Origin of the sequence: Microbispora sp. CA-135349 (assembly GCF_050947365.1) — a bacterium.
GTDB lineage: Bacteria > Actinomycetota > Actinomycetes > Streptosporangiales > Streptosporangiaceae > Microbispora.
In genome coordinates this window covers 6615001-6671538 of sequence record NZ_CP192001.1, presented here as the reverse complement: position 1 = coordinate 6671538, position 56538 = coordinate 6615001, and the positions used below count along the sequence as shown (strand labels likewise).

Genomic DNA, 56538 nt, shown 5'->3' with positions numbered 1-56538 from the left:
GACGAGGTAGTCCCACAGCTGCTTCTCATGCTCGGCCGGCAGGTCCAGGGAACGCACGGCGTCGCCCATGTGCCTGAGCCAGGCGTCCCGGGCCGCCTCGTCGATCACGAACGGCACATGGCGCATCCGCAGCCGGGGATGGCCGCGCTGCTCGCTGTAGGTCTTCGGGCCGCCCCAGTACTGCATGAGGAACAGGCGCAGCCGCTCCTCCGCCCCGGTGAGGTCCTCCTCGGGGTACATCGGGCGCAGCAGGGGGTCCTCCGCGACGCCCTGGTAGAACCGGTGGACGAGCCGCTCGAAGGCCTCCTCGCCGCCGATCGCCTCGAAGAAGGAGAGGGTCTGCTCGCTGGTCACGTTTTCAGCCTAAGGCAGTTACCGATCGGTAAGGTCAGGCGGCGAAGGCGAGGCTCTTGTCGTCGAAGGCCCGCTTCACCCGCAGGCGCAGCTCACGGGCGACCTCCAGATGCCGCGCGGGCACGGTCTTGGCGCTGATCCGGAAGATGACGGACGAGCCCGACACCGATTCCAGGCCGAAGACCTGCGGCTCCTCGACGATGACGATGTCGCGGTACTCCGGGTCCTCCCACATGTCGCTAACGATGTCCGTCAGGAGCTCGCGGACCGTCGCCACGTCGCTGTCGTACGGCACCGGCACGTCCACCAGGGCCCTCGACCAGCCCTGCGACTCGTTGCCGATCCGGGTGATCGTGCCGTTGCGCACGTACCAGACCTTGCCGTCGGCGTCGCGCAGGCGGGTGATGCGGAGCGTGACGGCCTCCACCGTGCCGACCGCCACGCCGGTGTCGATCACGTCTCCCACGCCGTACTGGTCCTCGAGCAGCATGAACATGCCGGCGATGAAGTCCTTGACCAGCTCCTGGGCGCCGAAGCCGAGCGCCACGCCGATGATCCCGACGCTGGTGAGCAACGGCGTGATGGCGATTCCGAGCTTCGCGAAGACCATAAGCGCCGCGGTGCCAAGGATCAACACGGACGCGAGGCTCCGTAGCACCGAGCCCATCGTCTCGGCGCGTGCCCTGCGGCGCTCCGTCATGATCGCCGTCGCCGCCTCCGTGCTGGTCAGCACGGCCCTGCCGCGCAGCCGCTCCGGCAGCACGCCGACGCTGGCCCGTACGGTGAGCCGGGTGATCAGCCGGTGGACGACGTTCCTGATGATCAGCGCTCCGGCCAGGATCAGGATGATCAGGACCAGCACGTCCACGACGCCTGCCACGAGCTGCACCCAGGCGGGGAAGTCCCTGTCGGGGAAGACGCTGTTCAGCACCGTGCAGAAGACGCCCTCATTGTTCTCGCACGCCGCCGCCACCTTCGCGGCCACCACATCAGGGTCGGGCACGATGGTCGGGTCTGGGTCGGGCGTCGTGGGCGACAGCGGCAACACGAGGTGGATCCCCCCTGGATCGGTTCAACGGCAGGTCATGAACGTAGCCAATACTGCCGACTGATCCGGCTTCCGTCACATCGCCGGGGAAGACGGAAGCGCGTCCCGTCCGGGGCCGCGGAGGGCGGACCGGACACGCTTCAGTGACGGTGTGGCAGGGCGCGGGCGCGCACCCGGAAGCGCGCCCGGCGTCGTTCTCCACGTGGGGGATCCCCCTCGATCACCGTCCGGCCCCACCTGCTCGACGGGGCCGGACGGCGGTCCATGACGACCGGCGGGCCGAGGGCCGCCGGTCGCGCCACGGTGCGGACGAGGTCGGGGCGGACAGGGTCGGGGCGGGCGGGACGCCGCAGCGTCGCCGTCATGCCGGGGCGGCACGACGGCCACGCTCCGCACCGGGCGTCCAGCCCGCCCCCCGAGGCCGCGGTGGATGCGGCGGCCCGCGGCGAGAGCGCTTTCACCGTGCTTCGCCATGGGGCCCGCCGCCTTCCCCTACTCGCTCACCGCGGCAAGCACGCGGGCCACCTTCGTGGCCGCTCCGGCGGGGTCGTCCGCCCGGTGCATCCGCTCACCCCACGACCACCAGTAGTCGGACGCCTGGCAGACCACGTTCTCCGTGAGGCTCGTCGCGTCGGGGTTGATCACGCGCACGTAGGCGCGGCCCGACGGGGTGCGCACGACTCGCGCGAGCAATCCCCGCGCGTCGAGTTCGGCCACCAGATGTTCCAGGCGCCGGAAATCGTCCTCCCCCACCGTAGGTCCTCCTTCATTTCCATTGCGGGTGGAATGTGTACTTTGCGTTCCCGTCTGTTCACTGTGGTGCGCCCAAGATGGCTCACAGAAGTGCTCGGGTCAACGAGGGCGAGAAGCGGTCGCGGTGAAGGAAAACCCCTGTTGGTTGAAAGAAAACCCCTATCGGGAGACGATCCTTAGTCGGCACGTTCAAGTTGGGGACTTGGCCGCACCAACCTTGGTCCATCATTATGGTGAGGGCGGAGCGCGACGAGCAGATCACTCTCCGTCACCAGTTGAGGACCGGTCGAGACCACGGGCTGCGAGTGCGGCCGGCCACGAGAGAGGGGCCGGAATGTCCGGCAGGCAACACAGGGAGACGGAAATCGCGCGCCGCATCAGGGCGCGGGGCCTGGCCGCCGGGCGCGGCCTGGCCCAGATCGCCGAGGAGATTCACAACGACTGCGGGCCACAGTTCGGCACGACCCGGATCAAGGCACATCGCCTCTCGCACGGTGTGGCGCTCGCCGACGTGATCGAGCAGGTGCGCGCTCTCTTCGAGAGGGACGGAAAAGCCGTTCCCGGCATCGGCGAGACGCTACTGTCCGCGTACGAGTCGGGCATGAAAAGGCCCGGCCCGGAGTATCTCCACTACCTGTGTTCGGTCTACCGGGTAGAACCGCTGGCCCTCGGCTTCGAAAGCCCATGCATCTGCGGCCACGGACACCTAGCCGAATTAGGTGACGGGGCCTCAGAGAAGGACAGACCTGACACTTCACCCGTTCCGTGGGGTGCACCGGCACCCTGGGGCGGCGGCACCCCTTCGGTGGACGGGGGCGAGGAGGACGAAAACGTGCTAAGGAGGACGCTGTTGAGGCTCCTCGCCGGCGGCACCGTCGGGGCGGCTGGGCTCGAAGGGCTCAACGAAGAGGTGCTCGGCGCGGTGGAGAACCTTCGGCGGCGGATGGACGAAACCATGGTGACGGCCACCGTCTCGCCGGCGATGCTCGACCAGTGGGAGCAGGCCACGGCCGGCTTCGGGCGGCAGTACATGAACACCCCGCCCGTACGGCTGCTCTGCGACGTGATGCTGGAGTTCGGCGCCGTACGCAAGGCACTGGACCGCCGCCAGCCCATCGACGTGCAGGAGCGGCTGTGCCGGATGGCCGCCCAGCTCGCCGGGCTCTCCGGCATGATCATGATCGACCTGGGAGACCAGCGCATGGCGCGCTCGTTCTTCCGCACGGGCCGGCTGGCGGCGGACGAGACCGGCGACCGGGCTCTGCGTGCCTGGGTCACCGCCCGCGAGGCGCTGGTCCCGCTCTACTACGGCGACCCGCGCGAGGCGCTCACGCTGGCGAAGAAGAGTCGCGACCTGGCCGGCCATACCCCCTGCGCCGCGCGGACCATGGCGCCGGTCGTCGAGGCGAGGGCGCTGGCGAAGATCGCGGGCGTCAACGGTTCGCGGCACGAAGTGGTCGAACAGGCCAAACGGGCCCTGCATCGCGCCAGGGCGGCCTTCCAGCAGATGAGCGACAGCGACCGGGAGGACCCGGCCTTCGGCTACACGGAGCGGCAGCTGTACTTCTACCAGGGTGACGTGCTGGTGAAGCTGGGGCAGACGGTGGAGGCCGACGTGATCCTGGAGCAGGCGCTCGCCAAGTACTCCGACGAGGACCTGCTCGACCAGACGCTGATCCGGTTCGACCGGGCGCTGTGCCGGCTTATCGAGGGCGACGTGGATGCCGCGCTCAAGCTGGGACAGCAGGCCATCGAGATGGTCGACAAGGAATACCGGACCGACCTCATGCTCAAGCCCGCGTACGACCTGGAGAAGGCCGTCAGATCGAAATTCGGCGATTCACCCCAGCTCAAGGCCTTCCGCGAGGTGATCAAGCAGAGCCGGGTCGAGATTCCGCCCGGCCTGTTCCAGGACATCGGGTGACGTGGGGACCGAGGAGGACGTGTGGCAGGAGACGCGCCGGCGGGAGATCCCGAGCCGGGAGATCCCGTGAGAGGCGGGGAGAGCGGGGTCGCGCCGCTCCGGATCCGGCGCTACCGCTGGTCCGACCTCGACGCGGTGTGGTCCCTTCATCAGATCGGCCTGGCCCAGGTGGGCGTCGTTCCGGGTGACGGCGTTTACTACGACGACGACTTCCCCCGGATCACCGAGGTCTATCTGGCGGCCGGGGGGGACTTCCTGGTCGGGGAGGTGCCCGGGGCGGGGCTCGTCGCGATGGGCGGCCTGCGGCGCATCGACGCCGACACCGCCGAGATGTGCCGGCTCCGGGTCCACCCGGAGCACCAGCGGCGCGGCTACGGCGCGCGGATCACCCGTGAGCTCGAGGATCGTGCGCGCCGGCTCGGATACACGACGTTGCGCGGTGACACCACCCTGCGCCAGGTCGCCGCGCTGGAGCTCTACCGCAAATCCGGGTGGCGGGAGTTACGGCGCGAGGTTCGCGGCGACAATGTGGTGATTTATATCGAGAAGCAGCTAAATGCCGTGGTCTCCCCACTTTTCCCCCGATAGATAATGCTTCCATCCCTTGGCGGATAGCTGATCGCTGCCAATACTTGTGCCTTGTCCGCAAGAGTGGGGAAAGAGGCATGATGAAGAAGATCATTATCCGTAAGCCGGGAACTACCAAGCTCAGCGGCACCTCGAGCGTCATCCACAAGGGGTGAGGGACCACCCGAGCCACATCTGGGTCCGGGGAGGCCTCTCCCGGGACCGCGTGGCGGCCCTCCAAGCGCTTGCTCTGGAGGTGCCGCCTCCCGTGGCGCCCGTCGTCAACGGGCACCGCAGGCTACGCGGTCCGTACACGGTCGGTGGCGTGATCCTGCGCGCCCTCGTCCCGGTCGCCTTGGAGCGTTCCCCGGGCCTGGTGGCGGAACACGACATCGAGATCCGCGCCGTCGCTCCCAGCCTGCGTCCTCTGGTGCCGCCGCGGCGGCAGGCCATCGAGGCCCGCCTGCCGGAGGACGAGCGGATCCTGGTGCCCGCGCCGCGCCGGACGCTGCGGATCGCCAACGGGATCGCCGAGTTCGTCCGTGACTGCCTGGACGGGCCGCGGACGCTGCTGGCCGACAACGTGCACGAGGCGGATCCGGCCGATCGCGAACTGCTGCGCGTCCTCGCGCGCCGGGTGCCGGATCTGACCCTGGCCCTGGGATCCCCGCGATCCCCTTGGGAGGGGATGCGGCCGGTGGAGGCGCCGGCCCTGGGCGGCCCGCCCGACGACTACGTCGCCTCGGACTGCACCTCCGACGACTCGCGGGCCTACCGGGCGTACCTGTCGCTGCCGCCGGAGGAACGGGCGCGCCGGCACGACCGGCGCGCCGCCGAGTTGCGGGCCGACGCCGAGTCGGCGGAGCACGCTTTGGGCGCGGTGCCGTACCACCTGGAGCACGGCGCCGACCCGGACGCCGCGGCGCGGGCGCTGTGGGCGGCGGTGGACCACTGCGTCACCGAGGGGTTCCTGCACGCGGTCGTGGAGTTGGGCTCGCGCGGGCTGCGGCTGGTGAAGCCGGGTTCCGACCTGTGGTGGCGCTTCACGCAGCGCACCGCGACGGCCCTGGCCGGCCTGGGCCGCCGCGCGGACGCGCAGGAGCTGTACGACCAGGCCCGGAGGGTCAGCGTCGATCCGGCCGTCCACGCCGCCGCCGCGTACGGCACGGCGATGCTCGACGCGCGCGACCGCGATCCCGCCCGGCGTGACCTGGTCAGGGCCAGAGCCTGGATCAACGAGGCGATAGCCATCTCCACGCTGCTGCCCGACCGGCGGACGCGAGCCTTCAAGCTCGGGTTCGACCAGAACGGCCGTGCGTTGATCGAGCTGCGGGAGGGACGGGCCGACGAGGCGCTCGGCCTGGTGCAGTCGGCCATCGACCTGGCCGAACGCGACCTCGAGCCGGATGCCCACCCCGTGCACCGGATGGTGCTGTTCGCCAACCGCGCGCAGCTTCTCGCGCGCCTGGGCCGCGCGGAGGAGGCGCTGGCCGACTTCGACCGGGCCATCGCGATCGACCCGGGCTTTCCCGACCACTACCTCGACCGCGGCAACCTGCTGTTCGAGATGGGACGCGCGGACGAGGCGCTGGCCGACTACGAGACCGCGATGCGGGTGAGCCCGCCCCTGCCGGAGGCGTACTACAACCGGGCGGAGCTTCGCCTGGCCGCGGGGGACCTGGACGGCGCCCGGGCCGACCTCGACCACGTGCTCGACCTCGACCCCGGCTATCTCGACGCGTACGTCAACCGGGCCGGCGTGCTGGAGATGCTCGGCGAGCACGAGGCCGCCAGGCGTGATGTCGAGGCGGGGCTCGCCCTGGACCCCGGCAACGCGCACCTGCACGGCGTGCTGGGACAGCTGGAGACGGAGGCCGGCCGCTACACGGAGGCCGCCCTGGCCTTCGACGCCGCGCTGGCCGCCGACCCCCGCCTGGCCTCCGCCTGGGCGAATCGCGCGACCCTGCGGTTCGAGACCCGCGACGCGAGCGGCGCGGTCGACGACCTGACGAGGGCGCTCGAACTGGGCGAGGACGCGGCCCTGTACTTCAACCGGGCCACCGCCCTCGACGCGCTCGGCCGTGGCAGGGAGGCATTGGCCGACCTGCGTCGCGCGCTGGCCATGGCCCCCGGCGACCCCGACGTACGCGCGGCGTTGGAGCGGCACGAGAAGGAGGGGTGAGGGGAGCGCGGTGGACGCCGCCGCCTGCCCTCACCTTTCCACTCTCTGGCCCTACCCTTGAACCCGACACCGTCACCCGACGAGGATTCGAGCATGAGCGCTGAATTTGTGCTGACCCTGTCCTGCCCGGACCGGCCCGGAGTGGTCGCGGCCGTCTCCGGCCTGCTGGCCGGGAAGGGCTGCAACATCATTGAGAGCCAGCAGTTCGGCGACCCGGTCGAGGAACGGTTCTTCCTGCGCGTGCAGTTCTCCAGCGGGAGCGCCGCCGACGAGCTGCGGGCGGAGTTCGCCTCGCTCGCGGCGGAGTACGCCATGGACTTCCAGCTCTTCGACCTCGCGGTGCGGACCCGGGTGCTGGTGCTCGTCAGCCGGTTCGACCACTGTCTCAACGATCTGCTCTACCGGGTGCGCTCGGGGCTGCTGCCGATAGAGATCGTGGCCGTCGCGTCCAACCACCCCGACTTGCGCCCGCTCACCCAGTCGTATGGCGTGGACTACCATCACCTGCCGGTCACCGCGGAGACCAAGCCGCGGCAGGAGGCGGAGATCCTCACGCTGGTCGACCACTACCAGGCCGACCTCGTCGTGCTGGCGCGGTACATGCAGGTGCTCTCGGAGGAGATGTGCGCCAAGCTCGCCGGGCGCGTGATCAACATCCACCACTCGTTCCTGCCGTCGTTCAAGGGCGCCAAGCCGTACCACCAGGCGTACTCCCGGGGCGTGAAGCTGATCGGCGCGACGGCGCACTACGTGACGCCCGACCTCGACGAGGGGCCGATCATCGAGCAGGAGGTCGCGCGGGTGAACCACACCCACTCGCCGGAGGACCTCGCCGCGATCGGCCGTGACCTCGAATGCCAGGCGCTGGCCCGGGCCGTCCGCTGGCACGCCGAGCACCGCGTGCTGCTGGACGGCCACAAGACCGTCATCTTCCCGCGCTGATCTGTGCGCCTCGGCCGACTCTGTGCGCCTCAGCCGACCTTCAGACCGGTGTGCCGGGCCAGGAACGCGAGCTGGTCGGCCGAGAGCTCGACAGACCGGCTCACGGCCCGGGCGCCGTGCCCCACCTCACTCTCGTTGCGCAGCAGGATCGGGCGGTCGCCCGCCTGGGCGTGCTGCAGGGCCGCGGCCATCTTCCACGCGTGCAGCGGGTGGACGCGGGTGTCGGAGGCGAACACCGCGAACAGCGTGGCCGGGTACGACACCCCCTCACGGACGTGGTGGTACGGCGAGTAGCCCCACAGCCAGGCGAACTCCTCCGGCACGTCGGCGGAGCCGTATTCCACGTTCCACGTCGCGCCGAGACCGAACTTCTCGTACCTGACCATGTCGAGCAGCGGGGCCGAGCACACGACGGCCGCGTACAGGTCGGGACGCTGGGTGAGCGCCGCGCCGACGAGCAGGCCGCCGTTGGAGCCGCCGGAGATGGCGAGCCGGTCCGGGGTCGTGACGCCGGTGGCGATGAGGTGCTCGGCCGCGGCGTGCAGGTCGTCGAAGACGTTCTGCTTGTTCCCGAGCATGCCGGCCCGGTGCCACTGCTCGCCCTCCTCGCCGCCGCCGCGAAGCTGGGCGACCACGTAGACGCCGCCCGCCTCGACCCACGCCAGTGTGGTGGCGGAGAACCCTGGGTTCATCGGGACCCCGAAACCGCCGTAGCCGTACAGGATGGTGGGGCGGGGCCCGGAGCCGGGGCGCGAGGTGATCAGCATGCGCACCTCGGTGCCGTCCTTGGACCGGTAGACAACCTGCTCGGTCGTCGCCTCGGGCACTTCCACCGCGCCGGGGGGTGCCTCCCAGAGCGTGGTCTCACCGGTGAGCGCGTCGTAGTGGTACACCGCGGTCGGGGTGATGCCGTCGGTGTAGCTGAACCAGGCCTCGTGCCCGCCCTCCGGGCGCTCGAAGATCCCCCCGATCGAACCCAGCCCCGGCAGCGGGACCTCGCCGATCCGCTCGCCGGACTCCAGGGCGTGGACGGAGATCTCGCCGATCGCGTGCCGGGTCCAGCCGACGAGCAGGACCGGCTCGGCCATGCCGTCGAGGATCGCGAAATCGGACAGCACCGCCTCGGCGTCCTCGGGGATCAGATCGCGCCAGTGCTCCGGGCCGGGCGTCTCCGGGGTGGTGACGCAGACCCGCCCGCGCGAGGCGTCGAGGTCGGTGAAGACGTAGAGCCGCCCGTCGCGGCCGAAGTGGAGCCCGGTCTGGGCGTCGACGTCCTGCTGCACGGTGATCAGTTCCGGCGCCTCCGGCGACGAGGCGACCAGGTCGGCCACCCACAGGTCGTTGCGCGGGGCCGTTCCCCGTGAGGCGGAGACCGACAGCCACCTGCCGTCGAGGGAGACCGACACCCCGTAGTAGTTGGTCTTCTCCAGGCCCTCGCCGAAGATCAGCACGTCGTCGTCGGGAGAGGTGCCGAGACGGTGCAGGTAGACGCGACGGTGGAACTGCTCCTCGCCGGCCGGGAGCAGCGAGGGCGCCAGCCTGCGTACGTAGTAGAACGCCTCACCGCCGGGCAGCCAGGCCACGGGGGAGTAGCGGCAGCGGTCGATCGGCCCGTCGACGATCTCTCCGGTCGCCACGTCGACCACGTACAGGCGCGACTCCTCGTCGCCGCCGACGGAGATCTGGTACGCCAGCCGGTTGCCCTCCTTGTCCGGCTGGTAGGAGTCGAGCGTGGTCAAACCCGAGGGGTCCAGGGCGGTGGGGTCGAGCAGCACGCGCTCGCCGCCCCCGTCCGCGACGTACAGGACCGGGTGCTCCTGATCGGGCGCGCGACGGGTGAAGAACCGGCGCTCGCCGCGCCAGGAGGGCGTCCCGACCGAGCCGGAGCGCAGCAGTTCGGCGACGCGCTCGCGGAAGCGGTCGCGCCCCTCGAGTTCGGCGGACCTGAACAGGGTTTCCTGCGCGTCCAGCCACTCCTTCGTCGCCGGATCGTCCGGATCCTCCAGCCACCGGTAGGGGTCGGGGACGGGCGTTCCGTGGAGATCGTCGACGATGTCGTCACGGCGGGCTGGCGGGTACGGCACTCGGCTCATGCAGGCACTTTAAAGCAGCCGGGCGACTGCCACGGTCCATCGTCCGTACCCGGCCAAGACGGGAATAAAGGGATGATCGGCTGGGCATAGAAGCAGCAGGCGTTCCCGTCGTTCACCTCCACGACCCTTTTATAGGTGGCGGAGGGGGCGCCGAAAAGGCCACACTTTTGCTGGAGGGCGGTGCCGTGGTGACGATCCGCTGGGCCGTCCGGCGGAGGTCCCTGTGACGGAAGCACCAGGGTCCCAACAAACGGGGCCACAACCCAGGCGCACAGCCGAGACCGCTGTGGAGGCCGGCTGATGCGCCAAGTCCTGCTACTGAACGCCACATACGAGCCACTGACCACACTCTCCCTGCACCGGGCCGTCATCCTGGTGCTGAGAGAGAAGGCGGACGTCGTCCACCGGGACGGCCGGGGCGCGGTCCTGCGCTCGGCCACCCGCACGCTCGACGTCCCGTCGGTGATCAGGCTCCGGCGCTACGTCCGCATCCCCTACCGGACGCGCATCCCGCTCACCCGGGCGGCGCTGATGCGCCGGGACAACTTCCGCTGCGCCTACTGCGGCCAGCGGGCCGAGACCATCGACCACGTCATCCCGAGGTCCCGGGGAGGCCCTCACACCTGGGAGAACTGCGTCGCCTCGTGCATGCCGTGCAACCACCGCAAGGCCGACAGGCTGCTGGAGGAGCTGGGGTGGGCGCTGCCTGTGGCTCCCGCGGTGCCGCACGGCGCGCACTGGCGGCTCATCGGCGCGCAACTCGACGGTGATCCGCAGTGGGCCCCCTACCTGTCGGAGACCGCGGCGTGATCTGGTCGTTGACCGCCGACGCCGCGCAGTTCGCGGCGTCGGCGGAGTCCTGGCTGCTCCGCGATCCGGTACGCAACACGGTCATGCTGACCGTGCTGCGCGGGCTGCGGAGCGGCCAGTTCGCCGAGGACCCGCTGTTCGGCTGGGCGACCGGCGACGACGGTACGGTCGTGGGCGCGTTCTGCCACACTCCGCCGTACCCGCTGACCCTTGGCGAGGTCCCGCCCGGGGCGATCGCCCCGCTGGTCCGGGACCTCGTGGAGGCCGACCGGCGGCTGACGGCGGTGCGCGGACCGGTGAGCGCCGTCGAGGCCTTCGCCACCGCCTGGTGGCGGCCGGAGAGCGGGCGGCGCGCCGAGCGCCTCTACCTGCTCGACACGCTGCGGCCCGCTCCGGCGCCGGGAAAACCCCGGATCGCCGGGCCAGGCGACGTGGATCAGGCCGCTCGGTGGTTTCGGGAGTTCGAGGCGGAGGCGCACATCGAACGCGCCGTCGACGTCACTCCGCTCGTCTCCGCGCGGATCAACCGTGAGGAACTGGTCTGGTGGGAGGACGAGGGGCGGCCGGTGTCACTGGCCGGCGTCTCCGCGCCCATCAGCGGCATGTCGCGGATCGGCCCGGTTTACACCCCGCTCGCCCTCCGGGGGCGCGGGTACGGCAGCGCCGTCACGCACGCGGTCACCAGGAAGGCGCTCGACGACGGCGCCACCGAGGTGTTGCTGTTCACCGATCTGAGCAACCTCACGTCGAACTCCATCTACCAGCGGCTCGGCTACCGCCCCATCGCGGATCACGCCACGATTCATTTCGCCTGACCGCGTGTAACGCCCGCCCTCGGGGCGACGCGCGGCACGGCCATGATCTGCCGGACAGACCCAGGTCGCCCCGAAGTCGTAATCTGGACGCATGCCTCGCTATGACTACCGTTGCCGCGCATGCGGATCGACGTTCGAACTCAACCGTCCCATGGCCGAGGCCGGCGACCGGGCGGTGTGCCCCTCCGGCCACGACGACACCGTGAAGCTGCTGTCCACCGTGGCCGTCACGGGGAGGGCGTCCGGAGCTCCCGCCGCCCGTCCGTCGGGCGGCGCGGGCGGCGGTTGCTGCGGCGGTGGCTGCTGCGGCGGCTAGGCCGTGTATTTGGTTGTGATCAAGGGGTGGTCCGAGTGAGGTCTTTGATCCAGATCATCGCAGCGCGGAGGTGGAGGCCGGCGAGGTAGCTGCCAGGGGTCTTGTCGTAGCGGGTGGCGATGCCTCGCCAGGCCTTCAGCTTGTTGATCAGGCGTTCGACGGTGTTGCGCTCCTTGTAGAGCTCGGTGTCGTGGCTGACGGGCCGGCCGCCCTTGCTGCCCTTCTTCTTCCGGTTGGCGGCCTGGTCCCTCTTTTCCGGGATGACTATTTGGATCCGACGTCTTCGCAAGTAGGCGCGGTTGCCGCGGGAGGAATAGGCCTTGTCGGCGGCGACCGCGCCGGGCCGGGTGCGGGGACGGCCGACGGGCACCCGGACGCGTACCTTCTTCAGCACCGGGATGAACTGCGGACTGTCGGCGGCCTGTCCCGCGGTCAAGACGAACGCCAGCGGGCGGCACTTGCGGTCGGCGGCAAGGTGAATCTTGCTGGTCTGCCCGCCCCTGGAGCGTCCGAGCAGGGCAGCTTTCAGCCGGAGCTTACGCTGGCGCCGGACGCGTTGCCGTTGTTCTGCCCCGGCGTCGTTTGCGGCGTTCTGCTCCTGTCGTCCTTCCGACTCGCCCCCTTTTGCTCTTCGGTGGCCTTCTCCAGGACGGCGACAAGGTCGCGGCCGAGGTGCATCCCGGCGGCATCGTGATGAGCCCGGGCAGTGGTGGAGTCCACGCTGACCAGGGATAAGTCCACCTCGCCGCATTTGGCGGCTTCCGCGATCGCCCCTTCCAGCAGGGCTTCGAAGACGCCGGCGTCCCTCCACTGCCGGAAGCGGTTGTGGACGGTCGGCCAGGCGCCGAACTCCTCGGGCATCTCCCGCCACTGCCCGCCCGTCTTGAACCGCCAGATCACGCCCTCGAACTGCTGCCGCAGCCGCTCGGGGTATGGACCGAACCTGCCGATCGGCAGGTAAGGCTTGATGAACTCCCACTCTTCGTCTGTCAACTGGGTCCGGGTCACCCATGACGACCTACCGGATCAGACCCTGCCGCGAGGGCGAATCCCGATCATTGATCACAACCCGATACGCGCCCTAAGCCGATCTGATCGGTGTCCGGCCCCGGGCGGGCGTACGAACGAGGGCAGAGGTCAGGCGGCCGACGGACGCCTGACCCGGGACCGGCGCTGGAACGGCAGATAACGCTGCGGCAGGTGGGGACGGGCCGGCAGGTCGGTCGGCTCGACCGCCAGGATCCGGTCGAAGCGGAAGGCCCTGATCGACCGGCGCATTCGGCACCAGCCGACCAGGTACCAGAACTCGCCGTGGACCAGACAGGTCACCGGCTCGACGTCGCGGACGGTCACCCGGCCGGCGGCGTCGTGATACTGGATGCGGATCACCAGACGCGCGGTGATCGCGTTGGCCACCGCCCGCGCCCGGCGGGCGACGTCGGTGGGCAGCGGGGTGGTGAGGGTGGTCAGGGTCGTGGCGATGACGTCGTCGTCCAGATCGAGGTGCTCGAAAGCGTGGCGCAGGCCGCGCCGGGCGGTGACCGACTGAGGGCCGGCACCGAGGTGAGCGAGCGACAGGGCGAGGGCGGCGAGTTCCTCGGCGGTCAGCGAGTGCCGAATGACGTTGGCCATACCTCGACAATAACGACGAGGACTGACATTTTTCCGAACGCTCGCTCGGATGGTCAGCCTGATGTGGCTATCATGTCAGCCATCACTTCCCTGTTCGGTGGCCGCGGGCGGTTGCCGGGGCTTCGACGCGCCCGCTCGGTGACGCCTCAGCCTTTCGCCGTTTATGGCGAAAGTTCGGCGCATACAACACTATCTTTCGTCTGAGTTGGCAGTTAGTCTCTGCGGCAGAGACAGCGCGCTGATCCGGACGATTCCTCCCACCCCCCGGCCTTTCGCAGCGAGGTGAAGCTTGCCCGCCCTCCTTCCGTCTCTCCGGAATGTTCACAGAAAACTTGTCGCGTTCGGTCTCGCCGGCACGTTGACCGTTCCCCTCTGGCTCGCCGCTCCCGCGAACGCGTTCGGACCCGCCCGGGCCGAGGCCGCTCCCCGCCCGTCCACCGCGACCGGCGCCGGCGTCGCGAACCCCGCGCTCACGGGACCGATCGCCCGCACCACGCCCGTCGGGGACCCCGCGCACGGCTACCCGTTCCTCGCCACCGACGTCGACCTCAAGGCGGCGGGCTATGTCGAGCAGGAGTTCTTCATCTCCGGCACGGCGACGGGCTATGCGACCCGCGGCACGGACACCGCGGCGGTCGTGAGCACCGGCAGCCCGTACACCACGCGCATCGTCGTGCGCCGCCCGGTCTCGGCCCGCGCGTTCAACGGGGTCGTGATCGCCGAGTGGTACAACGTCAGCAACCAGTGGGACCAGGAGGTCGACTGGTTCCAGTCGCACGAGCACCTGATCCGCGAGGGGTACGCGTGGGTCGGCGTCTCCGCCCAGCGCGCCGGAGTGCACTCCGCGACCGGGCTCAAGGCGTGGAGCCCGGACCGCTACGGAGCCCTTGACGTGACCGCGGGCGGGACGATCAACGACGACAGCCTGTCCTACGACATCTTCAGTCAGGCGGTGAAGGCCGTCCGCGCTCCGGCGGGCAGCGATCCGCTCGGCGAGCTTCCCCCGCCCCGGTACGTGATCGCCACCGGCCACTCGCAGTCGGCCGGTCGCCTCGCGAACTACTACAACGGCGTCCAGCCGCTCGCGAACGTCCTCGACGCGGTCGTCCTGCACGGCGGCGGCGGTGTGCTGCGCACCGACCTGGCGACGCCGGTGTTCCGGATCAACTCCGAGGGCGACGTGAGCAACGGCATCCTCTCGGCGGCGGCTCGTGCTCAGGCCGACTCGGCGGTCCTGACCAGCTGGGAGGTCGCCGGCGCGTCACACGGCGACTGGAAACTCATCCGAGACTACGGTCCGTTGCGTAAGCGCGACATCGGCACGTACCCCGGAGGCTATCCGGGCGAGCCGCAGACGTGCACGCTGCCCTCCTTGTCCCACATTCCTCAGCACATGGTGCAGAACGCCGTCTACGACCACACTGTCGCCTGGGTCGCCTACGGTGTGCGTCCTCCGGCGGCTCCCAAGATCCGGATGACGGACACGACTCCGCCGCAGGTCGCGCGTGACGACCTCGGTGTGGCGCTCGGTGGCATCAGGCTCGCCCAACAGGAGGCGCCGCTGCGCGTCAACAGCGGCAGCAACACCGGCCCCGGCTTCTGCTTCCTCGACGGAAGCTCGGTGCCGCTGGCCGACGCGCAGCTCGCGAAGCTCTATCCGACCGTCCGCTCGTACGCGGACAAGGTCGTCGCGACGACGCTGGCCGATGCCGAGGCGGGGTACATCCCCCGGTCGTTCACCCGCGACCCCGCCTGGTACTCCGGCATCCGCGACCTCATCGGCGAATACGTCGCCGCCGGTCGTATCGCCGAACCTGTGGCGTCTGCCCTGGAGGACCGTCTTCAGCACGCCGAACGGTCCGGTCTCGCAGGAAACGAGCCTCCCGCGATCGCCCACCTGCGGCAACTCGCCGAGCGGGCGGACGGACGCATCCGGGACGATGCGGCCAGGGCCGGGGTGCTGCGGGTGACCCAGGCGCTCATCGCGCTCCTCACCGAGGCACAGAAGACGGAGCACAAGGGCCGCTAGGGGGTGTCCGCGAGACCGCGGGCGGGCCGGTCACCACGCCGGCCTTCCGCTCCCTCGACCCCGGTGAACATGAGCGGAACCGCAGGCGTGCCGCACGCGCCTGCGGTTTCGCGCACCCGTGCCGGGTGCTGAATCTTTCACCGAGCCGGTTCTGCTTTAAATCCCGCCGGGTTTCGCATTCGCGGTATTTCGGCGTAGCGCCGGCATGGACTTCGCGATTTCCGCTGCGTAGGGAACAGCGACGACCGGGCCCGGCCGTTTCCGGGTTTCCGGCCCCCGGTGGTGTGCGGTTTTCGCATGCCGGGAGGCCCGGCCTTCCGGTCCCGCCGAAAACGCCGGTCATTGACGGCGTCCTGGTGAGGTGATGCATTCGCTGTGGCTGGTGTCGGAGGCGGGAGAGGGGATACCCATGTTCGCGGTGAATTCAGTCAGGCGGGTGCTCGCGATCGGGGCGACGCTCGTTACGACCGGCGTGCTGAGCATGGCGCTCGCGCCCAGCCCCGCCGCGGCCGACGCCGTCACGCTGCACGCCACCGTGGATTGCTCCAACTACAACTCTTTCGGAGACACCAGGGACTGGTACCCCATCGGCCCGAGCGTCGGCGCCTCGCCGTACGGGGGAGGGGGAGCGGTGTCCTACGCCAACATGACCGCGGTCCCGGCCACGCACTCGTGGCAGTTCACGCAGACGCTCCCCAGCGGGACGACGTCCGTCAGCGTCTCCGCCAAGTGCAGCGAGGGCCATCAGTACGACCTCTCCGGCTCGGCCGGCGGCGTCACCGTCCCCGCGGGCACCACCACGGTGACGGCCACCTGGAGTTGCTATACGGCCCCGGTCTACCCCGGCCCGTGGATGACCGACTGCAGCGTGCAGTCGGTCTCGTACAGCTGATCGCTCCTCCGCCGGCGGTACGGGCATCGAGCGCATGAACGCGGAACCGCCACCGCCGGAGGCGGCTCCGCGCGGCCTGCTCCAGCGGACCGCGTGGCGGAGACGCCGGAACCGAGGTGAGCGAGCGGCGGTCCGTCCATCGGCGGGGAAAATCCGGGCGGCGCTGGACGGCTTCGCGGGCGGAGCGACAGGGCCGGGCGAGCGGGCGGCGACCGCGCCGTACACCCCCGGGGAGCCTCCGGGTCCGTCGGGCCGCGAAAACGCCTGACGGGCCGCCGCCCCGGGGGTGGCCGGGGCGGCGGCCCGTCATGAACCGATCATCGCGAGAGCTGGGAGAGATCCCGCGAGGCGCCGGTCGAGGCCGAGGTGGTCAGCGCGGCGTACGCCTGCAGGGCGGCCGACACCGGGCGGTGCCGGTCACGCGGCCGGTAGCCGCCGAGGTCGGCCAGCAACCGCTCGCGGCGGGCGGCCAGCACGTCCTCGGCCACCTTGAGCTCGATCGAGCGGCCCGGGATGTCGATCTCGATGATGTCGCCGTCCTCGATCAGGGCCATCGTGCCGCCCTCGGCGGCCTCGGGGGAGGCATGGCCGATGGACAGGCCCGACGTACCGCCCGAGAAGCGGCCGTCGGTGATCAGCGCGCACGCCTTGCCCAGGCCCTTGCCCTTGAGGAAGCTCGTCGGGTAGAGCATCTCCTGCATGCCCGGGCCGCCCTTGGGGCCCTCGTAGCGGATGACGACCACGTCGCCGGCCTTGACCTTGCCGCCGAGGATGCCCTTGGAGGCCTCCTCCTGCGACTCGAACACGACCGCCGGGCCGGAGAAGCGCCAGATCGACTCGTCCACGCCGGCCGTCTTGACCACGCAGCCGTCCTGCGCGATGTTCCCGTACAGCACGGCGAGGCCGCCGTCCTTCGTGTACGCGTGATCGAGGTCGCGGATGCAGCCCTCGGCGCGGTCGAGGTCGAGCGACTCCCAGCGCGCGTCCTGGGAGTACGCCTTGACGGTGCGCACGTTGCCGGGCGCCGCGTGCCACAGTTCGACGGCCTCGTCGGTGACCTCGGGCGACTTGGGGTCCCACTTGGCGATGTATTCGGCGATGGACGCGGAGTGAACGGTCGGCAGGTCGCGGTGGAGCAGGCCGGCCCGGTCCAGCTCACCGAGGATGCCGGGGATGCCGCCCGCCCGGTGCACGTCCTCGACGTGGTACTTCATCGTCGCGGGGGCGACCTTGCACAGGCACGGCACCCGCAGCGAGATCTCGTTGATCTCCTTGAGCCCGAAGTCGACGCCCGCCTCGCGCGCGGCGGCCAGGATGTGGAGGATCGTGTTGGTCGAGCCGCCCATCGCGACGTCGAGCGCCATCGCGTTCTCGAACGCCTCGCGGGTGGCGATGCTCCGGGGCAGGACGGACCCGTCGTCCTCCTCGTAGTAGCGCCGGGCGAGGTCGACGATCTGCCGTCCCGCGTCCTCGAACAGGGCCTTGCGGGCCTTGTGGGTCGCCAGCGTGGTGCCGTTGCCGGGCAGCGCCAGGCCGATCGCCTCGGCGAGGCAGTTCATGGAGTTGGCGGTGAACATCCCGCTGCACGAGCCGCAGGTCGGGCAGGCGTTCTCCTCCATCTCCAGGAGGTCGGCGTCCGACACGCTCGCGTCGGCGGAGGCGATCATCGGGTCGATCAGGTCGAGCTTGCGGCCCGGGATCTTGCCGGCCTCCATCGGCCCGCCGGACACGAAGATCGTGGGAATGTTGAGCCGCATCGCGGCGAGCAGCATGCCCGGTGTGATCTTGTCGCAGTTCGAGACGCAGACCAGCGCGTCCGCGCAGTGGGCGTTGACCATGTACTCGACCGCGTCGGCGATCAGTTCGCGGGACGGCAGCGAGTAGAGCATGCCGCCGTGGCCCATCGCGATGCCGTCGTCCACGGCGATAGTGTTGAACTCCCGCGGGATGGCCCCCGCTTCGCGGACGGCGCCGGCCACCACCTCGGCGACCTCGCGCAGGTGCACGTGGCCGGGCACGAACTGGGTGAAGCTGTTGGCGATGGCGACGATCGGCTTGCCGAAGTCGCTGCCCGCTACGCCCGTGGCCCGAAGCAGCGCACGGGCGCCGGCCATGTTTCTGCCGTGAGTGACAGTGCGGGACCTGAGAGCGGGCATCGAGGGACCCCCATCCGGAGACTACTGAGTCTTCAAATGGTACGGCCAGTGCCCGGCTGCCGAGACCCGCTGTCCACGTCTCGGGACGGCGCGTCGCTCTACTCGGGGTACCGCGCCGGCAGGACGCGTTCGGCGGCCCGGTAGATCGCGTCGATCTCGGCCGTGGTGAGCGACCTCTCCCGCTTGGTGATCCACTTGCGCACCAGCCCGCCGGAGAAGACGTCGACCTCGCGGATGTTGAGGATGCGCCAGGGGATCGGCGGGCCGTAGATGGCCAGGGACGGTACCACGGTGATCTCCCGGCCGAGCGCCTTGCTGATCAGGTCGCTGGCCTGCGCCGCCTCCCACCGGGCCTCGTCGAGCCGCGGCTTCTGGTTGAAGGGGCCGTGGAAGAGCTTGCGGTGCGACTGGACACGTACGGGCAGCCGCTTGTCCCACTTCTCCGAGTCCACCGCATACACGCCGGTGGGGCCGACCACCAGGTGGTCGATCTGGGCCTCGCTGCCGGGGATGGCCCGGGCGTGGAGCGTCTTGTAGCCGTTCCGCTCCAGCTTCTTGAGCTGGGCCTCCGTCTGGCGCTCCGCCGCGGAGGCGCGCCGCCACGCGGGGATGGCGGAGACCGTCCTCGCCCGGTAGACGGCGTCGGCGACGCATGCGAGGATCGCCGCGGTGAGCCCGAGCCGCCAGCTGCCGAAGACCACGCCGAACACCACGCCCGCGACGACCGCGATCACGGCCCGGCGGCGCAGGTGGCGGTATCGCGTGTCCTGCCACAGGCTGCTCAGCGACGTGCGCTGGACCGGAGCGTACGTGGGAGACGCCGGCGCCTCAGGGGGCGCCGAAGGGCGTTCCGCCTGCTCCGACGATTGGTCACCGACCCAGATGGGTGACGTATCGTGACCGTCTTCTGGCGCTAGACCGGTATCCACATCACTCACGGTAGTTGAGCCGTCAGCGGCTTGCCTAGTGTTGGATGGTTCATACTTTTGTGGCCTGCTTGCGCTGATTCGTTGCGCGGAAGTGGGGGTATCTTCTCTAGATATCCGCGGTCCGGGGGCCTACCGTTCGGTAGCGTGGCGCACATTCACGATCTTACCGCCCTCGAGCAGGCGGCAGCCGTACGTACGGGTGAACTTTCTCCCGTCGAGATCACCGAGCACTACCTGGAGCGCATCGAGCGGCTCGGCTCCGGCCTGGGGGCGTTCGTCACTGTGACGGCCGAGCGGGCACTCGGCCAGGCCCGCGAGCAGGAGGCCCGGATCGCCGCGGGCGACACGGAGGACCTGCCCCCGCTGCTGGGAGTGCCCGTCCCGATCAAGGATCTCAACCTCGTCAAGGACGTGCCGATCCACTTCGGCTCGGCCACGTACGAGGGGTTCGTCGCGCCCGCGGACGACAGCGTGGTCGAGCGGTTGCGGGACGCGGGCACGATCATGCTGGGCAAGACCTCGACCCCGGAGTTCGGCCTGCCCTGCTACACCGAGACATACCTGCACGAGCCGGCCCGTACGCCGTGGGACACCACGAGGTCGGCCGGCGGGTCGAGTGGGGGAGCGGCGGCCGCCGTCGCGGCCGGCCTCGCGCCGGTCGCGCAGGGCAGCGACGGCGCGGGCTCGATCCGCATCCCCTCATCCGTCTGTGGCCTGTACGGCATCAAGCCCAGCCGCGGCCGGATCTCGTTCGCCCCCATCGTCCCGGATCTGGCGGGTCTGTCGACCAACGGGCCGATCGCGCGGAACGTGGCGGACGCGGCGGCGCTGCTCGACGCGATGGCCCACAACAATCCCGGCGACATGTACTGGGCCCCGCCGCCCGCGCTCGGGTCGTTCTCGGCCTACGCCGGCCGGGAGCCCGGCCGCCTGCGGATCGCCAGGTTCGCCACGCCCGCCGTGCCCGGCGCGGAGGTCCACCCCGAGGTGCTCGCGGCGTACGAGAGCGCCTCAGCGGTGCTGGAGTCGCTCGGCCACGAGGTGGAGGAGATCGCGCCGCCCTTCGGCCCCGACGTCGTGCCCGAATTCGTCAAACTGTGGTTCAGCTTCGCCTGCATGCACCCGGTGGCCAAGGAACTCGAGCCGAAGATGCGCCCGCTCACCGCCTGGCTGCGTGAGCGGGGTCATGCCGTGTCGGCCCCCGAGTTCCTGCAGGCGCAGTCGGCGCTCCAGCTCGCCACGCGGTTCGCGCTCCTCGTCACCGACGCCTATGACGCGGTGCTGTCGCCGACCGTCACGCAGCCGCCGGTGCCGGTCGGCTGGTTCGAGGACGCCGAATCGCCCGAGGAGACGTTCGAGCGCATGATGCGTTTCGCACCCTTCGCGGCCATCTACAACGTGAGCGGCCAGCCCGCGGTGAACCTCCCGCTCCACTGGACGCCAGAAGGCCTGCCCATCGGAGTGATGCTGGCGGGCAGGTTCGGCGACGAGGGGACGCTCATCTCGCTGTCGTCCCAGGTGGAGGCGTCCGTCGGCGGCTTCTGGGGCGACCGCAGGCCGCCCGTGTGGTGACGCCTACCGCATCAGTTCCACGACGTGCGCGGCGACGTCGGCGAGCAGCGTGGCCGGTGCCAGCGGCGCCGCAGCCACGGCGGAGAACAGGGCGGGCAGGCCCGGCAACGGGAAGCCGTCGTCCGCGGTGATCGCGGAGGCCGCCTCGTGCTTGGACAGCGCGGCGCGGCTGCGGTCCCACGCCTCCAGCACCTCCTCGGGTGACGGCACGCCGAAGCCGTGCCCGACGGGAGCGGCGTGACGCAGCCGTACGAGCGGGGTCTCGGCGAACGCCAGCGCGATCCGGCAGCGGGCGGACAGGTCGTCGAGGTCCGGCACCCAGGCGAGGGCCTGGCAGGGGGTGCGGCACCGGCCCGCGCAGGTGGCGAGGGCCCCCGCCACCTGGCTGTGCTGCCGGTCGAAGTAGGCCCGCCAGCCCGGCGGCGGCTCCACGGCCACCCGCAGGGTCCGCTGGGCCGCCGACCGCTCCGCCCTCGTGTGGTCGCACTCCCTGTCGGGCATGATCCCGAACCGGCTGCCGGGGGCGCGCAGGCCCTCGGGCCAGCGGACCGGGTCGCCCGCGTGGCCGAGCGCGGGCTCGAAGGCCAGCAGCGGGAGATACTCGCTGCAGATGTGGACGGCCGCGATCATCGGGCTGAGCTCGCGCCGCCGCCAGCGAACCTCGATCACCTCGAGGAGCAGCGCGTACGCCGGCCGCAGTGTGTCGAGTGCCCCTCGCGGCTGCTCCTTGGGTGTCTGCGGCATGTGGCACGCGCGGGCCCGCCTGCGCAGGTCGCCGGGCACCGTCTGGGCGTCGATCTCGGCGGCGAAGTCCTCCGCGTCGAGCGTGAGCAGCCGCTGGCCGAACTCGCAGACCGACGCCACCCGCGCCGCGTGCGCGCCCTCCCCGAGCACGTCGGGCGCCAGCGCGCCGACGTCGCCGAACGAGTACCTCCGGGCCAGGGCGATCAACAGGTCTCGGGCTGAGTGCACCCGACGACCTTACTGACCCGGGCGGGCGGCGGTCGTGCGGGCGAGCTCGATCAGCGGGCGGGCGGCGACGGGCCCGGCGCCCGGGCACGATCCGTACCCCGCCGAGGTTCCGTGAACGCCGCGGGCTTCCGCGAAACGCCCGAGGGCCCCGGCGGTGTGCCGGGGCCCTCGGGATCGTGCGTGGTGCGGCCGGGAGGCGGATCAGGCGGAGGCGTCGCGGGCGCGGGCGCGCAGGGCCCGGCTGACACCGTCCGCGCCCTCCAGCAGCAGGCGCCGCAGCGCGTGCGGCGGCTGCCTGTCGCTGATGTGGTCCTGCGTGCGGGCCACGGTCTCCGGACGGATCAGCAGCGCGGGGTAGCAGCCGATGGCGAAGTTCTGCGCCATGTCGGAGGTCCACTCGCTCCAGATCCGCCCGACCTCCTCGAAGTACCGGTCGCCGTACGGCTCGAGCAGTTCGGGGTGGTGCGGGTCCACGAAGCCGAGGATCGTGGAGCGCAGGAGCGCGCCGCTGAGCTTTCCGCCCACGATCGTCGTCCAGGTCTCGGCCTTGGCCTCCGGAGTGGGGATCGCGGCCCGGCTGGTCGCGGCCGAGCGCTCGCCGGTCGCCGTGGCGTCCCTGGCCAGCTCCGCGTCGATGTCGGCGGCGCCGAGGACGCCACCGGAGACGAGCGCGTGGATGAGCGTCCAGCGCAGGTCGGTGTCGACGGCCAGGCCCCCGGGCGCCTCGGTGCCGTCGAGGATGCCCTTGAGGAACGCCAGGTCCTCGGCCGAGGTGGCGGTCGCGGCGAAGGCGTTGACGTAGGCGAGCTGGTGATCCGAGCCCGGCTCCGCCGCCGTGATGAGGCGGCGCAGGGCGCCGGCCAGCTCGGCCAGGCCGGTGACCCGCCACGTGGGGTCGGCGTACTGCTGCACGGCCTGGCGGGCCTGGCGCAGCACGGTCTGCAGAACGGTGATGTCGCGCACCGAGTCGATGCCGGAGACGACCAGCCTGACGTAGTCGCGGGTGGCCATCTCGGCGTCCCGCGTCATGTCCCAGGCGGCCGACCAGCACAGGGCACGGGGCAGGGACTCGGCGAACGCGGTGATCCCGCCGCCGACGAGGGTGCGAAGCGACCGGTCGTCGAGCCGGATCTTCGCGTAGGTGAGGTCGTCGTCGTTCACCAGCACGAGGTCGGGCTGCACCTCGCCGACCAGCTGGGGCACGGCCGTACGCGCCCCGACGACGTCGAGCTCGACCCGCTTGGTCCTGGTCAGCACGCCGTCGCGCAGGGAGTACAGACCGATGGCCACCCGGTGCGAGCGCAGCGTCGGGTGCTCCTGCGTGGCCTCCTGCAGCACGTCGAAGCTCGCGAACCGGCCCTCGTCGTCGACGGTGAACGACGGCCGCAGCGTGTTGACGCCGGAGGTCTCGAGCCACTCCTTCGACCAGGAGGACAGCTCGCGCCCGGAGGTGCGCTCCAGCGCCGACAGCAGGTCCTGGAGGGTGGTGTTCTTCCAGGCGTGCTCGTTGAAGTAGTCGCGCACCCCGGCGAGGAAGTTGTCGAGCCCCACGTACGCGACGAGCTGCTTGAGCACCGAGGCGCCCTTGGCGTACGTGATGCCGTCGAAGTTGACCTCGACGGCCTGCATGTCCGGGATGTCGGCGGCGATGGGGTGGGTGGAGGGCAGCTGGTCCTGCCGGTAGGCCCAGGCCTTCTCGACGTTGGCGAACGTCGTCCACGCGCCCTGGCCCCACCGGGTGGCCTCGGCCTGGCACAGGACGGACATGTAGGTGGCGAACGACTCGTTCAGCCACAGGTCGTCCCACCAGCGCATGGTGACCAGGTCACCGAACCACATGTGCGCCATCTCGTGCAGGATCGTCTCGGCCCGGCGCTCGATGATCGCGTCGGTGACGCGGGAGCGGAAGACGTAGTCCTCCAGGAACGTCACCGCGCCGGCGTTCTCCATGGCGCCCGCGTTGAACTCGGGCACGAACAGCTGGTCGTACTTGCCGAAGGGGTAGCGCAGGCCGAAGACGCGGTGGAAGAAGTCGAAGCCCTGCTTGGTGACCTCGAAGATGTTGTCGGCGTCGAGGTACTGCGCGAGCGAGCGCCGTACGTAGATGCCCAGCGGGATCCCGTCGTGCTCGTCCCGCACCACCGCGTACGGCCCCGCGATGAGCGCTGTGATGTACGTCGACATGACGGGGGTCGGCGGGAAGTGCCAGCGCCTGGCGGCCTGCAGCGTGCCGTGCCGCCCGCGGTGCTCCTCGAGCGCCTCGACCGCGTCGGGGGCGGCGTTGGACACCACCTCCCAGTCGGCGGGGGCGAGGACGGTCAGCTCGAAGGTCGCCTTGAGGTCCGGCTGGTCGAAGCAGGCGTACATGCGGTGCGCGTCGGCCGTCTCGAACTGGCTGTGCAGGTAGACCTGCTGGTCGACGGGGTCGACGAAGCGGTGCAGGCCCTCGCCGGTGCGCATGTAGGAGCAGTCGGCGTCCACGCGCAGCTCGTTCTGCTCGGCCAGCCCGTGCAGCGGGATGCGGCCCTTCTCGGCGTCATAGGTGCTGACGTCGAGCTCCCTGCCGTTGAGAACGACCTTCCGCACGTGCGCGCCGTGCAGGTCGATGAACGTGTCCGCCCCCTCGCGGTCCGATCTGAAATGGACCGTCGTGATGCTTTCGAACCGTTCCTCGCCCTCCGTCAGATCGAGCTCGACCTGGTAGGACTGGACGGAGAGCAGCCGAGCGCGCTCCCGAGCCTCGTCCCGTGTCAGATTCCCTGCCACACCCGCTCCTCATCGCATGATCAAGCCCCCGATCCCCGCCGCCCCTTCGCGTCAGGGATGCATGAATCCTGCCACGCCGCGACGACATGGCGGATTCGGGACCGCTCCTATCTGGAATAGCAGCTTTCCTGTCCGGGTTGAGGACCGAGGGAACCATAGTTCGTTCGAGAGGGTGCCACAGTGTCCGATCGCAAGCTTGTCGATTTCTGGTTCGACCCCGCCTGTCCGTGGGCGTGGATCACCTCACGCTGGATCCACGAGGTGGCGGCGCTCCGCCCGATCGACGTGCGCTGGCACATCATGAGCCTGGCGGTGCTGAACGAGGACAAGGACATCTCCGACGACTACCGCGAGCGGACGAGGCGCACCCTCGGCGCCGTACGGGTGCTGGCGGCCGCCTCGGCCAAGTACGGCGAAGAGGTCCTCGGCGACCTCTACACCGAGATCGGCAGGCGGTTCCACGACGAGGGGCGCGACCGCGACCAGGCCACCATCGCCGAGGCCCTCACCGCGGCCGGACTCGACCCCGCGCTGGTCGCCGCGCACGACTCGGACGAGTTCGACGAGGCGATCCGGCGCTCGCACGGCGAGGGCATCGAACTGGTCGGTCAGGAGGTCGGCACGCCGATCATCGCCGTCGAGGGCACCGCGTTCTTCGGCCCCGTCGTCTCGCCCATCCCCAGGGGCGAGGCCGCCGCGCGGCTGTGGGACGGAGTCCTGCTCGTCGCCGGCACCGACGGCTTCTTCGAGCTGAAGCGGTCCCGGACCCGCGATCCGATTTTCGGCTGACACTTCACAGGCTCCTTCACTCTCCCGCGAATTGAGCGGAAAGGTTTCGGCCGGAAGGGTCGCCATCTGACAGCCGAGACGCAAGGATGAGTGACATGCGTCACCTCTACGTGAACGGAGCCTGGGTCCCCTCCTCCTCCCGCGAAGCCGTCGACGTCGTCAATCCCGCGACGGAGGAGGTCGTCGACCGGGTGCCCGCCGGGTCGCCGGCCGACGTCGAGGCCGCCGTCGCCGCCGCCCGCGCCGCCTTCCCCTCCTGGGCGGCCCTGGAGCCGGCCGAACGCGCAGAGTTCCTTGGGGCGGCGGCCGGGCTGCTCAAGGAGCGCGCCCAGGACCTTGCGGCGACGATCGCCACCGACATGGGCGCGCCGCTCACGCTCGCGTTGAAGGTGCAGACGCTGATGCCCGCCGAGGTGCTGGCCTCCTACGCCGATCTCGCCAGGCGGTACGAGTTCGACGCCGGCCGCGTGGGCAACTCGCTCATCGTGCGGGAGCCCGTCGGCGTGGTCGGCGCGATCACGCCGTGGAACTACCCGCTCCACCAGGTCGTGTGCAAGGTGGCCCCGGCCCTGGCGGCCGGTTGCACGGTCGTGCTCAAGCCGAGCGAGGTCGCGCCGCTCGCCGCGTACGCGCTGGCCGGCATCCTGCACGAGGTCGGCCTTCCGCCCGGCGTGTTCAACATGGTCAGCGGCCACGGGCCGGTGGTCGGCGAGGCCGTCGCCGCCCATCCGGGCGTGGACCTGGTCTCGTTCACCGGCTCCACGAGGGCCGGGCGCCGGGTCGCCGCGCTCGCCGCCGAGACGGTCAAGCGGGTGGCCCTGGAGCTGGGCGGCAAGTCGGCGAACATCATCCTGCCGGACGCCGACCTGGAGGCGGCGGTGAAGAACGGCGTGGCCGGCGCCTACCTCAACTCGGGACAGACCTGCTCGGCGCTGACGCGGATGCTCGTCCACTGGGACCAGTACGACGACGCGGTACGGCTCGCCGTGAAGGCCGCGGAGAAGTACGTCCCCGGCGATCCGTTCGCCGAGGGCACGAGGCTCGGGCCGCTGGTGTCCGCCGCCCAGCGCGACCGGGTCGTGAGATACATCAACCGCGGTCAGGAAGAGGGCGCCCGCCTCGTGCTCGGCGGAACCGACAACCCCATGGATCGGGGCTACTACGTCGAGCCCGCGATCTTCGCCGGTGTCTCGCCCGGCATGTCCATCGAGCAGGAGGAGATCTTCGGCCCGGTTCTGTCGATCATCCCGTTCGCGTCGGAGAACGAGGCCGTCGAGATCGCCAACGGCACGCCGTACGGGCTTTCGGGGGCGGTGTGGGCGGGCACCGAGGACAAGGCGCTCGCGGTGGCACGCCGCCTGCGCACCGGGCAGGTGGCCGTCAACGGCGGCCGATTCAACATGATGGCGCCGTTCGGCGGCTACAAGCACTCCGGGGTCGGCCGCGAGCTCGGTGAATTCGGCCTGGAGGAGTTTCTGGAGGTCAAGGCCATCCAGCTGTGAACGGGGTCAGGGCGCCTGCAGGAGGATCCTGCGGCGCTCGTCCTTGCCCAGCCGGTCGACGTACAGCGTGCCGTCGAGGTGATCGAACTCGTGCTGGAAGCACCGGGCGAGCATGCCCCTGGCCTTGACGGTGACGGGCCGGCCCAGCTTGTCGACGCCGCGCACGGTCACTCCGGCGGCGCGGGCGGTCGGGGCGTACAGCGGCTTGCCGGTCTCCTTGCCCGGCACCGACAGGCAGCCCTCCTCCTCGACGACCTGCTCGGGGTCGTCGATCGTGAGCTCGGGGTTGATGAGGTGACCCTTGCGGTTGCTGATGTCGTAGACGAACAGCCGCCGGCCCACGCCGATCTGCGGCCCGGCCAGCCCCACGCCGTCGGCCTGATACATGATCGCGAACATCTCGTCGACCAGGCGGCGCAGCTCGCGGTCGAAGTCCGTCACCGGTTCCGCGGGGGTACGAAGGATCGGGTCGCCCACGTAACGAAGCTCGCGCATGACACTCCTGTCAGGTCGGAGGGTGTAAGGGACGCGGACCCCTTTCGCTTATTACCTTAGTGGAGCCCGGGGTCGTCTCCGCCAGAGGCCTTCTGGGAAACTTGTGCCGTGCGTGTCTACATCGGTGCCGACCATGCCGGCTACGAGCTGAAGAACTACCTGGTCTCCTGGCTGAAGGAGCAGGGCCATGAGGTGGAGGACTGCGGCCCCCACGTCTACGACGCGGAGGACGACTACCCGCCGTTCGTGCTGCGCGCCGCGCAGGGCGTGGCCGGCGACGCCGGCAGCCTCGGAGTGGTGATCGGCGGTTCTGGGAACGGCGAGCAGATCGCCGCCAACAAGGTGCGGGGGGTGCGCGCGGCCCTCGCCTGGAACGAGGACACGGCGAAGCTGGCCCGCGAGCACAACGACGCCAACGTGATCAGCCTGGGCGCCCGGCAGCACACGCCGGAGGAGGCCGCCCGGTTCGTCGGGCTCTTCCTGGCCACGCCGTTCTCGGGGGCCGAGCGGCACGCCCGGCGGATCCGCCAGCTCGCCGACTTCGAGACCACCGGCGAGCTGCCGCCGCTGCCCGCCTAGTCCAATCCGCCCAGCCCAGCCCGCCTAGGTCTGCGCTTGGCGGTTGTCCTTGTCGCGTCCCCGGCGGGGCTCCCGCCGGGGCGCCTCGTCGCGCAGCGGCCGCTGGTCGGCCGCCTCCTGCTGCTCGGACGTCGGCCGGGACACGTCGCGGGCCCGCATGGCCGTGATCGCGGTGATCTGCAAGCTCTGCAGCGCCATGCCTGCAGCCTACGCGCCGATCACCGATCGCGGAGCGCCGAACGTGGCGGAACCGGGCGGCGGGGGCTCCGGCAGTGGCTGGCGCCTGCTCAGAAGATCCGGCAGCTCCAGGGCGCCGGATCCCACATCATGGCGGCCGACAGCTCGCGCAGGGCCCCCGGCCGATGCTCGCGCACCAGTCCGGCGTCCGCCGCGGCCCGCAGGGGCCGCCCGCCGAGAAACGCCGCGCCCAGCACGCCGACCGGCAGGGTGAGGTCGGCGGGCGCCTCGCTCCGCTCGCACGACGACTCCCCGCCGGTCGTCCTCAGCCGCCAGCGGCCGGCGTTCCACGGGCAGAGCTCGTCGTCCACCTCGACGACCAGGTCGGCGGGGGCCGCGTACGCGCGGGAGACCAGGGCCCGGTCCACGTCCACCAGGCGGACCCACAGATCGTCGATCCAGACGGCGTTGAGCTGGCGGGGTTCGGCCAGCAGGTGCATGATCGGGTCGTCCATCGGCCGCCGCTCGGCGTGGACGACCGCGCACAGGTCCCGGTCGAGGACGCCGCGCCAGACCAGTGCGTACGCCGCCGGGTCGGAGGCGAACAACTCCAGGAGCCGGACCTGCCCGTCCGGCACGCCGTGCTCGTTCCAGCCGGACTTCGCCCGGAACAGCGCGTAGCCGCGGGGGCCCGCCGCGTCCTCCGCGATCAGGCAGCGCAGCGGTCCCATCCCGCCCCGATCGTGCTCGGTGTCCGGGAGGATCTCGGCCCGCCAGTACGTCTCGGACCTTCCATACAGGCCGGGACGGCCGGGCTGTACGGCGTCGTAGACGCGCCGAAGGCCGGCGAGCGCGTCGGCGGGGGTGGCCACGCGCAGGCGCAGCGCCGGATCGGCGGGGGCCGAGCGTGTGAAGGCCGATCCGTGCGTGGGGATACGGAAGTTCAGAGTGTCGGCGGCCCTGCCGTATCCGAAACGCCCGTAGATGCCGGCCTGGCTGGCGGAGAGCGCGGCGACGGCCTCACCCCCGTTCTCGTGCAGGTCGCGCAGCTGACGGGTCATCAGTGCCGTCAGCACGCCGCGGCGGCGATGCGAGGGGAGCACGCCCACCGCGGTGACGCCGGCCACGGGGATCGGCCCGCCGGGGACCGTCATCTCGAAGGACAGCGCCGCGGCGCAACCGACCATCAAGTCGTCGTCGAAGGCGGAAATCTGGCGGTCGATCTCCAAGACCTCACGCCACCGGTCAGCGATCTCCACGGGGAAGGTGTCGCTGAACGCCTCGTAGTCGACGGCGACGAAGTCCGGCCACTCGGATTCCTTGATGGGACGCACGGTGATGCTCATCGAGCCACCGTAGAAGCGGGCCGCTGCGCGGGGCGACCCAATATCCGTGCCGGGTGATCTAGACGTTGGTCAAGCAGGTGCCGCCACCTGGGATGTCCGGATACAGTCGAGGCCATCATGACTTCCCGTCCGGCGCCGCTGATCCCTCCTCGGCTGCGCGCCCTCCTGGCGCGCGTGCCGTTCCTGGTGCCGTTGGTCCGTTTTGTTCGGAAAGTGTGGTCGAAGGACCGATACCTCCTCATCGCTCTCGTCATGGTCACCATCGTGATCGGCGTGCTCGACGCGGAGGTGTCGGCGTACTGGTTCTCGCCCTCGTTGCTGATCCTCTTCACGCTTATCGGCGGCCTCCAGCTCCGGCTGCGCAGCCTCGCCATCCTGCTGTGCGTGGTCGTGGCCTCCCTGGCGTACATGGGACCGATCGCGGACGTGCCCAGCGTCGGACCCGGTTTGCTGATCACGATGGCCTTCACCGCCGCGCTGGCCTGGACGATGGCGCGGACGCGGGGCAAGCTCGGCGTCCAGGGCCTGCGCGGCGACGCGATGCTGCTGGAGTTGCGCGACCGGCTGAAACGGCAGAGCGAGCTGCCGCCGCTGCCCAAGGACTGGGGCGGCAAGGTGGTGCTCAAGCAGGCAGGTGGATCCTCGTTCGGCGGCGACTTCGTCGTCTCGATGCGGGAGGGCGACCGGGTTCGGGTGGCGGTCGTCGACGTGTCCGGCAAGGGAGTGGACGCGGGAACCCGTGCGCTCATGCTGTCGGGCACCTTCGGCGGGCTGCTCGGCTCGGTGGACGACTTCCTCGTCGCATGCAACTCCTACCTGCACCGTCAGCTCGGCGACGAGGGGTTCGTCACCGCCGTCCACGTGGAGCTCGACCTGTCGACGGGGGCGTACACCATCACCTCGGCCGGGCACCCTCCCGTGGTGCGGTTCGACTCCGGGTCGGGCACGTGGCGGGTGTCCACGGCGAAGGGCGTCGTGCTCGGCGTGGTGCCGGACCTGGCCTGCGAGACCGACAGCGGGATCCTGCGCAAGGGCGACGCGCTCATGCTGTTCACCGACGGGCTGATCGAGCAGCCCGGCCGGGACATCGACGCCGGGCTCGACCGGTTGCTGGGGGAGGCCGAGCGGCTGCTGCCGTCGGGCTTCCGGGACAAGGCCCGGCAGCTCGTCCAGTCGATGTCCTCCGGCCACAACGACGACTGCGCGCTCGTCCTGATCTGGCGCCCGTAGGTCGTGTCCGGCGGATCACGCCCTGCGGGGTGTGGGGCCGGGTACTCCCGAGCTCACAACCAGCCGGAGTCCGTGGCGATTCTGACGGCGTCGACCCGGTTGCGCGCCCCGGTCTTGACCAGGATGCGCGACAGGTGGTTGCGCACCGTGCCGACGGACAGGCCCAGCTCGGCGGCGATCTCCTTCGGGCGCGCGCCTCCCGCCGCGAGCCGAAGCACCTCGTGCTCCCTCGGCGTCAGCGGGCAGTCGGCGGCCTCCAGCGCGGCGACCGCCAGCTCGGAGTCGACGACCCGGCGCCCGGCCGTGATCCGGCGGATGCCGTCGGCGAGCTGCTCGGGGCCCACCTCGATGCTCAGGTATCCCAGGACGCCCGCCGCGAAGGCCCGCTTGACGTGACCCGGGCTGGGCTGCGCCGACAGCAGCATCACCCGGCATCGCGGGACCTTCTCGCCGAGCCGTGCCGCCGCGCTGAGCCCGTCCACCCCGGGCAGGTCCGCGTCGATGACGGCGGCGTCCGGCCGCACGTCCAGGGCCGCGGGCACGATGTCCTCGCCCGAACCGACGTCCGCGACCACCCGCAGGTCGCCCTCTCCGTCGAGGGACGCGACCAGGCCTCGCCGTACCAACGGAAGGTGTTCGGCCACCAGGATCCGGATCAAGATGCTCCCCTCTGGACGTCTCTCAAAGGGTGATCGACCAATTGCGTACTGTCAACGAAGTGTCCCCAATCGGTCACAGGCGGGCAAGCCGAACCCGCGCCGGAAAAGTCTTCGCTCTCGTGCGGGTGGGCTACGCTCGAAAGGTGCTTCATCTGCCAGGGCACCTTCTCCGACTCGGGGGTACGCGCTGATGGGCTGGCTCTCTGTGGCCGGGTTCGTGATTTTCTTCGTCGGTCTGCTGCTCTCGATCGCGCTTCACGAGATCGGGCACCTCGTGCCCGCCAAGCTCTTCGGTGTCCGGGTGACCCAGTACATGGTCGGTTTCGGCCCGACCATGTGGTCGCGCAGGCGGGGCGAGACCGAGTACGGCGTGAAGTGGATCCCCCTCGGCGGCTACATCCGCATGATCGGCATGCTCCCGCCGCGTCCCTCCGACGAGCCCGGCAAGCTGCGCAGCGTCTCCACCGGTCCCTGGCAGGGCCTCATCGAGAACGCGCGGGCGGTCGCCTCGGAGGAGATCCGGCCGGGTGACGAGAACCGGGTCTTCTACCGGAAGCCCTGGTGGCAGAAGGTCATCGTCATGACCGGCGGCCCGGCGATGAACTTCGTGCTCGCGTTCGTGCTGTTCGCCGTCGTGATGATGGGGTTCGGGGTGCAAGAGCAGACCCCGGTCGTGTCCTCGGTGTCCAAGTGCGCCATCCCGGCCGCTCAGGCGGAGCAGCACCGCGACTGCAGGGAGAACGATCCGCTGACGCCCGCCGCGAAGGCCGGCCTGCGTCCCGGCGACCGCATCGTCGCCATCGGCGGCGCCCCGGTCACCAACTGGGAGAAGGCTCAGGGCCTGATCCGGCAGCACGGCGCGGGCGCGACGACGCTCGGCATCGAGCGGGGCGGGCGGCGGATCGACGTGCGGATCGATCTGATCGCGCAGGACATGCCCTCGCTGACCGACCCCGGCAAGGTCGACAAGAACGTCGGCTTCCTGGGCGTGAGCCCGACCACCGTCGTCGAGAAGAAGGGCCCCGGCTACGTCGTCGGGCAGATGTGGGACCTCACCGAGCGCACCGCCGTCGCGATGGTCAACATTCCCAAGAAGATGGTCGGCGTGTGGAACGCCGCGTTCTCGGGCGGGAAGCGCGACCCGAACGGGCCGATCGGCATCGTCGGGGCGGGCCGGATCGGCGGGGAGATCGCCGCATTGGACATTCCGGTCGAGAACAAGATTGAGATCTTCATCCGCCTGCTGGCCGGGATCAACCTCGCGGTGGGCGTGTTCAACCTGATTCCGCTGCTGCCACTCGACGGCGGGCACATCGCGGGCGGGCTGTGGGAAGGCCTGAAGCGGGCTCTCGCGCGGGTGCGCCGCCGGCCCGTCCCCGGTTACGTGGACGTGGCCAAGGCGCTCCCGCTGACGTACGTCGTGGCGGCCCTGCTGGTCGTGATGGGAGGCCTTCTCATCTACGCCGACCTCGTCAACCCGGTCCGCCTGTCCGGCTGAGCCGTGCCTGTCCGGCTGGGCTCCGCCGGCAGCCGGGCTACTCGCCGGTCACGCCGTCGATGCGCTCACGCAGCAGGTCGGCGTGTCCGTTGTGGCGGGCGTACTCCTCGATCATGTGGCACATGATCCAGCGCAGCGAGTTGTGGCGGCCGTCGCGGGTCGGGGTCCGCGCGATCACGTCCAGGTCGGCGCAGGCCGCTTCGGCCGCCCGTGCGTGCTTGATCTCCTCGCGCCAGGTCGCGAAGGCCTCCTCCGCGGACGCGGTGTCCACGTTGTCGAACTCGCCGTCGGGGTCGTCGTCGCTGTAGTAGATGCCGTCCAGGTCCTCGCCGTTCAGCCGCCGCCGGAACCAGGATCGCTCGACGTCGGCCATGTGCCGTACGAGGCCGAGCAGCGACATGCTGGAGGGCGGCACCGAACGCAGCCGGAGCTGTTCCTCCGTGAGGCCCTCACACTTCACCGCGAGGGTCTCGCGATGCCAGTCCAGCCAGGCGCGCAGCATGGTGCGCTCGTCCGCGGTGACAGGGGGATCGATACGTGTGTCGGTCATCAGGGCATCCTGCCCGGCCGGCGGCGCGTAGTCACCTCAATTAGAACCCGCCGGCCAGGAGGTTCCCGGCCGTGATTCGAGCAGGACGAGGCGCGAAACGAGGACTCCGGCCGGTTCGAGCCCGGCCTGCCGAGCTGCTGCAATAAACGCCGGTGATCGGCTCGCCGGCGAGAACCCGGGCCGCCACGGCCGCCTGCTCACGCCCGCGTGCCGTCAGAGGCGCCGCAGGAACAGCCCCGGCAAGACCGGCGGTGACGTTCTCGGATTCGGCATGGCGCAGACACCAGACGCGCACCCCATCGCTGATCACCGCACGGGCCCGATCACGAGAATTCCCGCCTCTGCTCTCCTCGCGTGCCGGCGCTCGATCGAACGACGCCCGGCCCGTCGGTCGGCTGCCGGTGAGAGATCTCCGTTCACGCAAGGACAATAGCTCGATCCGCACGAGCGCCGAGAACAAGTTGACCGGGTTCATTGGTGAAGGGCGGAACGTGACCGGCTTGACTCGAATATGTATGAATTTCCTACTTGGACTTGTTCATAAGTGGCAATCGAGTAAGAATCAGTTCAGCCTTCAACTACTTGGTCGGAGGGTTACTGCACGGATGAGGAGAGGCATGAAGCGCACCATCCCCGTTCTCGCCGTCACCGCCGGCGTCCTCGGCGCCACGCTCACCGGCATCGGTCCCGCGTCCGCAGCCCCCACAGTCGACTGCTCCACCGGCGGGTACACGCGGGTTGTGAATAGTTACGTCCCCACCAACGTCGAGCGGCCGGCGGTGGACGGTCACAGCTACAACATCGGCGGTTCGTTGGCGTACACGTACGAGGTCTGCCTCGACATCCCGGACACCTCGACATTCACGATCGAGGTGCGGATCTGGAATAACGGAACGCAGAGCGTGTTCGTGGACGACCGGCCCGGGGACAAGGTCTTCCGCTACTCGATCGGCGCCAACAGCTTCTGGCAGGTCTACGGCACGATGACCGGGCCCGGCAGCACCTACATCTACTACACCTGGAACGAGAAGCAGCTCCCGGCCTGACCCGGAACGGGCCGGCCGCCTCGCTCGGCGAGGGGGCCGGCCCAGAAGCGGCTGAGAAGTCCGGCAGAGGCCTGGAACCGGCGGTTCGGTACATCGAGATCTGATCCGTCCCCCTGAAGCTTCCGCGCCTGCCGGCGCATCACCCGTGCGATCGGGAGCCGGACACCATGGGGGCAACTCCGCGGCCTGCTCGGGCGTGTGCTGGTGGGTGCCGGTGTGAAGGGCTGTGAGGTCCTGTTGCTGTGCTTCGCTGCCGTGCCTCACGTGCCGGAAGCTCGGCGGAGGCGATGCAGGGTCAGGACAACACAACTCTGGCGTCCGGCGGCAGGCCGAAAGTTCTGCGCGCCTCAGGGTAGATGCTGTTTTCCATGTCCCACCCGGCGCCGGCCAGCTCTATTGCCCGGGGTGCGCCCTCCGGGGAAAACAGAGCGCGCGTCGAAGACGCGTACTCGGCGCCGTCCGCCGGCTCATCGACGTGCCGCACGGCGAAGCGTCCGTTCACCGACTCCATCGTCAACAGCAGCGGCACGCAATAGCCGGTGCCGCTGACGAGCTTGTCACCTGAGCGGGCCAACTCCTCGCACCGGGCCACAAGTCCGACCAGAAGGCGAGCATCTTTCCGGCGAACCTCGATGAGGTCCTCCTCGCAGAACATACGGGGATGCAAGACCGACTGGGCAGCGGCCAGATAGTTGCCTTCGTTGCGGACGGGGTCTGTCTCCAGAAAGTGGTCAGCCGTTGCCGTGAGCGCCGTACGCGTCGAAGAATCGACCGAGATGACCTGTTCTGAGGCGGTGCCCGGCAAATCCGGCCCGGACAGCCGCGGGATCAACACGACGCCTCCGGCGACCGCGACAACCAGTACGACGATCGCCCACGCAAGCGGTCGTCTGCTCAGGCGCGTCACGGGCCTCTCTCACGATCATCAAGCTGAAACACCGGAATCGTAGCTCCTTGACGGTTCTGTCCGCCTATATCACCCATAATGATCCCTGCTCTCGTTCGTTGTCGTCGCGTGCCGGCGTTTCCCACCGTCATGTGCCTCCAAAGTGTCCCGGCCCGCACATACAATCCGGACGTGTCGGACTCCCGCATTCGCCGCCGCGCTTTGATGCGTCTCGCTCTGTGGTGGGCTGCTGGTTACGTCGCTACAGCGGGAGCGCACCTCTTCGCCGACAAGGCGTCCCTCGCGGACTCCTTACTGACGAGCACGGGTACGTTGATCTTCGTCGTTCCATTCGGCATCGTCATATGGTGGCCCGAATTACGCGGCCGAGAGCCTGATGAAAAAGGCCGTTCCTCCGGCGGAGACGCTGGAGATCACACGTCGTAGGTCTGATCCGCCCTGCTGGCCTGCGGGCTCAGTACATCGAGATGTGGACGTGGTCGTAATGGTTGGCGGTGATGCCGCCGCGGTCGGACATGGTCCGCCAGCCCGGATGGCCGAGGTTGTAGATGCGCTGCTGCCAGATCACGTACATGACGCCGAGTTTCGGTCCGTTCTTGATGGCCCAGGCGGCGAGGCTGTCGCCGAGCGCCTTCATCTCGGGGGAGGGCATGGCGCCGCCCGAGCTCATCATGAAGTCGCAGGCGCGCCCCAGGGGATGCTCGCCGCTGTCCTCGGCGCGGTAGCAGCCGACCGGGAACCGCAGATCGAAGTACTTGCCGACCTCGGCCCGCATGAGCCGCATCCGGGGCGTGATGTTGTCGGAGCCGCCGGGCAGTTCCGGCGCCCACGAACCACCCGACCGCTTGCCCGGGGCGACGGGGATCAGGGCGTCGAGCTTGTCCTTGATCTCGTCGATGAGATCCTCGGCGTCCTCGCGCTGTCCGGCGACCTCGGCGGCCTGCGACTTGAGCTGTTCGGTCAGCGTCTCGGCGGCCTCGGCGGCCCGTTGCCGTTCGGCGCGCACCTGGTCGAAGCGCGTGAGCCTGGCGGCCTGCTCCTCCTTGAGCTGGTAGTTCAGCGCGGCGGTGTTCATGTCGGGCAGCACCATCGCGCTCTCGGCCTGGTAGCGCAGCCCCGCCATCTGCCGCACGGCGTCCCTGGCGGCGCTGTAGTCGGCCTCCGCCTTGGCCAGCCGGCCGCGCGCCGCCTTCTCCTCGACGCGGGCCTTGGCGAGTGCGACACGTTTGGCGTTGTAGTCGCCGATCAGCCGGTCGACCTTCTTCCGCAGGTCCGACAGTTCTTTCTTGAGCTGCTTCTCCGTCGGTCTGGGATCGGCGGCGCCCGGAACGGCCGCGCCGAACACGAAGACGGCGGCGCTGAGCACGCCGGCAGCCAGGGGGAACGCGCGGGGCAGAGCCCACTCCTCTCCATCCGCCGACCGGGTTAGCTGACGGGTTCGGGCTGGAGGAGCCCGGGCAGGCGACTGCCTTGACCCCAGGTGCGTGGTTGGGTCCCCGGTTCCCGGGCGGGGCGCCCGGGATTAGGCCTACCGGCTGTGACAACCGGTGCCAGGGATACTAGTGGTAAAGAAACAGCGCTTGCCACCCAAGTCGCAACCATCCGGAGATCAAGCCGTTACCACCTCGCGGAGCATCCGGGCGGCCTCCTCCGGGAGCACGTCGTTGACGAAGGCGCCCATGGCGCTCTCCGACCCGGCGAGATACTTCAGCTTGTTCGGCGCGCGCCGGATCGTGAAGAGCTGGAGGTGGAGGTAGGCCATGTCGCGCCGGAAGACGACCGGCGCCTGATGCCAGGCCGCGACGTACGGCATGACGACGCCGAACAGCCCGTCCAGGCGGCGCAGCACCTCGATGTAGAGCGGAGCGAAGGCCGACCGTTCCTCCGGCGACAGGGCGGGGATGTCGGGCACCTGACGGTGCGGGTAGAGGTGCACCTCGAACGGGTAGCGCGCGGCGGCAGGGACGAAGGCGGTCCAGTGCTCGTTGGCGGCCACCACCCGCGGTCCTCTCCGCTCCGCGGCCAGAACGTCCGCGAACAGGTTGCCGCCCTGGTGGCGGGCGGCGGCGTCCAGCATCTGGCGCGTGCGCGGCGTGACGTACGGATAGGCGTAGATCTGGCCGTGGGGGTGCGGCAGCGTGATGCCGATCTCGGCGCCGCGGTTCTCGAAGCAGAAGACCTGCTCCACGCCGGGCAGCGAGGACAGCTCGGCCGTGCGGTCGGCCCACGCCTCGACGACCAGCTCGGCCTGCTCGTCGCTCAGGGAGCTGAACGACGCGTCGTGGTCGGAGGTGAAGCAGACCACCTCACAACGCCCGATCCCCGGCCGCACCTCGCTGAGGCCGCCCACCTGCTCGTACGCGCCCGTGTTCAAGCTGAACGACGGGAAACGGTTCTCGAACACCGCCACCTCGTACGGCGAGGGGATCTCCGAGCCGGGATGGCCCGGGCAGAGCGGGCATTCGTCGGCGGACGGCAGATGGGTGCGGGTCTGGCGGTGGCGGGCGACGGCCACCCACTCGTCCATCAGCGGGTCGTAGCGCAGTTCGGAGGCGAGCGGACGCGGCGGCAGGTCCCGGGGGTCGGCGGCGCTGTGATCGGCGTCGTCACGCCGGTCGAAGTAGATCAGCTCACGGCCGTCGGCGAGATGGGTGATGGTGCGCTTCAAGAGCGGTCTCCAGCTTCACGGTGCGGTGTCGGTGTCCCGGTGGTGTCGGTGTCGCAACCTGCTGCCGGGCGTCCGGTGAGCGTGTCCGGTGTCGTGGTTCGGCCCGGTGTCACAGTGCGGTCTCCAGCTCGGTTCCCCCGGTCTCACCGGTCTCACCGGTCTCCCCGATTTCGCCGGACGGATCGGCGAGGAGGAGCTCGCCGGCGTTCTCCGACAACGCGGTGCGTGCCTCCTCGGGCAGGCTCACGTCGCTCACGACCACGTTGGCCTCGCCGAGAGCGGCGATCGTGCTGATACCGATCGTTCCCCACTTGGTGTGGTCGGCCAGGACCACGAGCTGCTGGGCGGCCGCGACCAGGGCGCGGTCGGTCTCCGCCTCCAGCAGGTTGGGCGTGGTGAAGCCGGCCCGGACGCTCATCCCGTGCACTCCGAGCATGAGCGTGTCGACGTTCAGGGAACGGACCGCCGCCACGGCCACCGGGCCGACCAGGGCGTCGGACGGGGTACGGACGCCTCCCACGAGCACCACGGTCTGGTCGGGCCGACCGGCGCGGTGGAAGACGTCGGCCACCTGGACGGAGTTGGTGATAACGGTCAGTTCGGGCACGTCCACCAGGTGGTGGGCCAGTGTCCAGGTGGTGGTCCCGGCCGACAGGGCGACGGAGCTGCCCGGCCGCACGAGCATGGCGGCCCTGCGGGCGATGGCCTCCTTCTCGGCCTGCTGCCGGACCGACTTGACCGCGAAACCCGGCTCCTCCGTCGAGCCGGTGCCGGTGGCGGTCGCCCCGCCGTGCACCTTGACGATCAGGCCGCGCTCCGCGAGGACCTCCAGGTCGCGGCGGATCGTCATGTCCGAGACCCCGAGGTCGCGTACGAGCTGCGCGACGCGCACCCCGCCGGTTCTGCGCACCCTCTCCAGGATCGCCTGCTGCCGTTGCTGGGCCAGCATCCACCACTCCTGTCAACAGATTCAAACAAATTATGCCCCAGGCGCGTTGGGGCATGTTGAGTTGGGGTCCCGGTAGCCAGTGGGGCCGTTCCTCGGCCTCGCGATGCATCCGTCCGGCCGAGAGCTCGCGCGGCAAATGATCACGAGCGCATCCCTTGCCGCTCGCGGCGCGGGGGAGGACAGTGAGCGAAAGCCGTACTCGACGGAAGGCGGTCGTCATGGGCAGACGCGCACGCAAGTCGAAGGCACGCAAGAAGAAGAAGGCCAACCACGGCAGGCGGCCCACGGGACGGTAGACCCGTTCCTAGGGGTTCCTCCCCCAGGCGGCGAGCAGTTGAGTCTGCTGATCGGCGCCGGCCGGAACGCCTCGTTCGTCCCCGATAACCCCTGCCTCGCGGTAGTCCTCCCGCGCCTTCTCGAACCATTCGGAGCAGGAGGCGACCAGTTCGGGGTCGAGCTGTTCCGGTCCGCCGATGGCACGCGCCAGGTCCCAGGTGTGGATCAGCGCGTCGGCGAACAGTTCGGTGATGTACTCCTCGCCCGGCACGTCGCCGAAGGACAGGTGGGCGACGCTGGTCAGGGCGCCGTCGGCGTACACCGCCTGGACGGCGCCCTGCGCGGACGCCTCGAACGCCTTGAGTGGGTCCTCGCCGAGCACGTCACCCTCGAAGGCGTCCCCCACCTCGGCGACCGTACGGCCGGACAGCAGTTCGGGGGCCCACAGGTTTTCGGCCACGACGTGGTTGACGAGCCCCCGGACGTCCCAGTCGACACAGGGGGTCGGCAGCTCCCACTGTCCGCGGCGGACGAGATGGAGGCGGTCCCCGAAACCGTCCAGCGCCCTGCGGTACGCGTCACGGATGTCGATCATGTCCCCTCCTCGCCACGAACTCCCCACTCGAACGTAACTCTTCTCAACGATCAGTCATACACGCTCGCATGGGAGGAAACACCCGGGTCAAGGGAGGTGCTGCTCGACCCAGACGATCTTCCCGTACGAGGTGGGCCGGGTGCCCCAGCGGTAGGCGAAGCGTTTGATCAGCTGGAGACCGCGGCCGGTGTCCTCGTCGGGGGTGGCGGTGCGCGGGGTGGGGGTGGCGGGGGAGCCGTCGGCCACCTCGACCACCAGCGTGTGGCCGCGCAGCAGCCGCATCTCGATCGGCGGCCAGCCGTGCTTGAGCGCGTTGGTGACGAGTTCGCTCACGATGAGCTGCGTGCTGTCCACGAGACCGTCCAGGCCCCACCTGTGGAGGGTGCCGCGGACGAATCGCCGCGCGTGCGAGACGAACCGCGGATCGGCCGGCAGCGGGCAGGTCGCGACCTCGTCCGGATCGAGGTCGCGCACCCGGGCGAGCAGCAGGGCGATGTCGTCACGCTCGTGGCTCGACCGCTGGCTGCTGATGATCACATCGCACTTGTCCTCCATGTCCTCCACCGGACCGGCGAGCAGGCGGCGCAACCCCATGATCCCCGCGTCCAGGTCCCGCTCGCGGCTCTCCACGAGGCCGTCGGTGTAGAGGGCGAGCAGGGTCCCGGTCGGCAGGACCAGCTCACGGGACTCCAGCGGGTCGCTGCCGATGCCGAGCGGCAGTCCGGCGGGCAGCTCGATGATCTCCGTGGACCGGTCGGGGTGCAGCAGGACCGGCGGCACGTGCCCCGCCCGGGCGAGCGAGCAGCTGCGCGTGACCGGGTCGTAGACGGCGTAGATGCAGGTCGCGATCTGGCTCGGGTCGAGGTCCTGGCTCATCAGGTTGAGCCGGAACAGCACCTCGTCGGGCGGCAGGTCGAGGCTCGCCAGCGTACGCGCGGCCGTGCGAAGCTGGCCCATGGTCGCCGCCGCCCTGGTCCCGTGCCCCATGACGTCGCCCACCACCAGCGCCGTACGGCAGCCGGGCAGGGCGATCACGTCGTACCAGTCGCCCCCGACGCCCATGAGGTCGCTCGCCGGCAGATAGCGCGAGGCGATGTCCATGCCGAGGGGCTGCGGCAGTTCGACGGGCAGCAGGCTGCTCTGCAGGGTCAGCGCGGTCCTGCGCTCCCTGGTGTAGAGCCGCGCGTTGTCGATGCACAGGGCGGTGCGGGCGGCCAGGTCCTCGGCGACCACCACGTCCTGCTCCTCGAACGGCAGGCTGTCGGGGCGCCTGACGAAGACCACGCAGCCGAGCACCCGTCCCCGCGCCCGCAGGGGCACCGCGAGGAACGAGGAGTCGGTCAGGAGCGAGGCGACCGCCTCCTCCCGGTCCAGGCTGGCGCCGATCATCCGGGCGCTCTCCTTGTCCAGCTCCGGATACATCAGCGGCTTCCCGCCCGCCATGCACTGGGCCTGCGGAAGGATCGCCGGGTAGACCGTCGTCTCGTCGACGGGGAACGCCTTCACCCACGCGTCCGGGTCGGCGCCGGCCACGCCCAGGGCCACCCGGCGTACGAGGGTCGTCCCGTCCACCGGCCGTGACGACAACTCGCCGTCGGCCATGAGGCGGTCCTGCACCATCACGCCCGCCGCGTCGGCGAAGCGGGGGACCGCGACGTCCACGAGCTCCCGGCTCGTCTCGGCCAGGTCGAGAGTGCTGCCGATCCGCCGGCTCGCCTCGTTCAGGAAGGCCAGCCGCTCGTGCGCGGACGCGGCGCTGCTGCGGCGCCACTGCGCCCGGTTTCCCGGCGCGGGATCCTTGATGACGCAGTTCCGGTTCAACGAAATCTCCGGAGAGAGCGGATGGTGTTCCAGCATCGTATGGAGCTGAACCGCGCATTTCAGCCGTTTGACATGAGTGCTCCGGTCGGTATGACGGCGCGATGGCGCAGCCGTACCCGCCGGTCAAAGGACGAAACGGATATCAATGGGCAGGCGTCGCATCAGACGGCGGGCAGGTGCGCGAGGGCCGCGTCGATTCGCTCCTGCGGGAGCGTGAAATCCTCCAGGCGACCGGCGAGACGGCTCTCGTAGGCGGGCAGGTCGAAGTGGCCGTGCCCGCACAGGGACATCACGATCACCTTCTCCTCGCCGGACTCCGCGCACCGCAGCGCCTCCGCGATCGTCGCGGCCACCGCGTGAGCGGGTTCGGGGGCCGGCACGATCCCCTCGGTCCTGGCGAAGCGGATCCCCGCGTCGAAGCACTCGGTCTGCGTGACGGCCTCCGCCTCCACCAGCCCCAGCGCGTACACGTGCGAGAGCAGCGGTGACATGCCGTGGTAGCGCAGCCCGCCGGCGTGGATCGGGTCGGGTACGAACGTGTGCCCCAGTGTGTGCATCTTCATCAGCGGAGTGAACCCCGCCGTGTCGCCGAAGTCGTACGCGTAGGCGCCCCGGGTCAGCGACGGGCAGGCGGCGGGCTCCACGCTCCGCAGCACCGGGTTCATCCGCCCCGCCAGCTTCTCCCGCAGAAACGGGAAGGCCAGCCCGGCGAAGTTGGAGCCGCCGCCGGTGCAGCCGATCACCACGTCGGGGGTCTCGCCGAGGGCGGCCAGCTGCTCCAGCGCCTCCTCGCCGATCACGGTCTGGTGCAGCAGGACGTGGTTGAGCACCGAGCCCAGGGCGTACCGCGTGTCGTCGTGCTGCCCGGCGACCTCGACGGCCTCGCTGATCGCGATGCCCAGCGACCCGGTGCAGTGCGGATCCTCCGCCAGGATCCTGCTGCCCGCCGTGGTCACCGCCGACGGGCTGGCGTGCAGGGTGGCGCCGTAGATTCTCATCAGCGTGCGCCGGTACGGCTTCTGCTCGTACGACGCCCTGACCATCCAGACCTCGCAGGCCAGGCCGTACTGGGCGCTGGCGAAAGCCAGGGCGGAGCCCCACTGGCCCGCGCCGGTCTCGGTGGTCAGCCTGCGCACGCCCTCTTGCGCGTTGTAGTACGCCTGGGGGACCGCCGTGTTCGGCTTGTGGGAGCCGGACGGACTGCCGCCCTCGTACTTGTAGTAGATCCGCGCGGGCGTGCCGAGGGCGCGCTCCAGGCGCCGGGCGCGAACGAGGGGCGTAGGCCGCCAGAGGCGGTAGACGTCGAGAACTCCGTCGGGGATCGGGACGAACCGCTCGCCCGACACCTCCTGCCCGATCAGCGCCGCCGGGAAGAGCGGGGCGAGGTCGTCGGGGCCGACCGGCCGCAGCGTCGCCGGATGGAGCACCGGTGGGGGAGGCGCGGGCAGATCGGGGACGATGTTGTACCAGTTCCGGGGGATCCGGGACTCGTCGAGAAGCACCCTGGTCGGCTCGCCCATAACTCCCAGTGTCCGCGCCGGCGGCCCATCGGGAAAGGGCGTCCGCCGATATGGCCGGACCCGGTCAGACCGTGCCTCCGGAGCGCCAGTAGACGTTGGCCTCCCGGCTGAGGAATCCCTCGTCGACCAGGTAGCGGCGCAGCGCGGCGTAGTCGTCGTGGAACGCCCGCAGCGCCACGTCGACCTCCTTCTCCGGGTAGCGCACGCCCACCTCGAAGACCTGCACGATGTAATCGAGCACCATCAGCCGTTTGGCCCTCTTCGCCGGAAGGGAGACGAGCCGCCCGTCCACCAGGAACGCGTCCATCGGGTCCGCAGGCGTGGAGGGGAGCGCGCGCAGCAGGTCGCGAAAGGTCTCGGGCCGCGCCCGCCAGTCGTCCCCCTCCCGTACGGCGAGGCCGCCCCTGGACAGCCGCTCCAGGGACTTGGCCGCCGTCTCAGGGTCGAGCCCGGTGACCTTGTCGAGCGGCTCACCGGGACGCAGGACCAGCGCGGCGAGGACGCGAAGCGTGTCGTCCTGCCCGAGCAGCCCGAGCACGCGGGCGATGTGCTTGTCGATCACCCGTCCACGGTATTGGGTGGGTGAAGACCGTAGGAAACCTGGAGGGCGCCGTGCCCGCTCAACTGGACCACACGATCGTGCACAGCAGCGACCGATTCGAGTCCGCCCGGTTCCTGACCGGGTTGCTCGGCGAGCCCGAGCCCGGCACGTTCGGGCCGTTCGCCACGGTCCGGGTCGCCAACGGCGTGACGATCGACTACGCCGACTCGATCGTCGACAGGGACCGGATCGTCATGCAGCACCTCGCGTTCCTCGTCTCGGAGGACGAGTTCGACGCGATCTTCGCCCGCATCGCCGAGCGGGGCCTGCCGTACTGGGGCGGCCCCCACCATCAGGAGCCGCAGCGGATCAACCACCGCCACCACGGCCGCGGGGTGTACGTGGACGACCCCGACGGCCACGCCATCGAGTTCCTCACCCATCCGTACGTCGAGAGGGAGTGACTCAGCGGTTCTGCCTCCGGCCCCGGCCCGGCACCGCGCGCCTGCGGGCACCTGCGTCCCGGCCGGGCTGGGCATGCCGAGGCAGGGACCGTTGCCTGTTGGAGGGCCCCGGCCGCGGTGGCGATCGACTGCTTCATCTCCGCTCGCCGGCGTACCACGTCGGCGTATACGGCACGAGGAACGGACAAGGCCGCTCCGGTGATCGGAGGCGGCCTCCGCGACGTACGTACGCTGGTCGGGGCGACAGGATTTGAACCTGCGACTTCTTGCTCCCAAAGCAAGCGCGCTACCAAGCTGCGCCACGCCCCGTCTCGTCGGGTACGCGAGCGGTCCGAGACTCCGGTACGCTTACGCCCTGACGACCGGATGAAGTCTAGACCAGATGGACACCGGGCGCGCGCGGACGTAGCTCAATGGTAGAGCCCCAGTCTTCCAAACTGGCTACGCGGGTTCGATTCCCGTCGTCCGCTCTCACTGCGAAAGGCCAGGTCACCCCGCACGGGGAGCCTGGCCTTCGTCATCTCAGGATGATTTTTCCGATTTTCCGTGCCGCACACGTGCCACTTCAGCTCTCGATCTTCGTTCCGGCCGCCGTCACGAGCGCCTGCCCGAGCGCTTTGGATCGCCTGATCACGGTCCTGCGTGGCGTGCAGGTAGATCAGCGCGGCCCGAGTGGACGAGTGACCCATGCGCGCTATCAGCTCCTCGAGGCTGGCACCGTTGGCAGCCGCCAGTGTGTTCCCGAGGTGCCGTAGGTCGTGAAAGTGGAGTGGGATCGCGACGGGTCGACGGCAGACGAGAGATCAGGACAGGGCGCGCCTGTGGGGCATGAACGAGAATCAAGGGTGAGACTGTCACTCAATCCCAGTAGTTGAAGAGCAGCTCGCCGAGGGTTTGAGGCTTCCGATAAGCGATCTGGTTGCGTTCTGCCCTTTCGAGGTTTGACATATCGATCAAGCCGATAGGGGTGTTCAGCTCGGCCGAGGTCAGAACCCGGAAAGCTCCCAGGGTTTGTAACGCTACTTCAATGGCATCACAGCTCTCGCCAATGATCACGCCGTCAGCCGAAACCTGAGCGCTCGCAAGGACCGGTAGGTGCATGTGACCGAGTACTGCGGCCGTGGACTCGCCGTGCCGAATCACTGCTGTGCGGAAGTTGGGCGTGACCGTCGGCTGCCTGATCTCCAGAACCCTGCCGCGCACAAGCCGAGCAGCCTCGTAACAGACTGAGGCGAAAACTCGCGCATCTGTCAAGGGCAGCGGCTCGGATCTGCGATCTCGGAACCCCGTCGCACCTCGCGGCAAGGGACTCAGATCGAGACCTCTCTCGGCCGCCATCGACGCTCCCGCTTGCCTGACTGGTGTAGTCCCTCATCGTAGGTACAACCCACGGCGTGCTCGTGTACAGCTGTCCCGTGCAGCCTCACACGATCACCTGCCAGTAACTGCTTACAGGGCGAAGAGCCCTCTACGGCGTCACTGGCTCCTGTTCGCAAGCAGGAAGTCAGAGGTTCGGAGGCAGGCGAGAGACCAGGACAAAGCCAAGCCGGATGTTCCGTCGGGGAGCTCGCTTTCAGCGGCACCTCGAAGCAAAGCGATGTGAGCGATGCGGCACCGCATGGTCATTGACGGTTCGCGTAACCGGTGGACGAGTTCTCCCTCTCTCCCATATTCGGTCCCCGGCGACAGCGGAAACAAGACTGTGATTACGCGCAATACCTCAGGACACTTGTGCGCATGACCTCTCCCTTTGCCGCGACGGGCAGCGATAGGACGCTCATCGAGCAGCTGGCGCACGTACGGTGGATCGCCGGAGGAACAGGGACCGGCAAGAGCACCGTGGCCGAGGCGCTGGCGCGTCGGCATGATGTCCGGACCTACAACGGTGATCGGGCGGAACACGACTGGTTGGCACGAAGCACCCGGCGGCGGCATCCTCACCTGCACGCCTTGTCGGGCGCCGCCCCCGGGCAGGCCTGGGCGGGACGGTCGGCGCAGGAGGCCTTCCAGTCGATGGCCGGTCTGCACGGAGAGACGATCGATTTCCTCGTCGAGGACCTTCTCGCCCTGCCTGATGACCGGATCGTCCTGGTCGACTACTTCGGCGTCCTGCCCCGGGACATCGCGCCACTGCTCGCCGGTCCTCAACAGGTTGTGTTCTTGCTGCCTTCTCCGGAGTTCCGCCGGCGTGTTCTGACCGCGCGCTATGCCGACCCCCTGCGAGCACGCGCCACATGGGGATCCCATGCACTTGAGGAGGTGCTGCCCAAACGCCTCGCCCGAGACGCGCTGTGGGATGAGGAGATCCGCCGTCAAGCGGCCGTCCGCGGGCTGCGCACGGTCGCGGTGGACGGCTCCCGTCCCGTCGAGGACCTCGTCACCGAGGTGGCCGCCCATCTCCGCCTGTCGTGACGCCCGGGCTGTTCCGGCACTCGCGACAGCCGCCTCGGGGCTGTGGCGGAGGGCCTACCGCCGCAGCCACCGCAGAGCCGCGTCGGCGCAGTCTTCTGGGCTGCTGTTGAAGGCGATGGCCGCGTCGGGCGCGTGCCGCCGGACCAGGTTGACCACCTTCTCGAAGAGTTCGAGCAACGGCTCATGCGTGCGGATGCCGCCCCCGATCACCACGCAGGCGTAGTCACCGCGCGTCAGCGCCTCCGCGATCACTTTTTCGGGGTTCTCGCCGGGTGCCACCAGGCACCAGTCGGCCTCGACACCGTGATCCTCGAAACGGGCCCGGCCGCGTGCCAGCGCCGCCTGAACCGGCTCCGGGTCCCAGCCCTCAATCTTGGCGGGATCGAGACCGACCACGAGCACCCGTGCCTCTGTCACGGCGTCCTCTCGCAGAACGTGTCCACCCGGCCTGGCGGTCGAGGGCGACGCTTGAAGTCCATCGGACCCGATGCGGCGGCGCAACTCGGCCACGACGTCTCCGGGTCCGGGTGAATCGGCGGCGGGCGAGACCGTTCCGGCAAGGCGTCGAAACACTTCGCGTCACGCGCCCGTGTCCCGGCCCGTAGCGGCAGCGCCAGACTCGACGTGTCAGTCGCCGGTGCCGAAGAGAGCCCAGACCGCCTTGCCGCCTTCGTCGAGGGCGTCCCAGCCCCAGGCCTGGCTGTAGGTCTCCACGATGTAGAGGCCGCGCCCGTGCTCGGAGACGAAATCAGGCTGCACGGGCAACGGCGCCTCGTCACTCGGATCCGAGACGGCGAGCAGCACGTGCGGTGCGAGGCGCAGGAGCGTCAGCGTTATCGGGTGGCCGCCGGCGCCGCTCACGGGACACAGAGCGTAACGGACCGCGTTCGTCACCAACTCGCTCACGACCAGTGCCGCGTCGTCGCCCAGTTCCGACAGCCCCCACCGTCGCAGGGTCGTCCGGGTGACATCTCGTGCGGTCTTGACCGAGTCGGCCTGGGGGGCCAGGGGGCACATCGTCGTATCGGACGCGCCTGCCGCCCTCCGGAACCAGCCGAATCCCACGTCGCGGGTCAGCTGGCCGCCGGATTTGGGCTCGTCCGACATGGTTGCCCATACCTCCCGCTGGCCTGGATCGAGGACTGGTGCACATTTTGGCCCAATATGCACCTAGACATGATGGAACAGTGGCTCCTGCTGCTGCAAGACCCAAATGCACGTGCAATTGTCATGTGCAGACGCACAAGGCGGGAGTGCTAGCCCTCAGGGACACGTAGATCAGACCTTGTCATCAGAGCCCGAAGTGGTGACACTGTGTGGGCTGGGGGTGTCGTGCGGGTCGTCCCTTGGCGGCACACAGGGCCGAGGTGAGAGGGAGGCGCCGTGATACAGATCCAGGCTGGATCGGGTCCGACGGCTCTGCGCATCCTTCTCGGTTCCCAGCTCCGCAAGCTCCGTGAGAGCAAGGGCATCAGCCGTGACGAGGCCGGCCAGTGCATCCGGGCGTCCGAGTCGAAGATCAGCCGGATGGAGCTGGGCCGGGTCGGATTCAAGGAGCGCGACGTCGCCGACCTTCTCGTTCTCTACGGAGTGGAGGACGAGGAGACGCGCGATGTCGTGATGAATCTGGTCGAGAGGGCCAACGAGCCCGGGTGGTGGCACAGGTTCAACGACCTGCTGCCCTCGTGGTTCCAGGCGTACGTCGGCCTGGAGGAGGCCGCCGAGCGCATCCGTACCTACGAGGTGCAGTTCGTCCCCGGTCTGCTGCAGACCAAGGAGTACGCGCGGGCCGTCATCATGGCGGGCGCGGTCGGTGCGGCGCCCGAGGAGATCGCCAGGCGCGTGGATCTGCGGCTGGAGCGTCAGCGCATCCTCGACGGCGAGAACAGTCCCAAGTTTTGGGCTGTTATCGACGAGGCCGCGTTGCGCCGTCCGATCGGTGGCGTCGAGGTGATGAGGGGCCAGATCCAGCACCTCATCGACCTGATGAACCAGCCCAATGTGACGATTCAGGTCATCCCGTTCAGTTACGGTGGACACGCCGCCGAGGGCGGTGCCTTCAGCATCCTGCGGTTCGCCGACCCCGACCTGCCCGACATCGTGTACGTCGAGCAGCTCGCGAGCGCTCTCTACCTGGACAAACGGGAAGAGGTCGACCGTTACAGCGAGGTCATGGAACGCCTCTGCGCGGTGAGCACCACCCCGACGGAGACAGTGGACCTGCTGCGGCAGATCATGGCCGACCTCTGATCAGTCGCTACCGGGCCTCATCTGCTCTAGACTGCCCTTGGCGTTGGACACCCGCCACAGTCGAGCATGCCCGGACAGGTCGCGTGCAGGCGAGACGGTGATCCTGCGCCTCTCACGTGGGCGCGGCGCGCGTTACTGTGCCGCGGTTGCCGTGCACGACGTGCCCGCGATCACCAGATGCTGGATCAAGGAGACCACCCCGTGAAGACCGCTGTCGAGGAGCTCAGCCCTACCCGGGTCAAGCTCACCGTCGAGGTGCCGTTCAAGGAGCTCGAGCCGAGCCTGCAGGCCGCGTACAAGAAGGTCGCGCAGCAGGTGCGCGTGCCCGGCTTCCGTCCTGGCAAGGTGCCGGCCCGGATCATCGAGCAGCGCTTCGGCCGCGCGGTGGTTCTCGAGGAGACCCTGAACGACGCGCTGCCCAAGCTGTACGGCCAGGCCGTTGACGAGACCGAGGTCTTTCCGGTCAGCCAGCCGGAGATCGAGGTCACCAAGATCGAGGACGGCGAGCAGGTCGAGTTCACCGCCGAGGTGGACATCCGCCCCGCCTTCGACATCCCGGACTACCAGGGTGCCGAGATCGTCGTCGACTCCGCCGAGGTGACCGACGAGGACGTCACCGCCCAGCTCGAGGCGCTGCGCCAGCGCTTCGCGACGCTCACCGGGGTGGAGCGGCCGGCTCAGAACGGCGACTACGTCGTGATGGACCTGCGTGCCGAGATCGACGGCCGCAACCTCGAAGAGCAGCAGGCCGCCGACGTGTCGTACGAGGTCGGCGCGGGCTCGGTCCTGGAGGGCCTGGACGACGCGCTGCAGGGCATGGCCGCCGGCGACGAGAAGACCTTCCGCACCACGCTCGTCGGCGGCGAGAACGCCGGCGAGGAGGCTGACGTGATCATCAACGTCAAGTCGGTGAAGGAGAAGGTGCTGCCCGAGCTGGACGACGAGTTCGCGCAGCTCGCCAGCGAGTTCGACACGCTCGACGAGCTCAAGGACAGCATCCGCCAGCAGGTCCGCCGCAACAAGCTGGTGGACCAGGTCATGCAGAGCCGTGAGAAGGCCCTCGACGCGCTGCTCGAGAAGATCGACATTCCGCTGCCCGAGAGTGCGCTCCAGGCGGAGATCGACGCGCGCAAGCACAACCTCGAGCACCAGGTCGCCGAGAGCGGCCTGAGCCGCGAGGCGTACCTCCGCCTCCAGCAGACCACCGAGGAGGAGCTGTTCGCCGACTACGAGGCGACCTCGGCCAAGGCGCTGAAGTCCGGCTTCGTGCTCGACAAGATCGTCAAGGCGGAGGAGATCGGCGTCAGCGAGCAGGAGCTGACCGACTTCGTGGTGCGCCGCGCCATGCAGATGGGCGTCGCGCCGAACACGCTGGCCCAGCACCTCGCCGACAACAACCAGCTCCCGCTGGCGATGATGGAGATCGTGCGGGAGAAGGCCAAGACCGTCCTCGGCGACGCGGCCAAGGTGACCGACAGCGAGGGCAACGAGGTGGACATCAAGGCCATCTACGCCGAGCTCAACCCCGAGCAGGAGGCCGTGGGCGTGGAGGAGGCGGGCGCGGGGGAGCCTGCCAACGAGGCCGAGGAGAGCTGATTCCCGGCGCTCTCGCCTGACTTCTGCCGCCGGTCGGCCGGGTGGCCCGGCCGGTGCGGCGGTGACGACGAAACCCCCGTCGCACTCGGGTGCGGCGGGGGTTTTGGTTATATTCGGGCAAATCACTGCAAATTTGTTTGTTGCCGCATACGGGGGAGTAGCCGTACCGCTGAGATCCGCGTGTCCCCGGCCTCACACCATGGGCGGCGAACACGGGCGATACGCCGCCCGGGGCCAGTCGCGGCCGGGCATGCGCCGTCAGCGAACAGTACGGCGCACGGGCATGACCTGTCTGCGTCGCGCGTTAAGGTCACAAGCAAAGCCAATCGATTACGACGCATCGGAAGGTGACGCTGTGACCAGCCCGCCGACCTTCTTCCCGACCGGTGGTTCCGGCTTCGAGGCCCGGAGCCCGGAGGGTGGCCCCTCTCGCCTCGAGGACCAGCTCTACCAGCGCCTGCTGCGCGAGCGGATCGTGGTGCTCGGCACCCAGGTGAACGACGAGGTGGCCAACCGGCTGTGCGCTGAGCTCCTGCTCCTCGCCGCCGATGACCCCGAGCGCGACATCTGGATGTACATCAACTCCCCCGGCGGCTCGGTGACCGCCGGCATGGCGATTTACGACATGATGGAGTACGTGCCGAACAACGTCTGCACGGTCGCCATGGGCCTGGCCGCCTCCATGGGGCAGTTCCTGCTCTGTGCCGGCGCTCGTGGCAAGCGGTACGCGCTTCCACACGCCCGGATCATGATGCACCAGCCGTCCGGCGGCATCGGCGGCACGGCGGCCGACATCGCGATCCAGGCCGAGCAGATGCTCTACGTGAAGAAGACGCTCGCGGAGCGGATCGCCTACCACACCGGGCAGCCGCTCGACCAGATCGAGCGCGACTCCGACCGGGACCGCTGGTTCACGGCCGAGGAGGCCAAGGACTACGGCTTCATCGACCACGTGGTGCGCAGCGCCCGCCAGGTGCCCTCCGAGGGCGCCGTCTCGTGACTGGAGCTTCCCAGATGAGTGAGCTGATCCGGCCGGGTGACATCAACGGCCGCTACGTCCTTCCCTCCTTCGTCGAGCGCACGTCGTACGGCGTCAAGGAGATGAACCCCTACAACAAGCTGTTCGAGGACCGCATCATCTTCCTCGGGGTCCAGATCGACGACGCCTCGGCGAACGACGTGATGGCGCAGCTGCTCACGCTGGAGTCGCTGGACCCGGACCGCGACATCAGCATGTACATCAACTCGCCCGGCGGCTCGTTCACCGCGATGACGGCGATCTACGACACCATGCAGTTCGTCCGGCCCGAGATCCAGACGGTCTGCCTGGGGCAGGCGGCCTCGGCCGCCGCGATCCTGCTGGCCGGCGGCACGCCGGGCAAGCGGTTCGCGTTGCCGAACGCCCGCGTCCTGATCCACCAGCCTTACACCGAGGGTGGCGGACAGGGCAGCGACATCGAGATCCAGGCTCGTGAGATCCTGCGTATGAGGTCGCTGCTCGAGGATCTCGTGGCGAAGCACTCGGGCAAGTCGGCCGACGAGGTCCGCAAGGACATCGAGCGCGACAAGATCCTCAGCGCTGAGGAGGCGAAGGCGTACGGGCTGGTGGACGACATCATCCCGTCGCGGAAGAAGCGTGCGGCGGCGGTCGCAGCTTCCTGAGGAGGTTGCCGCACCGGAACGGTGCCCATTTGGGCACGTTCCGGTGCGACTCACCGCTAGGGGGCTCACTGAGGGCCCGAGAGACGGTAACGTCGAAACCTGAGCGGGATGACGTTTTCGCACCGGATCGCGATCACCGGATCATTAGTCCGGATCGTGAACAGGGTGCGGACGGAAGCGACCGCGGCGGCAGGGGCGGTCCCACGCAAAGGAGTATCTGGGGTGGCACGCATCGGCGACGGGGGAGACCTGCTGAAGTGCTCGTTCTGCGGCAAGAGCCAGAAGCAGGTCAAGAAGCTCATCGCCGGACCAGGCGTCTACATCTGCGATGAGTGCATCGATCTCTGCAACGAGATCATCGAGGAGGAGCTGTCCGAGTCCTCCGAGCTCAAGTGGGACAACCTCCCCAAGCCCCGTGAGATCTACGAGTTCCTCGACGCGTACGTCATCGGGCAGGACAAGGCGAAGAAAGCGCTGTCGGTGGCGGTCTACAACCACTACAAGCGCGTCCAGTCCGGGGAGCGGGGCCGCGACGACGGCCTGGAGTTGGCCAAGTCCAACATCCTGCTGCTCGGCCCCACCGGGTCGGGCAAGACGCTGCTCGCGCAGACCCTCGCCAAGATGCTCAACGTGCCGTTCGCCATCGCGGACGCGACCGCGCTGACCGAGGCCGGCTACGTCGGCGAGGATGTGGAGAACATCCTCCTCAAGCTGATCCAGGCCGCCGACTACGACGTCAAGAAGGCGGAGACCGGCATCATCTACATCGACGAGGTCGACAAGATCGCTCGTAAGAGCGAGAACCCGTCGATCACGCGAGACGTGTCGGGTGAGGGCGTGCAGCAGGCCCTGCTGAAGATCCTGGAAGGAACCACGGCGAGCGTGCCGCCCCAGGGCGGGCGCAAGCACCCCCATCAGGAGTTCATCCAGATCGACACCACCAACGTGCTGTTCATCTGCGGGGGCGCCTTCGCCGGCCTGGAGAAGATCATCGAATCCAGGGTCGGCAGGAAGGGCATCGGCTTCAACGCGATCATCCACTCCAAGGAGGAGATGGACTCCTCCGACATCTTCTCGGACGTCATGCCGGAAGACCTCCTGAAGTTCGGCATGATCCCCGAGTTCGTCGGCCGGCTTCCTGTCATCACGTCGGTGCACAACCTCGACAGGAGTGCGCTGATCCAGATCCTCACCGAGCCGCGCAACGCGCTCGTCAAGCAGTACCGGCGCCTGCTCGAGCTGGACAACGTCGAGCTGGAGTTCACTGACGACGCGCTGGAGGCCATCGCCGACCAGGCCATCCTGCGCGGCACCGGCGCCCGCGGGCTGCGCGCCATCTTGGAGGAGGTCCTCCAGTCGGTGATGTACGAGGTGCCCTCCCGCCAGGACGTGGCCCGCGTCGTCATCACCCGCGAGGCCGTGCTGGAGCACGTGAATCCGACCCTCGTGCCGCGTGACCAGCTGCAGGCCAAGCAGCAGCGGACGCCGCGGGAGAAGTCGGCCTGACGCGCGACCTCGCCGGTGCGTTGTCCACAGGGTGGGTGGTGACGGCTCGGTTGGCGTCCGGACGTCCCTAGAATTGGGCAGCGTGACTACGTCTGAGCTGCCCACCCAGTACGCCCCCGCCGATGTCGAGACCCGAAGCTACGAGCGCTGGGTATCGGCGGGCTACTTCACCGCGGACCCGGGCAGCGGGCGCGAGCCGTACAGCATCGTGCTTCCCCCGCCCAACGTGACCGGGTCGCTCCACGTGGGTCACGCGCTCGATCACTCGATCCAGGACGCGCTGACCCGGCAGGCCCGCATGCGGGGGATGGAGACGCTGTGGCTGCCCGGCATGGACCACGCCGGCATCGCCACGCAGAACGTCGTGGAGCGCGAGATCGCCAAGGAGGGCCTGTCCCGCCACGACTTCGGCCGTGAGGCGTTCGTCGAGCGCGTCTGGCAGTGGAAAGAGGAGTCCGGCGGCAGGATCCTCGGCCAGATGAAGAAGCTGGGCGACGGCGTGGACTGGTCCCGCGAGCGATTCACAATGGACGAGGGGCTCTCCCGGGCCGTCCAGACGATCTTCAAGAAGCTGTTCGACGACGGGCTCATCTACCGTGCCGAGCGGATCATCAACTGGTGCCCCCGCTGCCTGACCGCTCTGTCCGACATCGAGGTCGAGCACAGCGAGGACGACGGCGAGCTCGTCTCGATCCGTTACGGCTCGGGCGACGAGGAGATCGTCGTCGCCACCACCCGCGCCGAGACCATGCTGGGCGACACCGCGGTGGCCGTCCACCCCGCCGACGAGCGCTACGCGCACCTGATCGGCAAATACGTCGAGGTCCCGCTCACCGGGCGGCGCATCCCGATCGTCGCGGACGAGCACGTGGACCCCTCCTTCGGCACGGGCGCGGTGAAGGTCACCCCCGCGCACGACCCGAACGACTTCGAGATCGGGCGCCGCCACTCGCTGGAGTCGCTCGTCATCATGGACGAGCGAGGCGTCATCACCGCCCACGGACCCTTCCAGGGCCTCGACCGGTTCGAGGCCCGGCCCGCCGTGGTCGCCGCGCTTCGTGAGCAGGGCCGTATCGTCGCCGAGAAGCGGCCGTACGTGCACTCTGTCGGGCACTGCTCCCGCTGCAAGACCGTGGTCGAGCCGCGGCTGTCGCTGCAGTGGTTCGTCAGCGTGACACCGCTGGCGAAGGCCGCCGGCGACGCCGTACGCGACGGCCGCACCCGCATTCACCCGCCGGAGCTGGCCAAGCGCTACTTTGACTGGGTCGACGACATGCACGACTGGTGCATCTCCCGCCAACTGTGGTGGGGACACCGGATTCCCGTTTGGTACGGCCCGGACGGTGACATGGTCTGCGTGGGGCCCGATGAGGAGCCGCCGGCCGGTTACGAGCAGGACCAGGATGTTCTCGACACGTGGTTCTCCTCCGGTCTGTGGCCGTTCTCCACGCTGGGCTGGCCGGACGCCACGCCCGAGCTGGCCCGCTTCTACCCGACGTCCGTGCTCGTCACCGGCTACGACATCCTGTTCTTCTGGGTCGCCCGGATGATGATGTTCGGGTTGTACGCGATGGACGGCCGGCCGCCGTTCCGCACGGTGGCGTTGCACGGCATGGTGCGCGACCAGTTCGGCAAGAAGATGTCGAAGTCGTTCGGCAACGTCGTCGATCCGCTCGACTGGATCGAGCGGTACGGCGCAGACGCCACGCGCTTCACGCTGCTGCGCGGTGCCAACCCCGGCTCCGACGTGGCGATCAGCGAGGACTGGGCGGCCGGATCCCGCAACTTCTGCAACAAGATCTGGAACGCCACCCGCTTCGCGTTGATGAACGGCGCCGTCTCCGACGGTCTGCCCGAAGACCTCACCGCGGCCGACCGGTGGATCCTGTCGCGTCTGCAGGAGGTGGTCACAAGCGTCGACGCGGCCTTCGAGGAGTTCGAGTTCGCCAAGGTCTCCGACGCCCTCTACCACTTCGCCTGGGATGAGGTCTTCGACTGGTACGTCGAGCTGGCCAAGGTTCAGTTCGCCGAGGGCGGCGCGGTGGCCGAGAACACCAAACGTGTGCTGGGCCACGTCCTCGATGTGCTGCTGCGGTTGCTCCACCCGTTCGTACCGTTCGTGACGGAGGAGCTGTGGCGGGCTCTGACCGGTGGGGAGTCGATCGTGGTCGCTCCCTGGCCGTCACCCTCACCCGGACTCCTCGACTCCGCGGCCGTGCAAGAGATCTCCTCACTGCAGAACCTTGTGACGGAGGTGCGCAGGTTCCGCTCGGATCAGGGCCTGAAGCCCGGCCAGCGCGTGGGCGCGCGGCTCTCCCTGTCCGGTACGGCTCTCGCCGACCATGAGGACGCGATCCGTGTCCTGTTGCGCCTGGACAGCCCGGCGGACACCTTCAACGCGACAGCACGGCTCACCGTCGGCACGGTGCTCGTGGAGATCGATACGGCCGGCGCCATCGACGTCGTCGCCGAGCGGAAGCGGCTGGAGAAGGACCTGGCCGTGGCGCGCAAGGAACAGGCGCAGGTCACGGCGAAGCTCGGCAACGAGCAGTTCATGGCCAAGGCACCCGAGGACGTCGTGGCGAAGGTGCGTCGGCGGGCCGAGCAGGCTGCCGAGGACATCTCCCGTCTCGAAGCCCAGCTCGCCGCGCTGCCGGCGTAGATGCGCCAGATGAGGTTTGGAAGTGCTGGAGACGGGGCAGGACTATAAAGTTGCGGAAGTTGTCTCCAGCACCTCCCGGCCGGTGC

General features: G+C 69.4%; 52 protein-coding genes, 2 tRNA genes, 1 pseudogene and 1 riboswitch (1 of these 56 only partly in view). Of the genes and pseudogenes, 26 read left to right on the top strand and 29 right to left on the bottom strand.

Translation table 11 applies throughout. The features are described 5' to 3' along the window. From ACQPZZ_RS30610 to ACQPZZ_RS30595, 4 genes are all read right to left on the bottom strand, one after another. On the bottom strand, positions 1-354 hold the 5' portion of the coding sequence (locus ACQPZZ_RS30610; RefSeq protein ID WP_432924757.1) for a globin. The gene continues 30 nt to the left of window position 1, outside the view; only the first 354 of its 384 coding nucleotides appear in the window; the start codon lies at positions 352-354; its stop codon lies off the left edge, out of view. Between the two features lie 34 nt (positions 355-388). After that, a complete protein-coding gene (locus ACQPZZ_RS30605) occupies positions 389-1402 on the bottom strand; it encodes a mechanosensitive ion channel family protein (protein ID WP_432924755.1) in 1014 nt (337 codons plus the stop codon). A gap of 140 nt (positions 1403-1542) precedes the next feature. After that, a complete protein-coding gene (locus ACQPZZ_RS30600) occupies positions 1543-1863 on the bottom strand; it encodes a hypothetical protein (RefSeq protein WP_432924753.1) in 321 nt (106 codons plus the stop codon). Positions 1864-1894: 31 nt separating this feature from the next. Further along, positions 1895-2155, bottom strand: coding sequence for a hypothetical protein (locus ACQPZZ_RS30595; protein ID WP_363640861.1), 261 nt, complete (start codon positions 2153-2155; stop codon positions 1895-1897). 334 nt (positions 2156-2489) lie between these two features. Between ACQPZZ_RS30595 and ACQPZZ_RS30590 the strand changes: the two genes are divergently transcribed. The 4 genes from ACQPZZ_RS30590 (at position 2490) to purU (ending at position 7770) form a co-directional block, all read left to right on the top strand. After that, positions 2490-4079: a tetratricopeptide repeat protein gene (locus tag ACQPZZ_RS30590; protein ID WP_432924751.1), complete on the top strand. Its 1590-nt coding sequence runs from the start codon at positions 2490-2492 to the stop codon at positions 4077-4079. 21 nt (positions 4080-4100) lie between these two features. Continuing rightward, positions 4101-4667, top strand: coding sequence for a GNAT family N-acetyltransferase (locus ACQPZZ_RS30585; protein ID WP_432924749.1), 567 nt, complete (start codon positions 4101-4103; stop codon positions 4665-4667). A 247-nt stretch (positions 4668-4914) separates the two neighbouring features. Further along, positions 4915-6828, top strand: a complete 1914-nt coding sequence (locus tag ACQPZZ_RS30580) for a tetratricopeptide repeat protein (RefSeq protein WP_432924747.1) — start codon at positions 4915-4917, stop codon at positions 6826-6828. Positions 6829-6921: 93 nt separating this feature from the next. Then, positions 6922-7770, top strand: coding sequence for a formyltetrahydrofolate deformylase (gene purU, locus ACQPZZ_RS30575; RefSeq protein WP_432924746.1), 849 nt, complete (start codon positions 6922-6924; stop codon positions 7768-7770). Positions 7771-7799: 29 nt separating this feature from the next. Here the strand turns inward: purU and ACQPZZ_RS30570 are convergent, their stop codons facing one another. Continuing rightward, positions 7800-9863, bottom strand: a complete 2064-nt coding sequence (locus tag ACQPZZ_RS30570; protein ID WP_432924744.1) for a prolyl oligopeptidase family serine peptidase — start codon at positions 9861-9863, stop codon at positions 7800-7802. A gap of 300 nt (positions 9864-10163) precedes the next feature. Here ACQPZZ_RS30570 and ACQPZZ_RS30565 point away from each other — a divergent pair, with 300 nt between their 5' ends. The 3 genes from ACQPZZ_RS30565 to ACQPZZ_RS30555 all read left to right on the top strand — a co-directional run bounded on the left by ACQPZZ_RS30565 (position 10164) and on the right by ACQPZZ_RS30555 (position 11804). After that, positions 10164-10673, top strand: a complete 510-nt coding sequence (locus ACQPZZ_RS30565; protein WP_432924742.1) for an HNH endonuclease — start codon at positions 10164-10166, stop codon at positions 10671-10673. Next, a complete protein-coding gene (locus tag ACQPZZ_RS30560; RefSeq protein ID WP_432924740.1) occupies positions 10670-11488 on the top strand; it encodes a GNAT family N-acetyltransferase in 819 nt (272 codons plus the stop codon). Before ACQPZZ_RS30565 ends, ACQPZZ_RS30560 begins: the two co-directional genes overlap by 4 nt. Positions 11489-11579: 91 nt before the next feature. After that, the gene (locus ACQPZZ_RS30555) at positions 11580-11804 is read left to right on the top strand and encodes an FmdB family zinc ribbon protein (protein ID WP_030509608.1); all 225 of its coding nucleotides are present in this window, start codon (positions 11580-11582) and stop codon (positions 11802-11804) included. Between the two features lie 19 nt (positions 11805-11823). On the opposite strand, the pseudogene ACQPZZ_RS30550 reads toward ACQPZZ_RS30555, so the two are convergent. After that, positions 11824-12812 (bottom strand): annotated as a pseudogene (locus tag ACQPZZ_RS30550) (IS5 family transposase). Positions 12813-12941: 129 nt separating this feature from the next. Beyond that, the gene (locus ACQPZZ_RS30545; protein ID WP_363640877.1) at positions 12942-13436 is read right to left on the bottom strand and encodes a helix-turn-helix transcriptional regulator; all 495 of its coding nucleotides are present in this window, start codon (positions 13434-13436) and stop codon (positions 12942-12944) included. 358 nt (positions 13437-13794) lie between these two features. Here ACQPZZ_RS30545 and ACQPZZ_RS30540 point away from each other — a divergent pair, with 358 nt between their 5' ends. Both ACQPZZ_RS30540 and ACQPZZ_RS30535 read left to right on the top strand, forming a co-directional pair. Beyond that, positions 13795-15465: an alpha/beta hydrolase domain-containing protein gene (locus tag ACQPZZ_RS30540; protein ID WP_432924738.1), complete on the top strand. Its 1671-nt coding sequence runs from the start codon at positions 13795-13797 to the stop codon at positions 15463-15465. A 418-nt stretch (positions 15466-15883) separates the two neighbouring features. Beyond that, on the top strand, positions 15884-16357 hold the full coding sequence (locus tag ACQPZZ_RS30535) for a hypothetical protein (protein ID WP_432924736.1): 474 nt from the start codon (positions 15884-15886) through the stop codon (positions 16355-16357). A gap of 317 nt (positions 16358-16674) precedes the next feature. Here the strand turns inward: ACQPZZ_RS30535 and ilvD are convergent, their stop codons facing one another. Both ilvD and ACQPZZ_RS30525 read right to left on the bottom strand, forming a co-directional pair. Further along, entirely contained in the window at positions 16675-18513 is a 1839-nt protein-coding gene (ilvD, locus tag ACQPZZ_RS30530; protein ID WP_432924734.1) for a dihydroxy-acid dehydratase, read from the bottom strand. A 98-nt stretch (positions 18514-18611) separates the two neighbouring features. Beyond that, a complete protein-coding gene (locus ACQPZZ_RS30525; RefSeq protein ID WP_432924732.1) occupies positions 18612-19247 on the bottom strand; it encodes a nuclease-related domain-containing protein in 636 nt (211 codons plus the stop codon). Positions 19248-19586: 339 nt separating this feature from the next. On the opposite strand from ACQPZZ_RS30525, the gene ACQPZZ_RS30520 reads away from it, so the two are divergent. After that, on the top strand, positions 19587-21014 hold the full coding sequence (locus tag ACQPZZ_RS30520; RefSeq protein ID WP_432924730.1) for an amidase: 1428 nt from the start codon (positions 19587-19589) through the stop codon (positions 21012-21014). Between the two features lie 3 nt (positions 21015-21017). Here the strand turns inward: ACQPZZ_RS30520 and ACQPZZ_RS30515 are convergent, their stop codons facing one another. Further along, positions 21018-21986: a hypothetical protein gene (locus ACQPZZ_RS30515; protein ID WP_432924728.1), complete on the bottom strand. Its 969-nt coding sequence runs from the start codon at positions 21984-21986 to the stop codon at positions 21018-21020. 201 nt (positions 21987-22187) lie between these two features. Beyond that, the gene (gene pepN / locus ACQPZZ_RS30510) at positions 22188-24752 is read right to left on the bottom strand and encodes an aminopeptidase N (RefSeq protein ID WP_432924726.1); all 2565 of its coding nucleotides are present in this window, start codon (positions 24750-24752) and stop codon (positions 22188-22190) included. Positions 24753-24932: 180 nt separating this feature from the next. Between pepN and ACQPZZ_RS30505 the strand changes: the two genes are divergently transcribed. Then, the gene (locus ACQPZZ_RS30505) at positions 24933-25541 is read left to right on the top strand and encodes a mycothiol-dependent nitroreductase Rv2466c family protein (RefSeq protein WP_432924725.1); all 609 of its coding nucleotides are present in this window, start codon (positions 24933-24935) and stop codon (positions 25539-25541) included. A 95-nt stretch (positions 25542-25636) separates the two neighbouring features. Continuing rightward, positions 25637-27043, top strand: a complete 1407-nt coding sequence (locus ACQPZZ_RS30500; RefSeq protein WP_432924723.1) for an aldehyde dehydrogenase family protein — start codon at positions 25637-25639, stop codon at positions 27041-27043. A 6-nt stretch (positions 27044-27049) separates the two neighbouring features. On the opposite strand, the gene def is transcribed toward ACQPZZ_RS30500, so the two are convergent. Continuing rightward, positions 27050-27538: a peptide deformylase gene (gene def / locus ACQPZZ_RS30495; RefSeq protein WP_363640897.1), complete on the bottom strand. Its 489-nt coding sequence runs from the start codon at positions 27536-27538 to the stop codon at positions 27050-27052. A 108-nt stretch (positions 27539-27646) separates the two neighbouring features. Here def and ACQPZZ_RS30490 point away from each other — a divergent pair, with 108 nt between their 5' ends. Continuing rightward, a complete protein-coding gene (locus ACQPZZ_RS30490; protein WP_363640899.1) occupies positions 27647-28117 on the top strand; it encodes a ribose-5-phosphate isomerase in 471 nt (156 codons plus the stop codon). A 24-nt stretch (positions 28118-28141) separates the two neighbouring features. Here the strand turns inward: ACQPZZ_RS30490 and ACQPZZ_RS30485 are convergent, their stop codons facing one another. Then, on the bottom strand, positions 28142-28315 hold the full coding sequence (locus tag ACQPZZ_RS30485) for a hypothetical protein (RefSeq protein WP_432924720.1): 174 nt from the start codon (positions 28313-28315) through the stop codon (positions 28142-28144). Between the two features lie 89 nt (positions 28316-28404). Continuing rightward, positions 28405-29640, bottom strand: a complete 1236-nt coding sequence (locus ACQPZZ_RS30480) for a GNAT family N-acetyltransferase (protein WP_432924718.1) — start codon at positions 29638-29640, stop codon at positions 28405-28407. 117 nt (positions 29641-29757) lie between these two features. On the opposite strand from ACQPZZ_RS30480, the gene ACQPZZ_RS30475 reads away from it, so the two are divergent. Next, complete coding sequence (locus ACQPZZ_RS30475; protein WP_363640905.1) at positions 29758-30870, top strand: PP2C family protein-serine/threonine phosphatase; 1113 nt, start codon at positions 29758-29760, stop codon at positions 30868-30870. A 53-nt stretch (positions 30871-30923) separates the two neighbouring features. Here ACQPZZ_RS30475 and ACQPZZ_RS30470 read toward each other — a convergent pair whose 3' ends face one another. After that, positions 30924-31529: a response regulator transcription factor gene (locus ACQPZZ_RS30470; RefSeq protein WP_363640907.1), complete on the bottom strand. Its 606-nt coding sequence runs from the start codon at positions 31527-31529 to the stop codon at positions 30924-30926. Positions 31530-31719: 190 nt separating this feature from the next. On the opposite strand from ACQPZZ_RS30470, the gene ACQPZZ_RS30465 reads away from it, so the two are divergent. Beyond that, complete coding sequence (locus ACQPZZ_RS30465) at positions 31720-33027, top strand: M50 family metallopeptidase (RefSeq protein WP_432924715.1); 1308 nt, start codon at positions 31720-31722, stop codon at positions 33025-33027. Positions 33028-33064: 37 nt separating this feature from the next. Here the strand turns inward: ACQPZZ_RS30465 and ACQPZZ_RS30460 are convergent, their stop codons facing one another. Next, positions 33065-33577, bottom strand: coding sequence for a DinB family protein (locus ACQPZZ_RS30460; protein ID WP_432924713.1), 513 nt, complete (start codon positions 33575-33577; stop codon positions 33065-33067). Positions 33578-33617: 40 nt separating this feature from the next. Next, positions 33618-34052, bottom strand: coding sequence for a histidine phosphatase family protein (locus ACQPZZ_RS30455; protein WP_432924711.1), 435 nt, complete (start codon positions 34050-34052; stop codon positions 33618-33620). Positions 34053-34194: 142 nt separating this feature from the next. On the opposite strand from ACQPZZ_RS30455, the gene ACQPZZ_RS30450 reads away from it, so the two are divergent. Then, positions 34195-34623 carry a hypothetical protein gene (locus tag ACQPZZ_RS30450; RefSeq protein ID WP_432924709.1) on the top strand — a complete coding sequence of 143 codons (429 nt, stop codon included), beginning with the start codon at positions 34195-34197 and terminating at the stop codon, positions 34621-34623. 295 nt (positions 34624-34918) lie between these two features. On the opposite strand, the gene ACQPZZ_RS30445 is transcribed toward ACQPZZ_RS30450, so the two are convergent. The 4 genes from ACQPZZ_RS30445 to ACQPZZ_RS30430 form a co-directional block, all read right to left on the bottom strand. Next, the gene (locus ACQPZZ_RS30445) at positions 34919-35530 is read right to left on the bottom strand and encodes a hypothetical protein (RefSeq protein WP_432924707.1); all 612 of its coding nucleotides are present in this window, start codon (positions 35528-35530) and stop codon (positions 34919-34921) included. 454 nt (positions 35531-35984) lie between these two features. After that, positions 35985-36896 carry a coiled-coil domain-containing protein gene (locus ACQPZZ_RS30440; protein WP_432924704.1) on the bottom strand — a complete coding sequence of 304 codons (912 nt, stop codon included), beginning with the start codon at positions 36894-36896 and terminating at the stop codon, positions 35985-35987. A gap of 34 nt (positions 36897-36930) precedes the next feature. Then, positions 36931-37069, bottom strand: a riboswitch (cyclic di-AMP (ydaO/yuaA leader). 70 nt (positions 37070-37139) lie between these two features. Next, entirely contained in the window at positions 37140-38198 is a 1059-nt protein-coding gene (galT, locus tag ACQPZZ_RS30435; protein ID WP_432924702.1) for a galactose-1-phosphate uridylyltransferase, read from the bottom strand. A gap of 109 nt (positions 38199-38307) precedes the next feature. After that, the gene (locus ACQPZZ_RS30430; protein WP_432924700.1) at positions 38308-39147 is read right to left on the bottom strand and encodes a DeoR/GlpR family DNA-binding transcription regulator; all 840 of its coding nucleotides are present in this window, start codon (positions 39145-39147) and stop codon (positions 38308-38310) included. Positions 39148-39365: 218 nt separating this feature from the next. Between ACQPZZ_RS30430 and ACQPZZ_RS30425 the strand changes: the two genes are divergently transcribed. Further along, positions 39366-39443, top strand: coding sequence for a 50S ribosomal protein bL37 (locus ACQPZZ_RS30425; RefSeq protein WP_373320643.1), 78 nt, complete (start codon positions 39366-39368; stop codon positions 39441-39443). A gap of 8 nt (positions 39444-39451) precedes the next feature. Here the strand turns inward: ACQPZZ_RS30425 and ACQPZZ_RS30420 are convergent, their stop codons facing one another. From ACQPZZ_RS30420 to ACQPZZ_RS30405, 4 genes are all read right to left on the bottom strand, one after another. Then, complete coding sequence (locus tag ACQPZZ_RS30420) at positions 39452-40018, bottom strand: TIGR03086 family metal-binding protein (protein WP_432924698.1); 567 nt, start codon at positions 40016-40018, stop codon at positions 39452-39454. Positions 40019-40105: 87 nt separating this feature from the next. Continuing rightward, entirely contained in the window at positions 40106-41839 is a 1734-nt protein-coding gene (locus ACQPZZ_RS30415) for an ATP-binding SpoIIE family protein phosphatase (protein ID WP_432924696.1), read from the bottom strand. Between the two features lie 161 nt (positions 41840-42000). Further along, positions 42001-43359, bottom strand: coding sequence for a TrpB-like pyridoxal phosphate-dependent enzyme (locus ACQPZZ_RS30410; RefSeq protein ID WP_432924694.1), 1359 nt, complete (start codon positions 43357-43359; stop codon positions 42001-42003). A gap of 64 nt (positions 43360-43423) precedes the next feature. Continuing rightward, on the bottom strand, positions 43424-43921 hold the full coding sequence (locus tag ACQPZZ_RS30405; protein WP_432924692.1) for a DUF2087 domain-containing protein: 498 nt from the start codon (positions 43919-43921) through the stop codon (positions 43424-43426). Positions 43922-43941: 20 nt separating this feature from the next. Between ACQPZZ_RS30405 and ACQPZZ_RS30400 the strand changes: the two genes are divergently transcribed. Continuing rightward, on the top strand, positions 43942-44364 hold the full coding sequence (locus tag ACQPZZ_RS30400) for a VOC family protein (protein WP_432924691.1): 423 nt from the start codon (positions 43942-43944) through the stop codon (positions 44362-44364). A gap of 232 nt (positions 44365-44596) precedes the next feature. Here ACQPZZ_RS30400 and ACQPZZ_RS30395 read toward each other — a convergent pair. Next, a tRNA-Pro gene (locus tag ACQPZZ_RS30395) sits at positions 44597-44673 on the bottom strand. Between the two features lie 90 nt (positions 44674-44763). On the opposite strand from ACQPZZ_RS30395, the gene ACQPZZ_RS30390 reads away from it, so the two are divergent. Continuing rightward, positions 44764-44834: transfer RNA gene (locus ACQPZZ_RS30390), tRNA-Gly, on the top strand. 388 nt (positions 44835-45222) lie between these two features. On the opposite strand, the gene ACQPZZ_RS30385 is transcribed toward ACQPZZ_RS30390, so the two are convergent. Next, entirely contained in the window at positions 45223-45420 is a 198-nt protein-coding gene (locus tag ACQPZZ_RS30385; RefSeq protein WP_432924689.1) for a hypothetical protein, read from the bottom strand. Between the two features lie 681 nt (positions 45421-46101). Between ACQPZZ_RS30385 and ACQPZZ_RS30380 the strand changes: the two genes are divergently transcribed. Next, positions 46102-46776, top strand: coding sequence for a hypothetical protein (locus ACQPZZ_RS30380; protein ID WP_432924687.1), 675 nt, complete (start codon positions 46102-46104; stop codon positions 46774-46776). 54 nt (positions 46777-46830) lie between these two features. On the opposite strand, the gene ACQPZZ_RS30375 is transcribed toward ACQPZZ_RS30380, so the two are convergent. Both ACQPZZ_RS30375 and ACQPZZ_RS30370 read right to left on the bottom strand, forming a co-directional pair. After that, the gene (locus ACQPZZ_RS30375; protein ID WP_432924685.1) at positions 46831-47193 is read right to left on the bottom strand and encodes a hypothetical protein; all 363 of its coding nucleotides are present in this window, start codon (positions 47191-47193) and stop codon (positions 46831-46833) included. Between the two features lie 210 nt (positions 47194-47403). After that, positions 47404-47883, bottom strand: a complete 480-nt coding sequence (locus tag ACQPZZ_RS30370; protein ID WP_432924683.1) for an ATP-binding protein — start codon at positions 47881-47883, stop codon at positions 47404-47406. 276 nt (positions 47884-48159) lie between these two features. Between ACQPZZ_RS30370 and ACQPZZ_RS30365 the strand changes: the two genes are divergently transcribed. The 6 genes from ACQPZZ_RS30365 (at position 48160) to ACQPZZ_RS30340 (ending at position 56452) form a co-directional block, all read left to right on the top strand. After that, positions 48160-49026, top strand: a complete 867-nt coding sequence (locus tag ACQPZZ_RS30365) for a helix-turn-helix domain-containing protein (protein WP_363640952.1) — start codon at positions 48160-48162, stop codon at positions 49024-49026. A 201-nt stretch (positions 49027-49227) separates the two neighbouring features. Then, positions 49228-50622: a trigger factor gene (gene tig / locus ACQPZZ_RS30360; protein ID WP_432924680.1), complete on the top strand. Its 1395-nt coding sequence runs from the start codon at positions 49228-49230 to the stop codon at positions 50620-50622. A 355-nt stretch (positions 50623-50977) separates the two neighbouring features. Beyond that, a complete protein-coding gene (locus tag ACQPZZ_RS30355; protein WP_363640956.1) occupies positions 50978-51622 on the top strand; it encodes a ClpP family protease in 645 nt (214 codons plus the stop codon). 14 nt (positions 51623-51636) lie between these two features. Beyond that, positions 51637-52284 carry an ATP-dependent Clp protease proteolytic subunit gene (locus ACQPZZ_RS30350; protein WP_363640958.1) on the top strand — a complete coding sequence of 216 codons (648 nt, stop codon included), beginning with the start codon at positions 51637-51639 and terminating at the stop codon, positions 52282-52284. A gap of 222 nt (positions 52285-52506) precedes the next feature. Beyond that, a complete protein-coding gene (clpX, locus tag ACQPZZ_RS30345) occupies positions 52507-53790 on the top strand; it encodes an ATP-dependent Clp protease ATP-binding subunit ClpX (RefSeq protein WP_150935092.1) in 1284 nt (427 codons plus the stop codon). A gap of 73 nt (positions 53791-53863) precedes the next feature. Continuing rightward, positions 53864-56452, top strand: a complete 2589-nt coding sequence (locus tag ACQPZZ_RS30340; RefSeq protein ID WP_432924677.1) for a valine--tRNA ligase — start codon at positions 53864-53866, stop codon at positions 56450-56452. Positions 56453-56538: the final 86 nt, after the last annotated feature.

What these genes read in the sequence shown, in the direction of transcription:
- ACQPZZ_RS30590 (WP_432924751.1), top strand. Translation starts at nt 2,490, where the DNA reads ATGTCCGGCAGGCAACACAGGGAGACGGAAATCGCGCGCCGCATCAGG.
- purU (WP_432924746.1), top strand. Translation starts at nt 6,922, where the DNA reads ATGAGCGCTGAATTTGTGCTGACCCTGTCCTGCCCGGACCGGCCCGGA.
- ACQPZZ_RS30570 (WP_432924744.1), bottom strand. Translation starts at nt 9,863, where the DNA reads ATGAGCCGAGTGCCGTACCCGCCAGCCCGCCGTGACGACATCGTCGAC.
- ACQPZZ_RS30565 (WP_432924742.1), top strand. Translation starts at nt 10,164, where the DNA reads ATGCGCCAAGTCCTGCTACTGAACGCCACATACGAGCCACTGACCACA.
- ACQPZZ_RS30555 (WP_030509608.1), top strand. Translation starts at nt 11,580, where the DNA reads ATGCCTCGCTATGACTACCGTTGCCGCGCATGCGGATCGACGTTCGAA.
- ACQPZZ_RS30545 (WP_363640877.1), bottom strand. Translation starts at nt 13,436, where the DNA reads ATGGCCAACGTCATTCGGCACTCGCTGACCGCCGAGGAACTCGCCGCC.
- ilvD (WP_432924734.1), bottom strand. Translation starts at nt 18,513, where the DNA reads ATGCCCGCTCTCAGGTCCCGCACTGTCACTCACGGCAGAAACATGGCC.
- ACQPZZ_RS30500 (WP_432924723.1), top strand. Translation starts at nt 25,637, where the DNA reads ATGCGTCACCTCTACGTGAACGGAGCCTGGGTCCCCTCCTCCTCCCGC.
- def (WP_363640897.1), bottom strand. Translation starts at nt 27,538, where the DNA reads ATGCGCGAGCTTCGTTACGTGGGCGACCCGATCCTTCGTACCCCCGCG.
- ACQPZZ_RS30485 (WP_432924720.1), bottom strand. Translation starts at nt 28,315, where the DNA reads ATGGCGCTGCAGAGCTTGCAGATCACCGCGATCACGGCCATGCGGGCC.
- ACQPZZ_RS30480 (WP_432924718.1), bottom strand. Translation starts at nt 29,640, where the DNA reads ATGAGCATCACCGTGCGTCCCATCAAGGAATCCGAGTGGCCGGACTTC.
- ACQPZZ_RS30475 (WP_363640905.1), top strand. Translation starts at nt 29,758, where the DNA reads ATGACTTCCCGTCCGGCGCCGCTGATCCCTCCTCGGCTGCGCGCCCTC.
- ACQPZZ_RS30465 (WP_432924715.1), top strand. Translation starts at nt 31,720, where the DNA reads ATGGGCTGGCTCTCTGTGGCCGGGTTCGTGATTTTCTTCGTCGGTCTG.
- ACQPZZ_RS30460 (WP_432924713.1), bottom strand. Translation starts at nt 33,577, where the DNA reads ATGACCGACACACGTATCGATCCCCCTGTCACCGCGGACGAGCGCACC.
- ACQPZZ_RS30455 (WP_432924711.1), bottom strand. Translation starts at nt 34,052, where the DNA reads ATGAACCCGGTCAACTTGTTCTCGGCGCTCGTGCGGATCGAGCTATTG.
- ACQPZZ_RS30450 (WP_432924709.1), top strand. Translation starts at nt 34,195, where the DNA reads ATGAAGCGCACCATCCCCGTTCTCGCCGTCACCGCCGGCGTCCTCGGC.
- ACQPZZ_RS30430 (WP_432924700.1), bottom strand. Translation starts at nt 39,147, where the DNA reads ATGCTGGCCCAGCAACGGCAGCAGGCGATCCTGGAGAGGGTGCGCAGA.
- ACQPZZ_RS30425 (WP_373320643.1), top strand. Translation starts at nt 39,366, where the DNA reads ATGGGCAGACGCGCACGCAAGTCGAAGGCACGCAAGAAGAAGAAGGCC.
- ACQPZZ_RS30420 (WP_432924698.1), bottom strand. Translation starts at nt 40,018, where the DNA reads ATGATCGACATCCGTGACGCGTACCGCAGGGCGCTGGACGGTTTCGGG.
- ACQPZZ_RS30410 (WP_432924694.1), bottom strand. Translation starts at nt 43,359, where the DNA reads ATGGGCGAGCCGACCAGGGTGCTTCTCGACGAGTCCCGGATCCCCCGG.
- ACQPZZ_RS30380 (WP_432924687.1), top strand. Translation starts at nt 46,102, where the DNA reads ATGACCTCTCCCTTTGCCGCGACGGGCAGCGATAGGACGCTCATCGAG.
- ACQPZZ_RS30370 (WP_432924683.1), bottom strand. Translation starts at nt 47,883, where the DNA reads ATGTCGGACGAGCCCAAATCCGGCGGCCAGCTGACCCGCGACGTGGGA.
- ACQPZZ_RS30350 (WP_363640958.1), top strand. Translation starts at nt 51,637, where the DNA reads ATGAGTGAGCTGATCCGGCCGGGTGACATCAACGGCCGCTACGTCCTT.